Below are 57,671 nucleotides of genomic sequence, written 5' to 3' on the forward strand. Positions count from 1 at the left end.
ATTCCCTTTATGTTGAGATTTTGAGTTACTCAAAATAAAAGGCAGATGCAACCTTGTCAAACAACACATCCCATCACAAAATTTGGGACATTATCGAATTTTTGGGAGAATATAAAAAAGCAACTATTTATTACTACCAGGAAATCTTCAAGCGTCTTACAGACGTTGAAATAACCGATATTTCAATCAATGGTGAAATCCTCAGTATAAAAGTTCGGGTAAATTGGAAAAATGAATGGTCTCACTATGTTGTTGACCAACCGAATATTACATATCAGGGAGTTAATGTTCTGGGAGTTGATATTTGGCCATTACAAGTCTTCTGCAATTATATCTCCGAACTATTCACTACAGTTCAGGATAAATGCAAACAAATACCGTGGTCATCCTGGCTAAATTTCACTAATAAAAATTAATATTAATTTTCAATCTTTACGATTAGTTTCTGTCGAGAGCTTAGAATCAGCCTGTCATTTTCAGGTATTTTCCCCGTCACTTTTTTCGTTTGATGCTCGCATCTGTAAAAAATAGCAGGGAATCTACTCAAAAATTGACTTCACAGTTTATTAAATTTTCGTTCTAAGCGAGCATAAACATTTTTACCAAGTGGACTTAAGCGCAAATCAATCGTTTGAAGTCCATTTGGCGAAAATCGAATGACACATACTCATCACTTCCTTTTCACCACCAGAAACCGTGAGGGAAGATTTTTTCAATATCAACCGGGGCGAATGCTTCCATCTCAGGAAGCTTACCAGCAATTTGCCAGAATCCGGGAACGATTTTATGGTTATATCCCAAAAAATAAACAAAATTGTAATCCCATTCCGGTTTATCCGGCAACATAACCTCCAGGAAATAATACTCCTCCGAACTCTGGTTGCCGAAATCTCCGAAGCCTTCCGGTTTATCGACAAAAAATGAAGTGAATATCATCTTCGTTCCCACCGGTAGTTCCAGATACTCTTCGCCACCTAATAAGTTATGATCGATTTCCCGTTCAAAACCATTCCAAACCATGCAGCCCGCATATTTTTTGCTGATATCATAACGCGAAACCAGCCGACAACGCAACGGATGAGCCAAAACCATCGTTTTATGGAAATCATACCTATAGCAGCCGTTTTCCAACCGTTTAGTCAACTGGACCAAACTTGATCCATACAACTCCGTTTCCATATTGCACGAATGAAATCCGCAAAGGCAGAAGATGACCATTCCTCCGAACAATGTCAGGAAAGCTTTTTTTTGACAGGAATTGCCGGTTTTCATCAATATCATCCTTTTATTCGACTCCGTCCCCCATAAGATACTCCTTCCTGAAGATGAAATCAACCCTGCCGTCGATCGCCCGCGACTTCTTCATGCAAAAAAGAGCCGCTCCGGGGAATTTCTCCGGAACGGCTCTTTTGAGGTTGGCTTGCCTCTTACGCGGGAGTCACCACGTTGATCGTACTCTCTCCGCGCAGCGAAGCGACCGCTTCGCGGAAAGCGGCCATGTGCTTCGTCGCGAGATGGGCGCGCAGATGGTCCACCGACTCCCAGCTCTCCAGAATCGTCACGTAGTCGCCTTTGACTTCGGGACCGATTCCGGCGTTCACGTCGACGCACGGCTCGTACCGGATGCAGCCTTCCTCGGCCAGCACCGTCGGCACGTTCGCTTTCAGGACCTGCATGTATTTCTCCATGCAGCCCGGTTTGATTTCACTGCGGGCAATCACATTGATCATTTTCAAAATTCTCCAAGATACGCCTGTTTCAAAATTCCGCCCAGAATCCGTTCCGAATCGGAGACCGGAACCGGATACGGGGCAAGTTCCAATTTCATCCGGTTTTCACTGCCGCTCGCGGCCGTCGCCGCCAGCAGCTCCGGAGTGATGCCGTCACAATCCTTCAACGCGCCCGGCACGCCCACCGAATCCAGGAAACGGCGGTACGACGCGATCACTCCGCGCGGCTCATCGCCGGGGAAGTAATCCGCCAGCCGCATCGTCCGCTCCGCCACCTTCGGGTTGCCGAGGTAGTAGCTCCATGATGCGGGCAGCAGCATCGCCACCGCGATTCCGTGTTCCAGTCTGCCGAACCATGAGAAGCTGCACAGATGCGGCAGGCCGGTCGACTTGAAACGGATCACCATGCCGCCCAGCGTCGCCGCCATGCTCATGTTGTTCCGCGCGGCGGCATTCCCGCCGTCGGCAATCGCCGCGGGCAGGTTCTCGACGACCAGCCGGATGCCGGTCAGCGCCCACTCGTTCGCCAGCGCCGAATTCGCGTCGGCCCCGACGTTCAGGAAGCCTTCGATCAGGTGCGCCAGCGCGTCACAGCCGGTGGCACGCGTCACGGCGGGCGGCATCGAATGCGTGAACGCCGGAATCGGGAGCGCCAGCGCCGGAACGATGAACCTCTCCGAAATCAGCTTCTTCACTCCGAGCCGATGATCGACGATGTTCGCGTAGGGGGTCGCCTCCGAACCGGTGCCGGAGGTGGTCGGAATGCAGATCACCCGGTCCGGCGCCGCTTCGGGATACACCCGCGAATAGCAGTCCGAACCGAAGTGTTCCTCCAGCTTCCAGCCCGACTGCATCGTCAGGTAGGCCGCCTTGGCCGCATCCATCACGCTGCCGCCGCCGAGGGCGATCACCGCGGCCGGATTGACCTCCTGCAGCAGCGCCGCCATCCGCTCCACGGTTTCGACGCCGGGTTCGGCCTCAATCTCCGAAAAACGGACCGCGTTGCGGTCCGCCGCCCGGAGCACCGCTTCCAGATGCGCCCACGCGCCGTTGGCCTCGACCGAACGGCGGCCGGTAAAGACCGCCACCGGCCCGGACGGACGGCGCTTCAGCTCAGCCGTCAGCGCCGCCCACGGCTCTTTCAGCACAATCCGTTCACCCGGAACGGACTCGATCAGGTCCGCCGTAATCATCGCGCGCCTCCCTTAGTGGATGCCCGTTCCCGAGCAGACGCCGTGATACCAGTTCGGATTGTTGAAAATATCGCACGGTTCCGCCTGCGCCTCCAGCTCGTCGATTTCGGCGACGACGCCGTCGAGGTATTCGCGGATGCGCAGCGCCGTTTCGTCCAGGCGCGCGATCAGCCCCGCATTGCGGATCTGGATCGTTTCAAGGCCGAACGGCTTCGCGCAGTCGAGCCACTGGGTGCGGAACGAGGCATCGAACTCCTGCGCCGCCGCAATCACCGACGGGATCACCGACACCGCGATCTGCCGCAGCGCGATCCGGTCGTCGTTCGCATAGGCGTCGATCAGCGCGCTGCGCATTTCGGTCTTCTGGATCAGCAGATCGAGCGCGTTGATGATATGCTCGAAATCCCCCGCCGCCTTGTCGTCCTGATGCGGCAGCAGCTTGCGGAGCATCTCGTCATAATGATCGGTGATCTTCAGGTCGAACTCCGGGTCGTGCCGCAGGCATTCGTCGAAATAGATGCCCATCAGAGGATCGTCCCAGATCAGCATCGACGGAGACACCGTATACTTTTTGTCCCCAGCGGTCAACGTCGCCTGGATGCCGCCCGCGGTGATGTTCGCCTGGAAGCTGCTGCCGCAGGTCGCCGCGAAACGGGCGGCGGTGGTCTTCGTGTCGTCCGGCTTCACGCCGAACGCCAGATCCGCCGAGTAGACCAGTCCGGCCAGCGCCGAATCGTAGTTGCAGTAGGCGCCGTCGTCGCCCCACATCGTGAAGAACAGCTCCTGCACTTTCATCTTGCGGCAGGCTTCGATGCAGGGAATCACCGTCGAACGGGTCTTTTCGTGGTCGTACCACATCCGCGTCCAGGTCCAGATGCCGGAACCCATCACCGGCTCGAAGCCGATGTCGCGATGGCGGCGGATCATCTTCTCGTAGGACTCCGCATCCTCATGGTAGTAATCCCAGTAGACCAGCTGGACGTTCTTCGGAATCTTTTTCTGCACGCTCTCCGGAATCGGGCTGGTGAAGTCGTAGTAATTCTGCTCCGGATTGCTGAGCCGGAAATACATGTCCGACCAGATCAGCGGTGCCACGCCATGCTTTTTGCAGATTTCGTTGACTTTGCCGAGATGGCGGTTGAACAGCTCGAACGGCGCTTCAAAGCCGTGGTAATCGATGAACTTGCCGCGGCCGAGGTCGTGAGTTTCGTCCATGCCGATGTGAATCCGGCGGCTGTCAAGCGCCTCGCTCCAGAACGCGATCATCTTGTCGATCAGCTCGTAGGTTTTCGGCTCGTCGACCATCAGCACCTTGGCGGTATCACTGATCTTGCCGTAAGCGCCGTGCCAGCGGATGATCTGCTCCAGGTGGCCCAGCGTCTGGATGCAGCCGACCAGCTCGATGCCGAGCTTCTTCGCGTAGGCGTCCAGTTCTTTGATCTCATCGATCGAATAAGCGCCGCGCATATATCCGAAGAAAGGCTCGCCCGGCAGCCGGTAGGTGTCCTCGGTGTAGAGCATCACCAGATTGTAGCCGGAAAGCGACAGGCGACGGAACCACAGCTTCAGGTGGTCCACCTTCATGACCATATTCCGGGAGACGTCCAGCATGATGCCGAGCATCTTGAACGGAGTCGTCTCCTCGCCTTCGAGCTTCGCCAGCGCCGAACCGACGCCGCGCGCCGCCGCCGCGACCGAATTGTATTCGACCAGCACTTCGCCCGTCGAACGGATCACCCGCGAAACCGTTCCTTCCGCCTCGATGCGGCGGAATTTCAGCTTGAGGCCGCGGCCGCCGTCGACCACCGGATATTCCTCGCCCAACGTATCGAGCAAATCGAACAATTCTTCCGGCGTCTCATCGCGCCGCCACACCAGTTTGGAAACCTGACTCATGCTGACTGATCCTTACTGTTTTTCGTGAGTTATAAAAAATAACGGAACCGCCGCGCTTTGTAACACGACTGTTCCGTTGATTTATTCGCAATCCGGAAAAAGCATTACTTCTTCTGGAAGAGGCTGCGGATACGCTTGCCGACGATTTCAGCCGGATGCTCGCCGAGGGCGGCGCGCTTGGCTTTCAGGGTCGGAGCGCCGTTGCGGGCCTCGGCGATCCACTTCTTCGCGAACTCGCCGGATTCGATGCGGCGCAGCGATTCCTTCATGCGGGTCTTGACTTCCGGATTGATGATCCACGGGCCGTTGTCGTACTCGCCCCACTCCGCGGTATTGGAGATCACCGCATTCATCTTCTGGATGCCGCCTTCGTAGATCAGGTCCACGATCAGCTTGGCTTCGTGAATGCACTCGAAATACGCCATCTCCGGCGGATAACCGGCTTCGATCAGGGTCTCGAAACCGTACTTCATCAGGTCGACCATGCCGCCGCAGAGGACGTTCTGTTCACCGAAGAGGTCTTCATAGGTTTCCTGTTCGAAGGTGCATTCGAGCACGCCGGCGCGGGTCAGGCCTTCGGCCTTCGCGATCGCGAGGGCGACTTCTTTGGCCTTGCCGCTCGGATTCTGCTTCACGGCGATCAGGCCGGGCACGCCGAATCCCTCGACGAAGCGCTTGCGCTCCTCGGTGCCGGGGCTTTTCGGGGCGATCATGATCACATCGACATCCTTGGTCGGCTTGATTTCGCCGAAAACGATGCTGAAACCGTGGGAGAAGGAGAGCGTCTTTCCGGGAGTGATGACCGGGGCGATCTCGGCATTGTAGACCGGGCCGTGCAGCTCGTCGGGCAGCAGGATATGGATGATATCCGCGCGCTTGGCCGCATCGGTGACCGACATGGTTTCAAAGCCGTCCTGGTCGGCCGCGTCCTTGGACTTGCCGGGACGGATACCGATGATCACATTCAGACCGGAATCGCGCATGCAGAGCGCCTGGGCGCGGCCCTGCGCGCCGTAACCGATCACGGCAATGGTTTTGCCGTTCAGCACGCCGAAATCGGCATCGCCGTCATGGAGAATCGCCATGTTTTCCATTTTTATGAATACTCCTTACGTATAAATTGGCCGGGAAATTCCGGCCGGTTTCCTTGAATCCATTGATCCCATATCCGAATAATATAACCGCCGTAATCCGCAATTGCAAATCCTCCGCCGAAATCTTACCTTGATTTTCCCCCTTGCGAGCAGGTTGCAGATTCGCCGCCGGGCGGCTATATTACCGGAATGAATACGATCCCGACACAATCCGACCTGCCGGTGCGCTCCGTGCTGCCGGAGCTGGTTTCAGCTCTGGAGCGGCATGGCAGTGCCGTGCTTTCCGCCGCGCCGGGCGCGGGCAAGACCACGCTGGTCCCCCCTGCCCTGCTCGAAGCTTTCGCCCCGGCCTCCGGGAAAATACTGCTGCTCGAACCGCGCCGGGTCGCCGCCCGCGCCGCCGCCCGCCGCATCGCCTCCATCCTCGGCGAACCGGTCGGGGAGCGGGTCGGCTATGTCGTGCGGGGCGACTCGAAGCAGAGCGCCCGGACCCGCATTCTCGTGGTCACCGAGGGCGTGTTGCTGCGGCTGCTTCAGGACGATCCGATGCTCGACGGCGTCGGGCTGGTGATCTTCGACGAATTTCACGAGCGCAGCCTCGACGCCGACCTCGACCTTGCGCTGACGCTCGACCTGCGCGAAAACCTGCGCCCCGAACTCAAGCTGGTCATCATGTCCGCAACGCTCGACCTCGCGCGGGTCGCCGGAATCCTCGGCGGCGCGCCGGTGATCGACGCGCCGGGCCGCCAGTTCCCGGTCGAGCAGCGCTGGAGCGCCGAAGCCGTGGACCGGTTCCGTCCGGCTCCCGCCGTCGCCCGCGCCTGCATCGGCCTTTATAAAGAAAAGGCTGGCGACATGCTCGTTTTCCTGCCCGGCATGCGGGAGATTCAGGAGGTCGCCGCGATGCTCGAATCCGCATTGCCCGCCGATGCGCTGATCCTGCCGCTGCACGGTTCGCTTTCGCCCGCCGAACAGGATGCGGCTCTGGCTCCCACTCCCCCCGGCAGGCGCAAGGTGGTGCTCGCGACCAACGTCGCCGAAAGCAGCCTGACCATCGACGGGGTCACGCTGGTGGTGGATTCCGGGCTGGAGCGGCGGATGCGTTTTTCTCCCGCCGCCGGCATGTCGTTCCTCGAAACCTGCCGCATCTCCAAAGCGTCGGCCGCGCAGCGCGCCGGACGCGCCGGACGTACCGCCCCCGGCACCGCCCTGCGGCTGTGGAGCGAATTCGACCACCGCCAGCTGGCCGAACAGACGCCGCCTGAAATCTTCGACGCCGAGCTGACCTCCTTCGCCCTCGAACTGGCCCGCTGGGGCGCGACGCCGGAGCAGCTGCGCTGGCTCGACGCGCCGCCCGCCGCCGGTTTCGCCGCCGCGCAGCGGCTGCTGCGGGAGCTGGGAGCCTTCGACGGCGCGAACCGCCTGACCGCGCGCGGCCGCAAACTGGCCGGGCTGCCGGTCCATCCCCGGCTCGGCATGATGCTGCTGGCCGCCGCCGAACGCGGCGAAACGCCGCTGGCCGCCGAAATCGCCGCGCTGCTCGAAGAACGGGATTCCTTCCGCAGTTTCGACGGAGTGGACCTCGGAGAACGCATCCGCCGGATGCGCCGCCGTCCGGGCGAATTCCGCAACCAGCTCGTAATCAAGAAACAGTTGCTCGGGCTGATGAAGGCTCCCGACCGGGAACTCGATCCCGACCGGTCGGGAGTGCTGACCGCCTTCGCGTTCCCGGACTGGATCGGACGCGCCCGGAGCCGCCACAGCCGCAGCTATCTGCTGAGCGGCGGCGCCGGGGCCTCGCTGCCTGAAAACGACGTGCTGTGCCGCAGTGAATTTCTGGCCGTCGCCCGGCTCACCGGGAGCGCGGGACGCGACAGCCGCATCGAACTGGCCGCGCCGCTCGACCGCGCCGAGCTCGAAGCCGCCTTCGCCGACCGGCTGGCGGAACACACCGCCGTCGAGTTCGACCCGGAGCGGGAACGGGCCGTCGCCCGCCGCGAAACCCGGCTCGGCGCGCTGGTGCTGAGCGCCGCCCCCGCCGAACCGCCTCCCGGCGCGATTCCGGCGGCGGTGCTGAACGCCGCGCTGGAACGCGGCATCGAACTGCCTCCCTCCGACCAGAAAGGGGCCGCCGCGCTGCTGAAAAAGGTGCGCTTCGCCGCCCGGCAGGAGCCAAACCGCTATCCCGACTGGTCGCCGGAAAGCTGGCAGACGGTTCTCCCCGGCCTTGCGCTGCCGTTTCTCGGAGCGGTCCGCAGTTTTGCGGAGCTGCGCAAAGCCGACTGGCACACGATTCTGCAGAACGCGCTCGGCTACGACCTGCTGCGCGAGCTTAATCAGGAGTACCCGGATTTCTTCACCACGCCGGTCGGAGCGTCGCACCGGATCGACTACGACCGGGAGCAGCCGACGCTGCCGGTCCGGGTGCAGGAGCTGTACGGCGTCAAAACGCACCCGACGGTGGGCCGGTCGAAATTCCCGCTGCGGCTGGAACTGCTCTCCCCCGCCCACCGCCCGGTCCAGGTCACGACCGACCTGCCCGGCTTCTGGGCGGGCAGCTGGAAACTGGTGCAGAAAGAGATGAAGGGACGCTACCCGAAGCATTTCTGGCCCGACGACCCGGCCGACGCCGTCCCCACCACCCGCACCAAAGCCAAGATGTAATCTCTTCCCCGGCAGATCGGTACAAATTCCGTACCATCCGCCAGCGGAGTGTTCCATTCTCAACGCCCGGCACAAAAGCGTCGCCTTGCGTGAATGCTGAAAATTGCAAAGATCATTTGCTTTCCACGGCTGAGCATGGTAAAGTAAAAGAAGAGTTCAACCAACGGAAAGGATTTCTGCACGAACCGAATAAAAATAAAATGATATCCGACAACTGATTTTCGGCGTCACCTCTGAACTGGCACTTCATAACTCGACGCTTGCAAGAACCTCCGAAAAATCGGCGGCTTCGGTATTTTGTATCAAAATACCGGCGCACCTTGATTTCGGTGTTTTCTTGCAGCGCTGTGCCAGGCGTAGAGGTGGACACTCATTTTGAGGTGCGCCTCTTTCTCTGTTTTAAGGCATCTCATCTCAAATCTGTTCAACGAAAATCAGCAGATTTAAAGTTCAACAGGAGAAAAAGAGATGCTGTTTTTCCCACGCGCCCCCCCGGTTCATCCGTATTGTTCTTTGGAATTGAGCCAATTTCAAAAAGATTGGCTCTTTTGAAATTACCTCGAATTACAATGTCAATCGAAAAACAATACGGAGGAAAACTCATGAAAAATCTGATCGGCATATTCCTGATCGCGGCAATCGCGGCGGTCGGCCTTTACGGACTCCACACCTACAACCAGAAAAAAGAACGCGAAGCACAACTCGAAATCGCCCGGCTTGAACAACAGAAACTCGAAGAAGAACGCCGCCGCGAAGAAGCACTGAAAAAAGCGGAAGCGGAAAAACGGCGACTTGCCGAAGAACAGCAACGCCGCGAAGAAGCACTGAAAAAAGCGGAAGCGGAAAAACGGCGACTTGCCGAAGAACAGCAACGCCGCGAAGAAGCACTGAAAAAAGCGGAAGCGGAAAAACGGCGACTTGCCGAAGAACAGCAACGCCGCGAAGAAGCACTGAAAAAAGCGGAAGCGGAAAAACGGCGGCTTGCCGAAGAACAGCAACGCCGCGAAGAAGCACTGAAAAAAGCGGAAGCGGAAAAACGGCGGCTTGCCGAAGAACAGCAACGCCGCGAAGAAGCACTGAAAAAAGCGGAAGCGGAAAAACGGCGGCTTGCCGAAGAACAGCAACGCCGCGAAGAAGCACTGAAAAAAGCGGAAGCGGAAAAACGGCGGCTTGCCGAAGAACAGCAACGCCGCGAAGAAGCACTGAAAAAAGCGGAACAGGCAAAGTGTTTTCAAGCCAATCTGGCCATTGCCAAAAAAGCCCTGCGCCGAATCAATGTGCGGCGTTACAATACACCGGTCAAAGAACTCGTCAAATTTCAACAATATATCGAACTATTGAACCCACCGGAAGATATCCTTTCACTGGCTCAGGACCTGCCGAAGATCGCCGCGGCGATCCGGATGCCGTCCAATCAAACCGCGCTCAGCCAGCTGCCGAAGGACTGCTTCCGAATGCCGCGCTGTACCACCTGCGGCGGTTTCGGCAGAGAAACCAGAATGGATAGTCACAAGATGACCTCCGTTGTCTGCGATAGTTGCGATGGAACCGGAATCCTGCAGAAGAAGGAACCCCGGGTGGCCCACGGCGGAATTTCGCCGAAAGTTTATTATGTCAAAATGAGCGCGGGAACCGTATTCGATCTCCAAAGCGCACAACAGGCTTTCAAAAACCGCACAGAACAACTTTCCGGCTGGCTTGATATGCAATAATTCCTTCCATCCCGGCGGTGGCCGCAGAAAAAACGCATAACAGATTTGACTATCTGCATAAAATGCGTTATATTGCCTCAACAAAGGGGGGACGGCGCCGCCGGAGAAGATATGGTACAGCAATCGAACAATACGCAGGGCGAAACCGTAGCCGGGTTCCATATCATCCGCGAACTCGGGCGCGGCAACAACGGAGTGGTCTATCTCGCCCGCCAGATCGCGCTGGACCGGCAGGTCGCATTGAAAATCCTGCTGCCCGAACTCGCCGCCGAGGACCCGACCTACATCCGCAACTTCCTGCACGAAGCCCGGCTGGCGGCCAGGCTCGACCATCCCAACATCGTGCAGGCGCTCGACGCGGGGGAGACTCCGGCGGGGCTTTACTTCTTCGCGATGGAATTCGTGGACGGCAAGTCGCTCGAAGACATCCGCCAGCAGCAGCCGGAACTGATCTCATTGCGCTTTCTGCTGGAAGTTTCCCTGCAATTGGCCGATGCGATGGATTACGCATGGCGGAGCCACAAAATGACCCACGGCGACATCAAGCCGGGCAACCTGCTGATCCGCTCCTCCGACGGCGCGGTGAAACTGGCCGACCTCGGCCTCGCCCGCGTCAGCGGGGCGGCGGGCAACGATGAAATCATGGCGACCCCGATGTACGCGGCCCCGGAGGTGATCATGGGGCAGAACGATAAGATCGGGCCGTGTACCGACATCTACAGTTTCGGCGTGATGTTCTACGAGCTGGCTGCCGGAACCGCGCCGTTCCACGGCAACACCGAGGAGATGCTCCGCCAGCACCTCGAAGACGAACCGCCCCCGCTGATCCTGAGCAATCCGGACATCGACCCGGATATCTCGAAATTCGTCGCCCGGATGCTGCGGAAAGATCCCGCCGACCGGGTGTCGGACTGGCAGGAGGTCAGGAATTTCCTTGAAAGCGTCCGGAATAAGCAGCTCGAACGCGCCCGGATGACCCAGCGCCGCCTGCCGGCTGTCGCGCCGGCGCGGCAGCCGCGGCCGCCGCGCCCCCGGGAATCCCTTTACGACTATTGCCTGCAGCGTCCCCTGATTCTGGCTCTGCTGGCGATCGTGATCACGGCGGCGCTGACCGCGTTCGGCTTTTTCGTTTACACCATGATCCGGGTCGCGATGCCGGAATCCGAACTCGTGCCGATCCGGACGGAGCAGGAATCCTCCGCCCCGCCGCCGGAGTTCCGGCCGGCTCCTCCCCGGCCGGAGCTGCAGGTGGCCATCTCAAGCCCCGCCGTCAGGCCGCGCCCTTTTTCGCCGCAGCCGGAACCGCCGCGCCCGGTTGCGGCCGAACCGCCGCGGCCCGTGCCGCCGCCGGCGGTCAGGCAGGAAAGCGCGTCCCCCGCTGCGGCTGAACCGCCGGCGGAAAAGGCGGAAGAAACAGCACCGGTTCCTCCGGTTCAACTGCCGCCGTCTCTTCCGTCAAGAGTGCATAAACTGCCTTACGATGCGGAAAACGCGGCCCGGCTGGCCAGGCAGATGACGGTACAGATCAACCGCCTCGGCAGCACTTTCACGCCCGGCTGGAAACAACAGGCGGCCCGGGTCGCCTCCAATGCTTCGGTGGTGCTGGCGCAGCTGGCGGAAGCCGGTTTTCCCGGCAAGGAGATGACCCGCTTCGACGTGTTCACCAGCGGGCGCAGTTCGGACTGGCAATCCTACGGCGGCAACACCGGCGTGATCCGCCTCTCGGCGAAAACGCCTCCCGACCGAATCGCCCGCGAACTGGGCGTCGGTCTGTATGAAAAACTGCGCGAACGCCGGCTGGCCCCGGCCGGAATGAGTGACGAATTCGGCGACGCGATCCAGTTTTTCGTGGAACAGCGCGAAAGTACGCCCGCCCCGCCGCGCGGCAATCCGGTGCTGCTGGAATCCGGCTACACCCTCGGCGGTTTCATCGACATCCTGAAAGCGGGCGGCTTCCGGCGTGAAAACTCCCTGAACCGCCGTTACAACAGATGAAAGCCGCGAAAAGGCAGTTTGTTGGGGTGGCGCAGCAGCCGGCACTTCGGACACATGAAATTCGCCAGCCCGTAGATCCGGGCCTGAAGTTCCGATTCGAAAAGCAGCACTTTTTCCCCCTCGTTCAGCACAATCTGCTCCGGGGAATTGTCGGCGATCAGCACGCCGGGGCCGCGCACCACCTCGATTTCGACCCGTGAAGTCGAATTCAGCACCAGATGGTTCACCTCCTCGGTCGAATTGCTGAACGCCAACCCGAGGCCCACCCGGAAAATGCTGTGCGTGATGCTGCGATAGTAGGCGGTGCTGCCGTGGACGCTCGAAAGGCCGACGCCGTCGCCGACCACCTCGTTCGCGTAAAGCTCGCCGTCGATCCGCACCCGGTAACGCAACGCGCTGGAGAGTTCGAGGTTGTGCAGGAACACGTCGTTCAGGGCGTACAGCGTCCTGCCCCGCGCCGTCCCGGCCACTTTCGGCAGGACGGTCAGCGGCGTTTCGCCGCGCCGGAACGCCTCCAACTGCAATTCGCAGCGGTGTTCCGGGCACAGCTCGGCGGTGCCCGCGTCGCGGATCGGCAGCTTGGGCACGCCGGGATACTCCCGCTCCGCCCCCAGCAGCGCGCCGTCGCCGCCATGCGCGATCACCAGCTCGAATTCCCGTTCCGCCTCCTCAAAACCATACCGGGAAAGCAGAGGGCGGATATCCTCCAGATTCTTGCCGACCAGCTTGATTTTCATACATGCACTCCGTAGCGCGTTGCCGCAATCACCGCATACAGGATCGCCGCGGCCGAATTGCCGACGTTGATCGAAGATTTTTCACCGAACATCGGCAGACTCACCAGGCCGTCGACCAGTTCCAGTGTTTCGGGAGCCACGCCGAGCGCCTCATTGCCGAACACGATCGCCAGCGGGAACTCATATTTCATCTCCCACGCGAACCGGCTGCCGGGCATGCACTCGGCGGCGAGGATCATCCTGTACCCCTCTTCGCGCAGGGTGCGCACCGCGGTCGCCGAATCAGGCATCACCCGGCACGGCACCATCTTATCCGCCCCCATCGCGGTCTTTTCCAGCTTGGGGTGCGGCGGGGCGGGCGTGTAGCCGCACGCGATGATCTCCGCCGCGCCGACCGCTTCCGCGATCCGGAAAATATTGCCGGTGTTGTGCGCGCTGCGCAGCCGGTCGAGAACGATGCAGAGCTGTTTCACGTCGACGAAATCCTCATTGTTTTGGATGTGTTTCTTTAAATTAATATGATTTTGCGAGTTTTGCAAGTTCAAAACTTGCCCGGATTCAAATTTGATGATATATTAGAGGAACTTTAATCGAACCATATTGAGAGGTTTTTCATATGCCGAAGATCCATCCCTCCAGCGTCATCGCAGACGGCGCGATTCTCGACGACGGCGTCGAAGTCGGCCCCTTCTGCTACGTCGGTCCCAACGTCAGGATCGGCGCGGGCACCCGCCTGATCGGCCACTGCAACATCGACGGACACACCACGCTCGGCACCGGCAATGTGATCCATCCTTTTTCCGCACTCGGCCAGCCGGCGCAGGACCACGCGGTCGAGCCGGGCGCCGCGACCTATCTGGAGATCGGCAACGACAACGTTTTCCGCGAGGGCACCACCGCCCACACCGGCACCAAGCCGGGCACCACGACCGTGATCGGCAACCACAACATGTTCATGAACTCCTGTCACGTCGCCCACAACTGCCGGGTCGGCAACAACGTGATCTACGTCGGCTGCGCCTGCACCGCGGGCTACTGCGAAATCATGGACAACGCGCTGATTTCCGGGCTGGTCGGGCTGCACCAGTTCTGCCGGGTCGGGAGGTTCGCGATCATTTCGGGCGGCTCGGTCTTTTCCAAGGACATCCCGCCCTTCATGATGGCCGAGGGGCGCAACGGCGGCGTCAAGATGATCAACAAGATCGGTTTGCAGCGCGCCGGATTTTCCGCCGAGGCGATCACGGTGATCAAGCACATCTTCCGCATCTACTATCGCAGCGGCCTTGCGCCCTCCAATGCGCTCGCGAAGATTAAAGAGGAGCTGCCGCAGACCCCGGAAGTGCTCGAATTCATCAACTTCTGCGAGACCAGCAAGCGGGGCGTGATCTCCGCCCACGTGGAAGGCCATCGCAACTGATTCCGACAACAAACCAACCTATCGTGAGGAGAACATATCATGCTTGAAGCTTTGAAGAAGAACCCGAAATTCACTCCGCGCCGCGGCCCGGTGGTGCTCTGCATCCTCGACGGCGTCGGTTTCGGCAAGTACGCCGACGGCGACGCGGTGCTCGCGGCCCACACGCCCGAACTCGACAAACTGATGAAAGAGTGCCCGATGACCCGCCTCAAGGCGCACGGCACCGCGGTCGGCATGCCCTCCGACGACGACATGGGCAACAGCGAAGTCGGCCACAACGCGATCGGCTGCGGCCGCGTGTTCTCGCAGGGAGCGAAGCTGGTCGAAGAAGCGGTCGAAACCGGCAAGCTCTTCGAGGGCGAAGTCTGGAAGAAACTGGTCGCCAATGTGAAGGAACACAATTCGACGCTGCACTTCCTCGGCCTCTTTTCCGACGGCAACGTCCACAGCAACATCAGCCACCTGAAAGCGATGGTGCTCGAAGCGAAAAAAGAGGGCGTCAAGCGCGTCCGCATTCACGCACTGCTCGACGGCCGCGACGTGCCGGAAACCTCCGCGCTGGACTACGTCGATCCTTTTGAAGCCTTCCTCGCCGACATCAACAAAGAGGGCTTCGACTACCGGATCGCTTCCGGCGGCGGCCGCATGGTCGTCACGATGGACCGCTACAACGCCAATTGGGACATGGTCCGCAAGGGTTGGGAAGTCCACGTGCACGGCAACGGCGACCTCTACAAGACCGCCCATGAGGCGATCGAGGACCTCCGCAAAAAGACCGGTGCGATCGACCAGGACCTGCCGCCCTTCGTGATCTCCGACGACGGCAAGACTCCGGTGGGCGCGATGAAGGATCACGACTCGGTGATCTACTTCAACTTCCGCGGCGACCGTTCGCTCGAAATCACCAAGGCGTTCGAGGCGGATAAGCTCGACGAGTTCGACCGCGGCTTCCGTCCCGACGTGATGTACGCCGGGATGATGGAGTACGACGGCGACCTCCACGCGCCGAAGCTCTACCTCGTGAATCCGCCGGAAATCGACCGCACCATGGATGAATACCTCTGCGCGACCGGCGTGAACCAGTTCGCGGTCAGCGAAACCCAGAAGTACGGCCACGTGACCTACTTCTTCAACGGCAACCGCTCCGACAAGTTCGACGACAAACTCGACAACTATATGGAAATCCGTTCCGACGTGGTCCCCTTCGAGCAGCGTCCGTGGATGAAGTCCGCCGAAATCACCGATGCGGTGATCGAAGCGATCGAAAGCGGCAAATTCCGGATGATCCGCCTGAACTTCCCGAACGGCGACATGGTCGGTCACACCGGCAGCATGGATGCGGTGCTGGTTGCGATGGGCGCGCTGGACCTCTGTGTCGCGCGCATCGCCGAAGCGGTCCGCAAGGCCGGCGGCGTGCTGGTGATCTCCGCCGACCACGGCAATGCCGACGATATGTACGAGCACGACAAGAAGGGCAACCTGAAGCTGGACAAGAACGGCGCTCCCGCCCGCAAGACCAGCCACTCGCTGAACCCGGTGCCGTGCATCGTCTACGATCCGGCAAGCAAGGGTGAATACAGCGACGAGCTGAAAACCGGCCTCGGCATCAGTTCACTGGCCGCGACCTGCATCGAGCTGCTCGGCTACGAAGCCCCCGAAGGATACGATCCGAGCGTGCTGAATTTCAAGTAAGATTCCGACCGCGAAGGGCCGGAAGCGGAACGCTTCTCCGGCCCTTTTTCGTTTCCGGGAACAGAACTGACACCAACGCCTTGTGCAAAGTTCCCAGAAATGGGATTTCGCTCCTTGGGAGCGAAATCCCAAAGGCGATCCGGCCGCTCAGTTCCCGGTAGTGATTTTGCGCATCTCGGCGATCACCATCTCCGGCGTAATCTGCCGGATGCAGCGCGGATTGCGGTGCGGGCACTCCCTCTTGAAACAGGGAGCGCAGTCGATTTTGCGGTACATCAGCCGCCACGCCGGTGAAATCGGCCCCGTCGCGGTATAGTCGGTCGGCCCGAACACCGCGATTCCGGGACGCCCCAGCGCCGCCGACAGGTGCATGATTCCGGAGTCGTTCGCAACCGTGAGCCGCGAATTTTTCAGCAGGTGCATCAGTTCAGCCAGCCAGGTCTTGCCGCACAGGTTGAACGCCTTGGTCGGACGCAGCCCCTCGACCACCTCGTCGCCGATTCCCTTTTCGGAAGCGCTGCCGAGCACCACCACGATGCCGTCCTCATTTTCGATCCAGTGCCGCGCCACCTCGCGGAAACATTCGCTCGGCCACCGCTTGGCCGCTCCGTAAGCGGCTCCCGAAGCCAGCGTCAGCAGCTTCGGATGTTCGCACAGCGAAGTGATATTGCCGAACAGCTCGTCCACCGGAGGAGCCAGCTCGAATTCCGGCAGCGCACCGTCCCACTCCGGCGCCCCCATCGCCCGCGCCATCGCCAGGCACTTGTTGCTCTGGTGGATTCCGGCCAGACGCCGCACCGGACGGGGCGGAAAATGAAAGCTGCGCGTCAGGAAAATCGAACGGCAGCGGGCCGCCGCGCCGTACAGCCGCCCCACCCCGGCCAGCTTCATGGTCATCGCGTCGCGCAGCGAATTGTTGAAAAGCACCCCGACGCCCAGACGCAACCGCCGCAGGTTGCGGATCTCCTCCCGGCTCCAGCCGCTGTGAATCCGCTCCAGCAGGATGGTCCCGTCCACGATCGGCAGCGAGGAATAAAGCGCCTTCTGCCCGACCGGGGCGATCACGAACAGCGCGCAATGTTCCGGCAGAATCCGGCGCAGCTGACCGAGGGCAGGAAGCGCCATCACCGCATCGCCGAGATGATTCGGCATGCGCACCGCCATGCCGTTGCGCCAGCTGTCATGCGGCACCGGGATCACCGGAAACTGCGGCGATGGAAACTGCGTGCGGATATCCAGCGTATGAACGGATTCGCCGTCGTTCTTCTCATCTTCCCATCTGCATCCGGACTCATTCATATCTCTTCGGGCCATTCGACTTTCGAGGTTACAGGTTACGCGCCTTTGCCTTATAAAATAACATGGAAATGTTTCAAATTCAATTGAAACAGCACGTTTCGGGCCTCTTTTCCGGGTTTGTTTGGCAATAAAGCCGGGTTTCGACTTGCATTTTCAGAAAAAAAAAGTCTATTAATACAATGACGGATTGAAGAGAGCTTGTTTTTCACAGAAAAGAAGTAATAATTTTTAAAATATTCAGGTAGGGGTTCAATGAGTACTCAATGCTTGGCAAAAATGTTTTCCACTCACATCGGCATCGACCTCGGAACCGCGAACTGTCTGGTTTATGTGCGTGACAAGGGCATCGTGCTCAACGAACCCTCCGTCGTCGCGATCAAGGAGAGCACCCGCGAGGTGCTCAATGTCGGCAGTGAAGCCAAAAGCATGCTGGGCAAATGTCCCGGCAACATCAAGGCGATCCGGCCGATGAAAGACGGTGTGATCGCCGATTTTGAAATCACCGAGGAAATGCTGCGCTACTTCATTCAGAAGGCGATCCGCACGGTTCCGTGGCGGAAGCGGCTGCTGCATCCCCGGGTGCTGGTGGCGGTGCCTTCCGGCATTACCGAAGTGGAAAACCGCGCGGTCAAGGACAGCGCAAAACGGGCCGGCGCCGGCGAAGTGGTGCTGGTCGAAGAACCGATGGCGGCCGCGGTGGGCGTCGGTCTGCCCGTCGCCGAACCGGCGGGCAGCATGATCGTCGACATCGGCGGCGGCACCACGGAAGTGGCGGTTATTTCGCTCTCCGGCATCGTCGGGGCCCGCAGTGTGCGAGTGGGCGGCGACGAGCTGGACCTTGCGATTATCCAGCACATGAAACGGGTTTACAACCTTTCCATCGGCGAACTCACCGCGGAACAGATCAAAATCCGTCTCGGCAGCGCCTATCCGGTCAAGGATGAGGAAAGTCTGGAAGTCAAAGGTCTCGACCTGGTTTCCCGCGTTCCGAAAACGGTCCGGATCACCGCCGCCGAGATCCGCATGGCGCTGTCGGAGCCGATCACCACGATCATCGAAGCGGTGCGTTCCACGCTGGAACGGTGCCCGCCCGACCTGGCCGCGGACCTGATCGACCGCGGCATCATGCTGGCCGGCGGCGGCGCCATGCTCTCCGGCCTCGACAAACTTTTAACCGAAGAAACCGGGCTGCCCGTGTTCGTTTCGGAGGAACCGCTCAACGCGGTGGCCAAAGGAACCGGCGTGATGCTCCAGGAAGACAGTATTTGGACGACGTAGAATGAAAATCGACTTCAGCACCCTGCGTCCGGTCACTCTTGAGGACCGGAAACTTTTTGATGAAAAACTGGCCGTGCTCGCCAGCCAGAGCTGCGAATGCAGTTTCGCGAATCTTTTCATGTACCAGCAGCCCTACGGCCTCGAATTCGTCGAAGCCGGCGACCGGCTGGTGGTCTATGAGCGCCATGCGCGCACCATCCACTATCCGATCGGCAAATGGACGACGCCCGAGGAGCTCAAGGAGATCATCGACGCATTCAACGCCGAGGGGCTGACCGACGGCGGCATTTACGACGTCCCGGAGGAGTTTCTGGACAAGCACTCCGACTGCGACGCATTCTTTGAACTGGAGTTCGACGAGGGCGCAATCGACTATCTTTACTCGATCGATAAAATCGCGACGTTCGCCGGCCCGAAGCTGCGCAAGAAGCACAATCTGGTCAAGCAGTTTCAGACCAACTGGCCCTATGCTGAAGTCCGCAAGATCACCAGAGAGGAAATTCCGGCGGCGGCCAAGCTTGCGGCCGACCTGAATTCCCGGCTGGAACCGTGTGAATTTCTGGAAGAAGAGGCGCTCGCGCTGGACCGGGCGTGGAAGAACTTCGATGAACTCGGCCTCGGCGGCATCATCCTTTACGCGGAACCGGGCTATCCGGCGGGTCTTTCGGTCTACAGCCATCTGCCCTCCGACACCGTGGACGTGCATTTTGAAAAGGCGGACCACACCGTGAAGGGTGCGCCGCAGACGCTGACCTGGCAGCTCGCGATCGCGCTGCGCGGCAAGGCGAAATTCATGAACCGCGAACAGGATATGAACGAGGAAAGCCTCCGCCACGCGAAACGTTCGCTGGACCCGGAACGTTTCTTCAAGCGCTACTTCCTGCGCAGCCTCTGACAGGGCTGCAATCAAGCATAAGGAGCTGTCGTGATCAGGGTAATGCGTTCCTCTTTTCCGCTGCTCCTTTCGCTTTTGTTCAGCGCGATTGCCGGTCTGACCATCCAGAGGTATCTGTTCGACCTGCGGTCGCTTGACCCGGTCTACGGACAACTTCATTTTTACCCTGATACCGCCCGCCCGCTCCCCGGTTATGCGGGCCTTTTGTGCGGATTCGCGCTTTTCACCGTGCTGCCGCTTCGCCACGGTAATTTTTCCGCGCTGGCAGCTTTCAACCGCAGCTGGCTGCCCTTGCTGCTCACCATACCGTTGCTTGCCTTCAAAACAGCCGCCTTTCTGCCGCTGCTGCTGATCCTGCTCTGCTGGAGCTGGAGTTTCTACCGGCTGGGGCGGAACGCCGCGGCGGAACCATCCCCGCCGCCGGCCCTGTTCCCGCCTCCGAAAACCGGCCTGCTTCCGGTCTGCCTGCTGCTGGCGGCGGGAGTCGCCTGGAGCTGTTATATGCAGTTCCATGCCTACCGGGCCTTATATCTGCTTTACCATGACTGGGGAGAGTACGCAACTGATTATCTGAAACTCATCCGGGAACCCGACCGCTCGCTGATCCACTATTTCGTGACGGGCGGTCATTGGAATCCGCTGATGACCAATGTGATGACGCTTGCGCTCAGAATTTTTCCGGCCCCGGAAACGATTTTCTTCCTGAACAGTTTGCTGATCTACTCTCTGGTTCCCCTGATCTACTGGTTCGCGCGCACATTGAAGCTGCCGGTTGCGACCGCTCTTTTCTTCGCTCTGGCGGTCCTGCTGAATCCGGTCGTCAGCAACCAGAGTCTGTCGCTGTTCTACGGTTACCATCCGATCAACGCCCTGCCTTCGCTGCTGACGCTGTTTTTCATCAGCAAAAAGCGCGGCAACCGGGCGGGAATGCTTCTTTTCTTCCTGCTGACGCTGCTGGTTCAGGAGACGGTGACCGTGCTGTGGTTCGGCTACGCTTTGCTGCTGATCGCTCAAAAACGCTGGAAAAGCGGCCTGATCCTCGCCGTCGGCATGGTGCTTCTCTTTCTTTTGTTTTCCAAATTCGTGATACCGGCGGCGGCGGAAACGACAGCCTATACCCAGATGTTCCACTACCATCAATTGGGTGATTCCATCGGGGAGGTTCTGCTCTCCCCATTCCTGCGCCCGCGGGTATTTTGGAGCACCTTATTCGCTCTGAACAATTTTGACTTCCTTCTCTGTCTGACGCTGCCGTTTTTCTTTCTGCTCCTGACCCGGCCGCTGTTGCTGCTGCCGACGCTCCCGCTGCTGGCCGGAGTCTGCCTCCAGTCGACGCGCGACGTCCAGAATGTCGTCCTCCAATATGGAGTCGACCTCAATATCATCCTGATTCTGGCCGCGATGTGCAATTGCGCCCGGTTATTCAAAATGAATTCCCGGCGACACCTCTGCGGAGCTCTGGCAGCAGCTCTGTTCTGCGTACCGGCTCTCTATTTTTTCACCGGGAAAGTGCCCAAATACGGCAAATACTCCTTTGAGCCGATCGCACAGCTTCCGAAAGCAGACAAAGTGGTCAATTTCCTGAAATCCCACATGCCGCCGGGCAGCCCGGCGCAGGCCTCCGCCCGCATCCGCTCCCAGCTGGTTTTCGACTACCGCAGCCGGAAGCTCGGCTCTCCATTCGTTCCCGGCGAATATCTGCTGGTTGACCTGTTCGACGGCTGCATGTCCCGCCGGGAGCTTGAGGAAATCCGTTTCCACATCGCTTCCGATCCCCGCATCCGCCCGGTCACATTCGCTCACTGGTACAACCATCATTACGCACTGTTCAAAGTGGAAAACGAAATACAGAAACCGGCCGAACTTCCCTTCCTGCGTCAAATGCCGCCGGAAGAATTCGGCACGCGCGGGCTTCCGGTCCCCATTGACTCTCCGGCGTTTTCCGCGCGTCTGGATACGACGCGGCAGGGAAAATTCCTGCGGGTCCGGCTCGATTCACCGATCAGCCATGACGTCGATCTGCATATATATCATGGCAACAGTCATCAGGAAATCACCTTTGCGCACGGACTTCGCCCGGCATACCGCTGCCCGGCCGGAACCGTCTTTCTGATTCCGCTACCGCAGTTGCATGACGCGGATATTCCGACACTCCGGATAGAGGCGTTTCCACGGGAAGGATCGGCGGAAAGCGACCGGCTCAGAGCTTCACTTCCATCACGTAGTCGTCCATGAAATAGCCGCCGCCGATATCGACCTTGACCGCTTCGGCCTGATAAAAGCCGTTTCTCTGATAGGCGCGCAATGCGGCCGCGTTGTTTTTGTTCACATTCAGCCGCAGGAAGCGGCAACCGGCCCGTTTCGCCGCCGCGATCGCATGCTGCAGCGCCATCGAACCGATCCCGCGCCCGTGATAACCGAAGTCGAGGTAGAGCTTGTGCAGTTTCATCGTCGGCGGTTCGGCTTTATACGGTCCGTAAGAGAGGAAACCGACCGGCTTCTCCCCATCGAGGATCAACTCGAAAGCGACTCCTTCGGCCCGCTCTTTTTGCACCACCGGCAGCGCATACATCATCTCAATCATATAATCGATCTGGCCGGGCGTCAGGATTTTGCCGTAGGTATCCGGCCAGATGCGGCGGGCCAGCTCTTCCAGCAGCGGAAGCTCCGCCTCCGTTGCCGGGCGAATCACAATACCGTCTGTATTCAACATGATTTTCTCCTTATTCCTGTTTTATTAAAAAATATGTCCCGGATTCCCGTTTTTTCAAGTGTTTCCGGCACGAATCGCCTGCAAAATTCTCCGGCAGGGCTTGCAATCCATTTTCCGGCGGGATATTTTAGGAAAAACAGCAGGGAGCCAGTCGCCGGACATGAATCATACGCATACATCAGCCACGCCGTTTTCATGGCTGCCCGAATTGCTTCTCGCACTGCTGATCGGCGCTTCCGGCGCTTTCACCGCCGGTTATCTGTTCTGCCTGAACCAGCCGCCGGATCTGGTCCACTACCGGCTGAACGGCCTTTCGCTGCCCGCTTCCGCCCTGCTCCGGTGGTTTCCGGCGGCAGGGGCGCTGCTGCTGCCCGCCATCGCCTGGCAGTGCGGCGATTTCCGGCTCACCCTCGCCCGCCTGAACCGGATGCTTTTCCCGCTGCTGCTTCCTCTGCCGGTCATTCCGGCCGCGCCGGATTCTTATTGGACCGTACTGTTTACGGCGGCTGCCGCCGGAGTTGCGTTCTACCGGGCCGGCGCCGTCTTTTCCGCGGAGTTCCTGCTGAAACGCCATTCCGGCGCTTTCCGCCGCGCCGCTCCATACCTGACGGCGGCGCTGTTCCTGATCGCGGTGCTGTGGGGGTACTATCTGCAGCGCCGCGCCTATGACAGCATGTTTCTGTATTTCAGCGACTGGGGAGAATATGCGGAAAACTATTTGCGGCTCGCCTTCGCCGAAAACCGCAGTTTCGCCGATTTCCTCGCCGTCGCAGGGCACTGGAATCCCGCCGTCAATCTGCTGATGAGCGCCGCATTGCACATTTATCCGCAGGCAGATACGATCTTCCTGATCAATGCGGCCGCGATCGGTTCCGCCGCGCCGCTCAGCTACGCGCTGGCCCGTTCCCTGAAGCTGCCCGCGGCACTTTCGCTGTCGTGGGCGGCAATCGCCCTGCTGAATCCGGTGATCGCCAATCAGCCGCTGGCGCTTTTCTACGGCTTTCACCCGATCAATTTCATGATCCCGGCCGTGCTCGGCTTTTTCATCTGCCGCGCCCGGAAGCAGCGCGGCGGCATGGCCGCGCTTTTTCTGCTCTCGCTGCTGATTCAGGAGACCGTTGCGGTGTTCTGGGCCGGTTACGCGGTCTATCTGCTGCTGAAACGCCGCTATGCGGCGGGCATCGGCCTGTTCTTGTTCTGCGTCATGTTTTTCTGGCTGCTGTCCACGGTAGTCATGCCGCACTTATTCGCACACGGCAGCTATACGCAGATGTTCCATTACGGCAATCTCGGAGCGACTCCGTCGGAGGTGCTGCTGTCGCCGTTCCTGCGTCCCGCCGCATTCTGGCGGACCGTATTCCAATGGCAGAATTTCGCCTTCGCGGCGGGTCTGCTGGCGCCGGTCTGGCTGCCGGTCCTGATCCGCCCCCGGCTGGCGGCGGCGGCGCTGCCGCTGCTGGCCGGAGTCTGCCTGCAAGGCTCCCCGGAACTGAAAAATCTGGTCATGCAATACGGCGTCGAAATCACCACGCTGCTGTTGGCGGCCGCCATTCTCAACACCGCCGCCGTCTATCATGGAACTCCCGCCCCGCTGCTGAACCTGCCGGGGCGCGGAATTGCGGCCGCCCGGCACCGGACCGCACGTGCCGGAGGGCTGACCCTCGCCGCGCTGCTGGCCGGAACGATCCTCTACTTCCTGTTCGGCCAATATCCGTGGCAGCGGATCCGCAACCTGCCGGACGGGACCAATGTGCTCCGCCACCTGTTCAGCCGCCTGCCGGAGGAAAGCGGCCGGATCATCGCCACCCAGCGGCTGCGCGCCCATGCGCTGTTTGAACGCCCCACCGCCTCTTTGAACGCCGCGCCGCAGTCCGGCGATATCGTGATGCTCGATCTGCACGATCCGTCCAGCTCCGCCGGTGCTTTGGAAAAGATGCGCGCGGAGCTGGCCCGGCGCCATACCCGCCCGGTCGCGTGGGCCAACTGGTTCGGCAGCCAGCTGGTCTGCTTTGAAGTCGATCCGGCGACGCCTCCGCCCGGAGCGCCGCCTTTCCTGCGGCAGATGGAAGACGGGGAGTTTGGCTCGTTCGGGCAGCCCCTTTCCTGCGGCAATCCCGATTTTGAACTCCGCCTGCAGGGAGAGCCGGGCGGCAAAGCGGTGCTTCTGGTCCGCCTCCGCAACCGGGTCGCCTATGACATCGACCTCGACATCAGAACCCGGCGCGGAAACAAGGCGAGCCGTCATACCATACCATTCGCCCACGGCCTCTTCCCGGCCTATACTCAGCCAGAACATCAGGTATTTCTTCTGGAGCTGCCGGGAGGCTTCCCGGAACAGATCGCCGTGGAACTCATCCGGCGTCCGGAATCCGGCCCGGCGTCAACGCCGCGGTGACGGCTGGTACACCTTGCCGAACATCTTCATCACCATCTGCAGATCCGCCCACGCCAGCTTTTTGCCGGAAGGATCGCGCAGCAGGTAGGAGGGGTGGAAAGTCGGCATCACCGGAATCCCGTTGTATCCCAGCCACTTGCCGCGCAGCCGCATAATGCCGCCGGGACGCTCCAGCAGGAACCTCACCGCGACCGCGCCCAGCAGCACGATCGCCTCCGGCTGCACCAGCTCGATCTGGCGCTTCAGGTAGCCGATGCACGCGAACGCCTCGTCCGGCTCCGGGTTGCGGTTGTTCGGGGGACGGCACTTCACGATATTCGCGATGTAGACCTCCTCACGGGTGAATTGCATCGCCTGGATCATTTTGGTCAGCAGCTGCCCGGCGGGGCCGACGAAGGGCCGTCCCTGCATATCCTCCTGATAGCCGGGGCCTTCGCCGATGAACATCAGCCGCGCCTCCGGATTGCCTTCGCCGAAAACCACCGTATGCCGCCCCTGAGCCAGCGGGCAATTGCGGCAGGCCAGCGCCAGCTGCCGCAGTTCATCCAGCGAACCCGCCGAAGCCGCGGACGACGGCGCGGCTCCGGGCAGCGTCGGTGCGGGAGGCGCCGCCTGCGGTCCGGGCGGCATCTGCTGCTGCGGGCGCGGCGGCGGGAAGCCCCCCTGCCCCTGCGGCCGAAACACCGGGCGCGGCGGCAGCTCTGGACGCGGCGGCGGAGCCTCGGCCGGGACGGCAGGCATTGCGGGCCGCTCCGCGTCGCGCATCAGCTCCTGATAAACCTCGGCAGTCACCGTATGGCCGGGCGCGCGCCGCCCTTCTTTCGCGATACAATTGATCAATTGCTGAAAAAATTCTTCCGCCATACCGTCACTTCCGTCAGTCAGAAACCGCCGAAGCGAAATTGCATTGCATTTTTTCGCGCCGGACAGTTGTTAAAAATCAAAATTGAGCTATTTTAATATAAATGTATTTTTCAGTTTTGAAAGCGGCGGAACCGCAAAAAATTTTCTTTCTTGCGGCGCCCCGTTTCAGCATACAGCGGAAGTTTTTGAAGATGAACAGTTTCTTTCCATCTGCCGCTGCCGTTGGCTTCATAACGGCAGGTTCCGGTTCGCCGTACCCTGCCGATACCAGTTATCTCATCAACCCAAGGAGTTTAAGATGAAAGTAATCGTCGCCTATTCCGGCGGACTTGACACCTCCGTGATCGTCAAGTGGGTCAAAGAAAAGTACAATGCCGAAGTGATCGGCTTCTGCGCCGACGTCGGCCAGGAGGAGGAGCTCAACGGCGTTGAAGCCAAGGCGATCCGCACCGGAGCGACCAAATGCTACGTCGAGGACCTGAATGAAGAGTTCGCCCGCGACTTCATCTTCCCGATGATGCAGGCCAACGCGATCTACGAAGGCAACTACCTGCTCGGCACCTCCATCGCCCGTCCCCTGATCGGCAAGCGCCTGATCGAAATCGCCCGCGCCGAAGGCGCCGACGCGATCTGCCACGGCGCGACCGGCAAGGGCAACGACCAGATCCGCTTCGAGCTGACCGCCTATGCGATGGAGCCGAACATCAAGATCATCGCCCCGTGGCGCGAGTGGGATTTCACGGGCCGCATGGACCTCGTCGAATACGCGAAGAAGAACGGCATCCCGGTCACCACCACCGCCGCCAAGCCGTACAGCATGGACCGCAATCTGCTGCACATCAGCTTCGAGGGCGGCATCCTCGAAGACCCGTGGAACGAGTTCCCGGAAGAGATCGCCGTGATGACCAAGCCGCTTTCCCAGGCCTCCGACACCCCGGAAGACGTGATCATCTACTTTGAAAAGGGTATTCCCAAGAAGGTCAACGGCGAGGAACTCTCCCCGGCGAACATCATGCGCAAGCTCAATGCGCTCGGCAAGAACCACGCCGTCGGCCGCGTCGACATCGTCGAAAACCGCTTCGTGGGCATGAAGTCCCGCGGCGTGTATGAAACTCCCGGCGGCACCATCCTGAACCTCGCCCACCGCGGCCTCGAGGAGATCACGATGGACCGCGAAGTGATGCACCTGCGCGACAGCTTCATCCCGCGCTACGCCGACATGGTCTACAACGGTTTCTGGTACGCGCCGGAGCGCGAAATGCTCCAGGCCGCGATCACCGAAAGCCAGAAGTTCGTGACCGGCGAAGTCCGCGTGAAGCTCTTCAAGGGCGCCTGCCACGTGACCGGCCGCCGTTCGGAGTACAGCCTCTACGACGACCACATCGCCAGCTTTGAGGACAACCGCGCCTACAACCACAAGGACGCCGAAGGCTTCATCCGGCTGAACGCGCTGCGCCTGCGCGTGCTGGCCAACAGCAAGCAGCGCCGCTACTGATTTCGTCACAACCCAGAAGATTGGAGAAACAACAAGATGTCCAAGAATTATAAAATCGCCGTGCTGCCGGGCGACGGCACCGGCCCGGAAGTGATCGCCGAAGCCGTGAAGGTCCTCGACGCCGCCGGCAGGAAGTTCGGCTTCACCACCGAGAAGGAATACTACAACTGGGGCGGCGCACACTACCTCGCCACCGGCGAAACCCTCCCCGCCGACGCCAAGGAACAGCTTGCCCGTCATGACGCGGTGCTGCTCGGCGCGATCGGCCACCCGGACGTGAAGCCGGGCGTGCTGGAAAAAGGCATCCTGCTGAAGCTGCGCTTCGACCTCGACCAGTATATCAACCTGCGCCCCGTGAAGCTCTTCCCGGGCGTCGAAACCCCGCTGGCCAACAAGAAGCCCGAGGACATCGACTATGTGGTCGTGCGTGAAAACTCCGGCGGCGTCTACACCGGCATGGGCGGCAACGTGCAGATCGACACCCCCGAGGAAGTCGCGTGCCAGAACTGGATCTACACGCGTTCGCAGGTCGACCGCTGTTTGAAGTTCGCGTTCGAGCTGGCCGAAAAGCGCCACACGAAGGAAAATCCGTGGCGCGGCCTCTCCGAGGAGGACAAAAAGGCCGGTTACACCTCCCAGCTCACGCTGGTCGGCAAGACCAACGTGCTGACCTATGTCTGCGGGCTGTGGGAACGCGCCTTCAACGCGATGGCGAAGAATTACCCGACCGTCAAGACCGCCTACTGCCATGTGGACGCGGCCACGATGTGGATGGTGAAGAATCCGGAGTGGTTCGACGTGGTCGTGACCGAGAACCTGATGGGCGACATCATCACCGACCTCGCCGCGATGACCTCCGGCGGCATGGGCGTCGCCTCCGGCGGCAACCTGAATCCGAAGGGCGTCAGCATGTTCGAGCCGATCGGCGGCTCCGCCCCCAAGTACACCGGCAAGAACGTGATCAACCCGCTCGCGGCGATCGGCGCGGCGGCGATGATGCTCGACTTCCTTGGCGAAAAGGATGCGGCCAAAGCGATCGAAAAGAGCATCGAGTACGTGACCGGCAACAAGCTCAAGTCGATGGCTGCCGGCAAGATGGGGTATTCCACCACCGAGGTCGGCGACCTCGTGGTCGAAAACCTCTGATCCGACCGGGAGGCTCCGCATCATGGAACTGGATATTCCGGGAATCCTGGAGCGCTGCAGCGAACCCGGCGGCGCTTATCTGCCGCTCCGCCGCCGGGGGCTCGACGCCCTCGTGCAGCGGGAGTGGCAGTCGCGGGGCCACGACCCGATGGAAACGGCAAAGCGGCTCGACGACTCCTCGGCGCATATCTTCAAGAACCGTAAGAAGATCCGCGCCGGGCTGGTCGATGATGTCTTTGTCAAGCGTTACAACTACCGGGGGCTCTGGACGGCGTTCCGCCGCTCCTTCAAGCTCCCGCGTCCGATGCGGGTGCTGGCGGGCGCAATCCGGCTGAAAGAGTACGAAATTCCGACGCCGGAGGTGTTCGCCGCGATCCGCACGGTCCGCTGGGGCCTGCCCCATCACGATTACCTGATCACCGCCCGAACCTCGCCGATGCAGTTCTACTGCGACAAACTGGCGAAGGAATTCGCGCTCGGCGATCCCTACCGGCAATTCGTCTCCGGCGTAGTGTCGCTGATGGTCAAAATGCACGGTGCGGGCGTCGAACACGGCGACCTGAGTCTGCGCAACATTTTCTGCCGGAAAAGCCCGGCCGGCGTCTATTCCGACTGGGGTGTGATCGACCTCGACGGCTGCAAAGTGTACACGGAGGACCTGCCGGAGTCCCGGCGGCGGCGCGAGCTGGCGCGCGTGATCAGCTCCTTTCTGCGCTGCGTCCGTGAGGAAGCGCCGGACATCAAGCCGGATGTGACGGCGATTATTTTTGATTTTGCCTGCAAGTATCAGGAGCTTTCCGGCTGCAACCTCGCCGGAAGCAACCTCGATGCGCGCGTGGAGTATCTGGCGGGACGGGTCCGCAAGGACCAGACTCCGTCCCCGAAAAAGAAAAAGAGTCAGGAAAGCTGAACCATGGCCCGGAATATCGAAGAACTGAAAAAGCGGCTGGGATTCGCCGGTCCCTGGTCCAACCGCCTGGCCGAAGCGGTGACCCATCGCTCCTACGCGGTGGAGAACAACCTCGGCTATGACAACCAGCGGCTGGAGTTTCTCGGCGACGCGGTGCTGGAGATTATCCTGACCGAATACTTGTTCCACCTTTACCCGGATGCGGCGGAGGGGGAAATGACCAAGATCCGTTCCGCGCTGGTCCGCGAACCCGCCCTCGCGCGGCTCGCCCGCCGCTTCGAGCTGGGCGAATATCTGCTGACCGGCCGCGGCGAACATGACTCCGGCGGCGCCGACCGCGACTCCACGCTCGCCGACCTGTTCGAAGCGGTGCTGGGGGCGTTCTACCTCGACGCGGGATTCGACGCGACCCGGCAGTTCGTGACCGGGCTGATCCGCGACGAGTATCCCGACCCGCGTTCGCTGCTGACCTCGATCAATCCGAAAGGGCAGCTTCAGGAGTACTCCCAGCGCCACTGGGGGCTGACTCCGAAATATTCGATCCTGCATACTTCCGGGCCGGAGCATCTGCCGGTCTACGAGGTTGAAGTCCGCCTGTCCCGTTACAACGCGGTCGGCCGCGCCGCCAACCGCAAAGCGGCCGAAGGGGATGCGGCCCGGCAGCTTTACCGTTATCTGTCAAACAAGGAGCCGGAAGCATGAGTTACTCCCTCTCTTTTCCCGGAACAATCATCTTCGGAGCCGATGAGCGCCGCAAACTCGCCGAACTCCTGCCGGCGGGACCGGTGCTGTTCGTTGCGGGGCGGCATTCGGCTTCCCGGATCCAGTCCGAAATCGTCCCGGCGCTGGGCGGGCGGAGTTTTGAACTGATCGCCGACATCAGCCCGGAACCGCCGCTGGCCGATGTGGAACGCGCCCTCGCCGCCGCCCGGCGGATCGGCGCGGCATCGGTCGTCGGCTGGGGCGGGGGTTCGGCGATGGACACCGCCAAGAGCGTGGCGGCGCTGCTGCCCCTGCCCGGCCCGGTCGCGGATTACTTCTACAACCGCCGCGAAATTCCCGGACACGGCGTCTTTCTGGCCGAAGTGCCGACCACTGCCGGAACCGGAGCGGAAATCACTCCCAACGCGGTACTGCTCGACCCCGAAACCGGCATCAAGCAGTCGCTGCGCGGCACCGGGCTGTACGCCGACCTCGCGCTCGTGGACCCGGAGCTGACCTACGACTGCCCGCCCGCCGTCACCGCCGCCAGCGGTTTCGACGCACTGACGCAGGCGATCGAGAGTTTCATCTCCCGCAAGGCCAACCCGGTCAGCAAAACGCTTGCGATGCAGGCGGCAAAGAATATCCTTTCCAGTCTGCACCCGGCATGGTCGGGTGAAATTCAGGCGCGCAATTTCGTCGCAGAGGGCAGCATGATGGCCGCGATGGCCTTCTCCAGCTCCGGGCTGGGCGCGGTGCACGGCATCGGCCATCCGCTCGGCTCGATCCTCCATGTGCCCCATGGCGTCTGCTGTGCGGTGCTGCTGCCGACGATCCTGAAATGGAACCTCGAAGCGGCCCACGACGATCTCGAAGACCTCGCGCTCGCGCTGACGCAGGACCCGGACCCGGCCAACCTGATCGAGCTTATCACCGAACTGAGGAGCTGGCTGGAGCTGCCCGCCGATTTCAAGACTTACGGCCTCGCGCCGGAGCACTACGATTTCATCGTCAGGAACTGCCGTTCGGGCAGCATGAAATGCAATCCGCGCGACCTCTCCGACGACGACGTGCGCCGGATTCTGGAGGAGCTGTCATGAGGCACATCGCGGTTCTGGGGCCGAATCCGGCCTGGCAGAAAACGCTGTTCTTCGACCGCTTCCAGTACGACGGCATCAACCGCGCCCGCGAAATGCAGTGTTTCCCGGCCGGCAAAGGGATCAACTTCTGCCGCGCCGCGAAATGCCACGGCAAGGTGCCGTGCAAGCTGATCCAGTTCGGCGGCGGCGACACCGGCGGCTACATCTGCCGCGAACTCGGCAAAGAGGAGATGGACGTGTGGACCGTGCGCACCGTCGCGCCGACCCGGACCTGCTCGACCTGCCTCTGCCTCGCGACCCAGACCATGACCGAAATCATCGAACCCTCCTATGCGGCGACCACCGCCGAGGTCGCCTCGATGCTCGAATATTTTCACGAAGCCCTGGAGGGGGCCGAAGGCGCGGCTTTCTGCGGCACGCTGCCGACCGGCACCGATCCTTATTTGTACGGACGCGCCGCGCGTCTCGCGGCGGAGTTCCGCAAGCCGTTGCTGCTGGATTCCTATCAGAACCTCCAGCCGGTCTTCGACTCCGGCGCGGAATTGTGGCTCAAAATCAACGCCGATGAACTGCGCGCGATGACCGGCGAAGCCGACATCCGCGCCGCGTTGCGAAAGGTGTTCACTTTCAATGGCATCCGTTTCGTCGCGATCACCGACGGCCCGTCGGACGCCTGGTGCGGCGACGGAACCCGGACTGCGGTCTACCATCTCCCGGAACTGGAGAAAGTCGTCAATCCGATCGGCTGCGGCGACACCGCCAGCGCGGTCTGGATGAGCGAAATCCTGTCGGGAACCGATCCCTTTGAAGCGTTCCGCATCGCGCTCGGCGCTGCCAGCGCCAACTGTCTTTCCGCCTTCCCCGGCAGCTACGATCCCGCCGAAGCCGCCCGCATCGCCGCCGTCATCACCCTCGCCTGACCCTCTCCCGCGCCGCCGGAATCAAAATGTTCTTTCCCGTGCAAGTAAAACATTTCAGTTAAAATTGTCGAAAAGTACATAGTTTGTTTTCAAACATCCATTTGATTTTCCCCCCGGACGGGGTATTATATGCAGTGTACGGCAAGAACCTTTTAACTCAACAGCAATGGAGAATTTCTGTCATGGAAGTCATCATCCGTCCCACCACCGCCCAGGCGGTCGAACTTACCGCCCGCCTGCTCGCCGACACCGTCAAGGCCAAGCCCGCCTGCAAGCTCGGCCTCGCCACCGGCGCCACCATGGAAGCGGTCTACGACGTGCTGGTCAAAATGAACAAGGCCGGAGAGGTCGATTTCTCGCAGGTCACCAGCTTCAACCTCGACGAATACATCGGCCTCGGGCCCGACGATGTGAACTCCTACCGCTACTATATGAATCACCACTTGTTCGATCACATCAACATCGACAAGCGCAACACCCATCTGCCGAACGGCCTCGCCGAGGACGAGCTTGCCGAGGGCATCAACTATGAAGCCGACATCGAAGACGCCGGCGGCATCGACGTGCAGCTGCTCGGCATCGGCAACGACGGCCACGTCGGCTTCAACGAGCCGGGTTCCTCGCTTTCCAGCCGCACCCGCGCCAAATCCCTGACGCCGGTCACCTACCGGCAGAACTGCGTGTATTTCAATCCGCCGGAATCCATGCCCAAGCGCGCTTTCACGATGGGCGTCGGTACCATCCTCGACGCGAATCGCGTGATCCTGCTGATCACCGGCGCCAGGAAAGCCGAAATCGCCGCCAGGGCGATCGAGGGGCCGGTCACCTCGATGGTGACCGCGAGCGCGCTTCAGATGCACCCGAATACGGTCGTGATCCTCGACGCCGACGCCGCCGCGCAGCTCACCCAGAAGGAGTATTACGACTGGGTCTTCGCCAACGAACCGAAGTGGGAAAACTACCGCTGAAGCGAAAGGAGCACTCCGCCATGTCGATCAACGTCACCATGAAACTCGCGCCCGAACTCGATCCGGGCTTCCTCCCGGCCGCCCTCTGGAACCGGGAATACCGCAAACTGGTCGCCGCCGCCGGAGACCGGGCGGTCCGGCTCGCCGTCTGCCTCGAACGGGCCAACGGCACCGTGTCGCGCTTCGACACCGCGATCCTGCCCGAAGAAGAGTCCAACGATACGCTCAACCTGCGCTACGTCGAGCGGATCGTGAAGTTCCTGCTCTGGGCGCGCGGCGGCTGGAAAGTCACCATCGGCGGCAGCGCGAAGATCGCCGCCGGGCTGGCCCGCCTCTACTCGGCCGACGGCGAACGCGCTTTCGACCACAAGGTGATGGGGCGCACCATCTACGACCGCGACTTCACCGTCGAAAGCTGCGCCTATGACGCGGCTCCGGCGGGCAAGGAGATCAGCGTGAAGCTCGGCGGACACTTCGACGGCTGCCGGATCGGCTTCGACCTCGGCGGCTCCGACCGCAAATGCGCGGCGGTCAAAGACGGGGAAACCGTCCACAGCGAGGAGGTCGTCTGGGACCCTTATTTCCAGAAGGACATCAATTACCACCGCGCCGGGATCATCGATTCGCTGAAGCGGGCCGCCGCCAAGCTCCCCCGCATCGACGCGATCGGCGGCAGCGCCGCGGGCGTCTATGTGGACAACCAGCCGCGCATCGCGTCGCTGTTCCGCGGCATTCCGGAAGCGGAATTCGCAACCAGAGTCCGGCCGATCTTCCTTGAAATCGCCAAAGAGTTCCCCGGCGTGCCGTTCATCGTATTGAATGACGGCGAAGTCACCGCGCTGGCCGGGGCGGTCAGCCTCGGAGAGAACGGACTGCTCGGCCTCGCGATGGGAACCAGCGAGGCGGTCGGCTATGTCCGTCCCGACGGCAGCCTGACCGACCATCTGAATGAACTCGCATTCGCGCCGGTGGACTACCGCACCGGAGCCGACGCTCCGCGCGACGAATGGTCCGGCGACCTCGGCGTCGGGGCAAGCTATCTGTCGCAGCAGGCGGTGGGCCGCATCGCGGGCAAGGCCGGTTTCGACTTCCCCGCCGGGACCCCGCTGCCGGAGCAGCTCAAGCTCGTACAGAAAGCGATGGCCGAACACGATCCGCGCGCCGCCACCGTCTACCGCACCATCGGCAGCTACCTCGGCTACGCGCTCGCCCACTATGCGGACTTCTACGAGCTCAAGCATCTGCTGCTGCTCGGCCGCGTCTCCTCCGGCGAAGGCGGTTCGATCATCCTCGACACCGCCCGGGAAGTGCTCAAACAGGAGTTCCCCGAACTCGCGATCGGCTTCCACATTCCCGACGAGCAGTTCAAGCGTCACGGCCAGGCCGTGATCGCCGCGACCCTCCCGGAACTGGCGAAGTAGATTTTTCCATCCTGAAACGGAAAGGGCATCGGGGATTTCGTTCCTTCAGAGCGAAATCCCCGATCAGACTTTATTCCAACTGCGGATGCGCATTTTCATTTCGTCGATCCCCAGAATGCCGTAGGCGAATCCCTTTTTGACCAGCTCCGCCGGCAGGAATTCGTCGTATTTTTCAAACAGCGGAACCTCGCCCGGATAGACCAGCTCCATCGGGTCGAGCGGCTGCTTTTCCATCTCCGCCAGCACCCGGAAAAATTCCTCTTTCGGCGCCTTCATCTTGAACTGGATGAAGTACGGGCGCGACGAATCCAGCCCGGAAAGTCCGAGCTGCGGCGCGCATTTGAGCTTGATGAACCGTTCCAGAGCCAGAAAGGCGTAGGTGCCGAGCCACGGGAACAGACACCACATGTCGCCCCCCAGACAGATCAGCGGTTCCTCCGTCATCCCGGAGCAGGCCGCCGAATGCCGCGCTTCCGCCAGCCTTGCAACCGCGTTTTTCATCAGATAGGGATAGGCGGCGCCTTCGCGCAGCACCTCGCGCATCCGCTCCAGAACTTTGGTATTGATATCGCCGGGGCATTCGCCGAAGTAGGCGGGGACCTTTCCCCTGACCTGTTCGCAGTAGACCAGATGGCGCTTGTGATCGACTTCCTCGACGATCCACACGTGTCCGGCGAGCGCGATTTTTTCCCCGACCGGCGGCGGCATCACGATCGTGCCCAGCTCCTGCGACTGACAGCGGCAGGTATACTCCTCGTTCTCCTTGAACACCGCGTAGAATTTGAAGGAGCTGGTCTGCCGCTCCCCGGCCAGCCCGACGATCAGGCCGCCCTGCTCCGTCTTTTCGATATGCTCCGTCGCAATCAGATGGCGCAGCAGAATTTTGTAATCCTCCGGCGTGATCCGGTGGAAATAGCTCAGCGGCAGCACCCGCGACGCGAGCGCCGCCGGGGAGAGTTCGCCGCAGGAGGCCAGCGTGCACATGGTCTGGTGGTAGAGCAGACTGAACGGCAGCCGGTCCAGTTTCGGCGGCTCCACCCAGCGCTCCTGCAAATAGAGCTGAACCAGCGCAATCCCCTGAATCAGCTTCCACGGCACCGTAACCGGCAGCATCGCCCGCGACTCCGGCATCTCCTCGCGGATCACGAACCACATCTCCGGCGGCAGGTCGCGCCGACCGGTACGCCCCATCCGCTGCAGGAACGACGAAACCGTGAACGGCGCGTCGATCTGGAACGCGCGCTCCAGCCGGCCGATGTCGATCCCGAGTTCGAGCGTGGCGGTGGTCACGGTGGTCTGGAACTGCTCCTCATCCTTCATCACCGCCTCCGCCGTCTCCCGGTAGGAGGCCGACAGATTGCCGTGGTGGATCAGGAAACGGTCCGGCTCGTGTTTCGCCTCGCAATATTGGCGCAGCGTGGTGGTGACCGTCTCGCACTCCTCACGGGAGTTCACGAACACCAGGCACTTCTTCCCCCGGGTGTGCTCGAAGATATACCCGATGCCGGGATCGGCACTGGCCGGCGCGTCGTCGGTTTTCATATCCAGCACCGGCAGCGCCTCCGGTATCTCCTGATCCCGGGCCGATTGCGGCCCCTGCACGTAGAAGTGCTCCATCGAGAGCCGCCATCGGACGCCCCTGGCTTCGATCCGGGGAATCACGGTCCTGCGCCCCGTCCCCGACGACAGGAATTTTCCGGTCGTCTCAAGGTCGCCGATCGTGGCGGAAAGCCCGATCCGGCGGGGGTTCACCCCGGCCAGCTTCGCCAGCCGTTCGATCAGGCAGAGGGTCTGGCCGCCGCGGTCGCCGCGCATCAGCGAATGCACCTCGTCGATCACCACGAAGCGCAGGTCGCCGAACAGCCGCCCGATGTACGAGTGCTTGTGCAGCAGCAGCGCCTCCAGCGACTCCGGCGTGATCTGCAGAATGCCGGATGGATTCTTCAGCAGCCGGTTCTTGTGGGACTGCGCGACGTCGCCGTGCCAGTGCCAGACCGGAATGTCCGCCTCGCGGCACAGGTCGTTCAGCCGCAGGAACTGGTCGTTGATCAGCGCCTTCAGCGGGCCGATGTAGATCGCGCCGACCGACTTCGGCATATCTTCGCTGAACAGCGTCAGGATCGGGAAAAACGCCGCCTCCGTCTTGCCGGAAGCGGTGGAGGCCGACAGCAGCACATTGTCGTCGGTGTTGAACACCGCGTCGCCCGCCGCCACCTGAATGGCGCGCAGCGCCTCCCAGTTGTTCCGGTAGATGAAGTCCTGCACGAACGGCGCGTAACGGTCGAAGATGTTCATTTACAGTTCAAACTCCTCAAACTCCTTGTCGGGAACTTCGCCTGCGGGAGCGGCGGCTTTCGCATACTCGAATTTTTCCGAATTGAGCAGCTCCGCCACATTGACCTCCGGATTCTGGTACACGATGTTCAGGAGTTCGATGAAATCGCGGATCACCTCGCGCGGCGTCAGCTTCGCATCCGCCCCGATCCGGCCGAATTCGATCCGGATGAAGTCGATCAGCTCCTGCTGGCTGAGCCGCCGCCCGTATTCAAACAGCCCGGCGTGGATCTCCGCGACCTTTTCGATCAGCACAAGCATCTCCTCACAGGTCAGCGGCGACAGCCGGATCACCGGCGACAGCACATTCCTCATGCCGTCGAGCACAAACCGCCCCTCCTCCAGCCGGGAGCGCAGCGCCTCGTAGCTGAACACCCCGCGCCGGGTGTCCTCGATGCACTGCGGCGTGCCGCCCATGATGATCCCGAGGTGCCGCGCCCTGCCCTGCAGCGTGTCGTTGTACATGGTCAGGAGCTTCTCGTAGTTGTACTGCCGGGTGATGCTGTTGGGAATCTTGTAAATGTTGACCAGCTCGTCGATCAGGACCAACAGGCCGTTGTAGCCGGCCTTTTTCAGGAACATCGCGAAAAGTTTGATGTATTCGTACCAGTCGTCGTCGGTGATCACGATGTTGACGCCCAGCTCGGCCCGCGCCTCGGTCCGGTTCGCGTATTCGCCGCGGAACCATTTCACCACCTTCGCCTTGCTTTCGTCATCCCCGGCGAGATTCGCCCGGTAGTAGACCGTCAGCAGCTTCGCGAAGTCGAAGCCGTGCACCATTTCGTTCAGGGAGTTCACCACCTCGCCGATCTTCTTTTCCACCAGCCCGGCAAAACCGGCGTCGCCGGGGCCGAGCCCGCTTTCCGCCGCCGCCTCGCTCTGCACATTGCTGAGCCATCGGTCCAGAATCAACGTCAGGGCGCCGCCCTCCGGCCGCGTTTTCGTGGAGAGATTCTGAATCAGCTCCTTGTAGGTGGCCAGTCCCTGTCCCCGGGCGCCCTGCAGCCGCCGTTCCGGCGAGAGGTCGGCGTCCGCCACCACGAAGTTCCTGTCCATTACATAGTTCCGGATCGTCTGAAGCAGAAAGCTCTTGCCGCTGCCGTACCTGCCGACGATGAAGCGGAACGAGGCGCCGCCCTCCGCGATGATTTCGACGTCGCGCAGCAGCGCGTCGATCTCCGCCTCGCGCCCGACCGTGATATACGGCAGGCCGATCCGGGGCACCACGCCGCCTTTCAGGGAGTTGATCACAACTGTGGCTATTCTTCTGGGTATTTTCATTTCCCGACGATTCCTTTCAATTCATCCACATAATCCTCAAGCGGTTCGGGGGTCTCTCCGTCATAGGCGACCGCCGTGTCGCCGAAGTGGTCGAACAGTTTTTCATTGATCGAATCGACCAGCACCGACGCCATCGCCCCGGCGGACTTCAAGAGTTCGCCGCAGGATTCCCCATTCAGCAGACAGCGCAGGAACCGGCACTCCAGCTCATTCAACCCGAAGGAATTCTCCGGCGGAGCTTCCGGCGGCGGCACGGCCTCCTCCGGTTCCTCCACGATCAGCTTTTCCTGCGTTTCAAGCGCCGCCTCCCGGATCGCTTCAAGCCGGGAAACGTCGATCACGACCTCCCGCCGCGCGTTTTCCCGCTCCTCCTCCCGGAGTTTATCGATTTCCCGGTCGATGATCTCCCGGTACAGCCTGGTGATCTTTTCGACCTTCAGCGCGGAGTTGAAGCCGTATTTCCGGCGCATCAGGAAGTCGACGGTTTTCAGCAGCAGCCCGGTCTGCTGAAGCTTCCCCTTGTAACACAAAAAGCGTTCACAGCTCCACTTGCCGTTCCGGCAGCGGTACTTGTAAATGTCGTTGACCTCGTACACATAATCCCGGCGCTTCAGCCGGTCGTAGAACACGGCGGAGCTGAACATGGTATAGGAACCGGTCTGGCTCTCCCCGAAAAACTTCCTGCAAAGGCTGTTCTTGCGGTTCCGGTCGTAATAGGCCGAAAGTTCGGCGAAAACCCGGCAGACCACCCGTTTGACCTCCTCCGGATGCCGCCGGAAAAACCCGGAGTTTTCCAGATTGTACGACGACAGCGAATTCAACGCCGCAAACACCTCTCCAGCATCATGTTCCCGGCTGTTCAGCAAAACCAGCACCGCCCGGTCGGCCTCCGCATCCCCCAGCTCATCCAGCAATGACCGGTCGAGGTTGTAGTACACCACATAATCCCGCAGCCACAGCCGGACATAGCGGTCGATCTTCGGCTCGATCTCCCGATAGGAGAGCCAGAACGCCTTCAGGGTACGGAATCCCTCCTCCGGCGATTTCACGCCGATGCCGTTCAGCAGCTCGTAGAGGTAGACGAAAACAAAGGAGAGCGACGTCCGGTTGATTTCGCCGCGCCTGATCCGTGTCCGCCATGAGAAATAGCCGCGAAGCTGCGCGTCGTTCATCGCCTGATAGGTCGGGAAATACCGGACGAACTCCCCTCTGTAGTCGAAGTCGTCCTCAAAATCCTCCATGAACTTTCCCTGCTTGCAGAAGATCAGCGCCTCCGCCTGCTGGTAGATGCCGTAACTCAGCGCCAGCTTCCGCATCCGGCCATACTGCGGCGGCAGGCAGCTCGCCAATCGCTCCGGGCTTCTGCGGATCGGTTCGTCACGATAGACTCCGGCCAGAACCGCCTCGCCGGGCACTCCGTCTTGCTCCATTCCGTTCACCCCAGATACTCCGTCCTCCGCTCATGCGCTTCAACCCGCATCACAATGTTTCATATCTTACAGTCTGAACGCGAATTTTCAAGGTTCCGACAGGAAAACATCAGAAAAATCCCCATGCCGCATCGCGTGAATAAGGCTAGCCCATTTTTTCAAATAAACTAGTTTATTTATTAAAAATTAGTTTTATTCGCTTTTTTTATAGAACCTCCCTTGACAAATATGATTTTATTTGTCATAATATATAGAAAGAAAACGATCCAAAGAACAAGGCATCGCATAAAAAAACTGGTTTTATTGACTGCGATGCCGCCGGCGTCGATTCCGGGTGCGGCAATCGGCGGATCACGGCAATCAGGGGAATCCGGCCATGATAAAAGAGAATTTCGTACCGAAATACCAGAAGATCATCGACGACCTGCGCGAGAATGTCCGCTCCGGCGTACTCGCTCCCGGTGAACGGCTTCCGGTCCGCGAGGAGCTGATGCAGCAGTACGGCGTGACCCGCGCCACCGTGAACCGCGCGATGGCCGAGCTGCTGCGCGAGGGACTGCTGGTCGCGACGCCGCGCGCCGGAACTTACGTCGCCGAACGGAACACCGGCGACGAAGTGGCGGTGGTGGTGCACAGCACACTGGTGATGCTGCACAAAATGGACTGGACGATCGCGTGCAACTACTATGCGATGTTCGGCCGCCTTTTCCAGCTGCTGCCGGAAAACGAACGCAAAATCCTGAATATGGAGGAGGTCAGCCGCAACCCGGAGATTCTCCGCCACTACCGCCGCATCCTGTGGAACAACCTGTCGCAGGAGGATTTTGAAAACGCGGTCAAGGCAGTCGGCGACCGGAGCCGTTTCCTGCTGCTGAACCGGTACTATCCGGACTGCGACTTCGTGTCGGTCAACCACCGGCAGGCCGCATTCGACCTCGCGGAGACCTTTCTGTGCAACCTGCCGGAGAATGCCGCGGTCGGCCTGCTGGACATGCCTTACGGCCGCTATCTCTCCAACCGCTTCGTGTGGCTGGAACGGCGCGCCGGCTTCATGGACGCCTGCGAGAAACACAACCGCTTCTGCCGGGTGCTCGAACTCCGGCAGGATGATTACGAATACAACCAGCTCCAGCTTGGCGAATTCGACCGCCGCCGACCGGCGGGGGCTCCCGGCGTGCTGCTGTCGCCCTCGAACGAAACCACCGGTTTCATGCTCGGTTTCCTGCGCAGCCACAACTACCGGTTCAACGAGGATTATTTCTACGGCGACTTCGACAACGAAAGTTCGCTGAACCAGCACGGCATTGCGATTCCGAGCGTGCTGGAGGATTATGCGCAACTGGCGGAGCTGGCGTACCGGAACCTCGACAACCGGGGCTGCCGGCTCTGGTGCCGCCATACGATCGTAAACTCACCATTCACCAACTGACAGAAGGATATGGAACATGAAAACATGCAGACGATTCACGTTGATTGAGTTGCTCGTAGTAATAGCGATCATCGCCATTCTCGCTTCGATGCTGCTGCCGGCGCTGAATCAGGCGCGCGGCAAGGCGAAGACGATGCAGTGCGTGAACAACTTCAAGGATGCGGCTCTGGCGATGTCGCTGTACTTGAACGACAACCGTGAAATGTTCCCGCGCTACAATGTCACGGCGGCGAATGACAACATGGTCTGGGCGGCACGGCTGGCGCGGGGCGGTTATTTCAAGACGGGGCGGGCGATGGTCTGCCCCGGCGAACCGCAGGTCCTCACCAACGGCACGGGAATGGCCGCGGCAATGCAGCAGGACATCGACAAGCAGAACTTCTTCAACGGTTCCGCCGGAACCAGTTTCTACTACGTGGCGTTCGGCTACAATTACAGCTATCTCGGGGAAGCCGCCCGCGACAAATCGGGAGCGATCATCTCCAAGCCGATCTCGGTCAATTTGTCCAGGGTCAGGAAGCCGGGCCGGGTGATCCTGTATACGGACAACCGCGATCACAGCATCAACCGTTCGATATACTTCGTGGTGCCGAAACAGGGAACCACCAGCAATCAGGGTTTCGTATGGTCATGGCACGGCGGACCGGTCACGACGGCATGGGTGGACGGGCATGTGACCACGCCACGGGTGAACAACGCCAATCCCTACGTTTCCGACCCGTTCAGGAACGGTTGCGCCGACGAGCCGGACAACTATTTCTCAATCTGGCAGTAAGGAGGAAAACACATGCTGAAGCAATGGATGGCCGGAGGCGTACTTGCCTTGGCGGCGCTGCTCCCGGCGGTACAGCCGCCGACCGATTTCTCGATTTCCTCCGCCCGGAAGATTTTTGAAAAGACCCGGCAGGACGCCCTGAATTTCTGGACCCGCCCCGAAGTGGCCGATCCGGCGGGCGGCTACCGGCTGTGGTTCGACGCGGACGGCAACACCTGCACGCCGACCCCGGCTTCGCCGGACGCCCCCGACGCGGGCAAGCCGCTCCTGTCCGAATTGCGGGTGCTCTGGGCGCACGCGGTCGCGATTCCATGTACCGCCGATCCGGCGGAACGGGCGCGGCTGCGCCGCCAGTACGAGCACGGTTTCGCCTTCCTCGACCGATACCGCGATCCGGCGACCGGGCTTTTCATCAAGGCCGTCGACGAGAACGGCAACCCCTCCAACCGCGACATCACCGCGATCACACAGGCGTATGTGGTCTACATCATGAGTGAGATCGCCGGAGAGATTTCCGACCGGCGCGCGTTCGACCTCGCGCAATCCACCTTTGAAAAACTCGACCAGCTCGCGCACGACCCGGAACACGGCGGTTACTTCGAGGCGATCCGGCCGGCGGCGAACCGCGACAAGAGCGTCGGAACCAACCTCCACATGGCGCTGGCGCTGGCCCGGCTGATGAAGGTCAATCCGACCGGCCCGGCGCACGACCGGCTGGCCGAACTCTTCGGCATCCTGACCTCCGAAAAGCTGCTGCATCCGGCTTCCGGCAACGGCTACATGCTCATGACCGCCGACTGGAAGCCGAAACGGACGCAGGCCGCCGCCGACATGCAGGTGCTCTACGGACACAACGCCGAACTGGTCTGGTATGTGCTGGAGGCGGCGGAGATGCTGCGGATTCATCCGGACGAGCTCAGGCCGTGGCTGAAGCGGGTTTCCGCGCCAATCATCCGCCACGGCATTTTCCCGGACGGCAAGGCGGCGATCTTCGGCCCCTTCGAGGGCGAACCGCAGCCGGTGGAGGTGCCGCGCTGGTGGACGCAGCTGGAGTTGATGAATATGCTGCTGCGCATGTACGAAGTCACCGGAGAGGCCGAATATTACGCGCTGTTTGAAAAAGCGGCGCGCTTCAGTTACGCCCATCTGGTCAATCCGGCCAACGGCGTCTGGTACGGCGGGGTGAACCTGAAAACCGGCGAACGTTTCCATCAGGGCGGCTGGGCGTGGAAGAGCGGGCTGCACGTGATCCGGGCGATGCGGCTGATGAGCGCTTCGCTCGACCGGCTCCGGGAGGGCTGGAAGCCGGTCCGGCGCTACAAAACCGCCGCCGACCTGCCCAGACGGGCGATTCAGGTGTCGCTGGGCTACCCCTACAATCACAACCGCTCCGCCGCCAGTCTGGTTTCAGAAGTGAAAGCGAGCGGCTACGATGCGATCTTCCTGATCATCAAGGAAAAAGAGCTGCTTCCGAAAGGTCTGGTCAGGACCGCCCGCGCCGCCGGGCTGCAGGTATGGGGCAGCTTCTTCGGCCCGGCGACTTTCATGCCGGATTCGCTGTTCCCGCCGGAGTCGGAAAACTGGCGAATGGAGTTCACCGTCAAACGCCCCAACCGCTACTTCTCCTATGTGCACAAGCCGTATCAGGAGTGGTGGAAACGTTATCTGGCAACTTTTTACGACCGCAACCAATTCGACGGCTTCGTATTCTACGAGAGCCACTACGGCACTCGGTTCGGCAAAGGGGAGTTCTTCGGCGACATCAGCCCCGGCTTCATCGAACACTTCCAGCGCAACACCGGCCACTCGAAGTTCCCGAACTTCACCGATCCGGCCCACCCGGACTACTATAAGACCAACATCGCCCTCTACCGCGACTATGTCGAATACCGCCTGAAATCGATCAACGACTTCTACCGCGAAATCTGGGACGGCGAAGGCGGACTGCGCCGCCGTCACCCGGAGGTGATCTTCGGCAGCTGGACCATCGCGCTGGCCGGGGACGAAACGCAGATGGCCGAAATGCGCGAAGCCGAAGCGCAGGACGGCGCACGGATGGTCGCCGGCACGCTGCCGGACTTCCACTTCCTGCAGTCGCACTGGCCGGACTGGATCCCGGAAAAGCAGACGCCGGAGTACCTGACCGGCTACCGGCCCTATATGAAAGCGGTCCGGGACGCGTTTCCGGGGCTGCCGCTGGCGGTGCAGGGGGATTTCGCGTCGACGGTGCCGTACCGCCGCACTCCCGGCTGGGAGAGAAAGTTCGAGAGGACCGCAAAGCGCGTCGGCTTCGACTTCACCGCGTTCTACGAATTCCACGTGCGGCATCAGGTTCACTTCGATCCGCCCCGCCCGGTGTCCGGCGAGGTGGACGCCGCCGGAAACGGCTGCGTGGTGTTCGATCAGGTGATCTCCCCGGAGTCGGCGAACACGCTGGAGGGGCGCGCCCTGACCGGCAACCGGAAACTCACCGGAGTCAGGACGGACGGCAATCTGCTGCTGTTCAACGTGGGAGGTCCGGTTTCCGCCGCGGAGGCGGTCACGGTGCCGCTGGCCGGAATCACCGACGATCCGTCGCTGCGCGTGCCGATGCCCGGCATCGGCACCGGCCGGGTCAATCCGGTTCCGCCGGAAACGCGAATCCGACTTCAATTCAAAGGAAACTGAGAGATGAAATACCTGACGATATTGCCGACGCTCCTCGCCGCGCTGGCGCTGACGGCGGCGGAAATCACGATCACGCCGGAACGGCCGGAAGCACTCTACCGCTGCGGCGAGACAGCCGGATACACCCTGACCGTGACGGCCAAAGACGGCCGGCCGCTGCGCGCCGGCAAGCTCCATGCGATTTTCACCCGCGACTCCTGCACGCCGGTCGCGCGCCGGTCGTTCGATCTCGCGAAAAAGGAACCGCCCTACGTCGCGCAGGCCGCGCTGAACGAACCCGGCTTCCTGCGCATGGCCGTGATGCTCGAAGAACCGGGCGAAAAGCCTCAGTATAAAATCGCCGCCGCCGGTTACGAACCGGAAAAGCTCCGGCCCGGAATGCCGGAACCGGAGGATTTCATGCAGTTCTGGCGCGACGGCCAGAGGAAGCTGCGGGAAACCCCGGCCGACATCCGGCTCACTCCGATACCGGAATTCACCAAACCGGACCGGGAGGTGTACCGCCTGAGCGTCGGGACCCTCGACGGCCAACGCGTATACGGCTTCCTGACCATTCCGAAAAAAGGCAAGGCGAAGTATCCGGCGCTGGTCAACGTGCCGGGCGCGGGGCCGGGGATTTTCGCGGACGTGATGCTGGCCGATCAGGGCTTCGTGATGTTGAATATGAATGTGCTCCCCTACCCCGTGCCGCGCCTCGCCGGAGAGAGCCGCGCGAAATATGACGAATACCTGAAAGCGGGCGGCCACTACAAATTCCGGGGAGTGCCGGACCGCGACCGGTACCACTTCCGCAACGTCTACCTCGGCATCGACCGCGCGATCGACTATCTGGCGGAACGGCCGGAGGTGGACGCCCGGAACATCGGCATCTTCGGCTCCAGCCAGGGAGGAGGTTCGGCGATCATCCTCGCCGCGCTCAACGCGCACATCAAGGCGGCGGTCGCGAACGTCCCGGCGCTGTGCGACCACGGCGCTCCGGCAAAGGGGCGCGCCCCCGGCTGGCCGCTGTTCGCGGATGAGTTCAAAAACGATCCCGCCGCGCTGGAGATGGCACGCTACTTCGACGCGGCCAACTTCGCGGCGCACCTGAAGTGCCCGGTGCGGGTGATCGTCGGATTCATCGATCCGGTGTGCAGCCCGAGTTCGGTCTACGCGATGTACAACCGCATTCCGACCGACAAGAAAATCGTGAACGAGCCGCTGATGGGCCACGCGACCCGGATGAGTTACACGCGGGCGAAAGCGTGGCTGTTCGACCAGCTGACGCCGTCGCAGGTTCCCGGCTGGCCGGAATCGGTCGAGCTTGCGGTCGGCGACCTCGGCCTGCGGCTGGAAAGCCGTTCCTTCTGGACCCTCTACCGGATCGATTACAAGGGCGACCGCCTCGGCGTGGACCAGTGGGGCAGCCACTACGGCAATGTGTTCTCTTTCCGGGAGTACGGCTTCGTCGGCAGCGGACACCGCGAAAACGAAAACGAGCGCATTCTCTGCCTCGCGCTGGAGGTCGACGGCAAGCCGGTCGAACGCCCGGCGCCGAGCATCCGCGCCTCCGCCGTGAAGCTCGTGAAACGCTCGATGGTGCGCGGGCTGGAGGTCACCGACACGCTGGAAATCGCGGACAACCGGATCACCGAAACGGTCCATGTCACCTGCCGTTCCCCCGAACGGCTGGGCTACGCCTTTTTCTGCATGTATCCGTGGGCGACTTCGTTCACGCTCTACCGGGCGCTGGACGAAGGGACCGGCGGCAGCTTCACCGACAGCGGCGAATTCCTGCTGAACTCCCCGGCGCGGGCGGTCGCCTTGTTCAATCCGAAATTCAACAAGGGGGTGCTTTCGATCGTGGAAAAGGAGTGGCGCACCGGCCCCCGCCGCGAACAGTACCGCGACACCCCGGGCCGCTACCGCAAACACTACTCGCAGCTCCTGGCCGGAAAACGGTTCGAGCAGGGGCAGCAGTGCGAATTCAAAATGACCGTGATTCCCTACGAGTGCACCCCGGAGAACTGGGTCGCCGCCGCGGAAAAACTGGCCGGAAAGCGTGAAAAGAAATGAATGACCTCCTGAAACAACGGGCGCTGGATGCGGCGCTGGCCGGACTCGACTATTTTGTACGCAACCAGCTCACGGACCTCCACAGCGCCGACTGCGGCCGCTATCCTTTCATCGCAGACTGCCGCACCGGCCGGGCGGAGAGCTGGACCACCAGCTGGCTGACCGGCATCATCGCAAGCATGATGCTGAACGGACATGCGGCCTCCCCCCGCCGCGGCTACCTCGAAAGCGCCGCCCGCGCGATCGAATACGTAAAGAGCCTGCAGAACTTCGTGCCGGGCAATCCGCGCACGTTCGGGGCCTTGCACGAGGAGACGCCGCAGGACCGCTGGGCGCATCCGCGCGACGGCCTGAGCGGCGCGCTCGGGCTGCTCGACTACGCCGAGGCGACCGGCGACGCCGAAGCGCGATTCCGGGCGAAGGCGTTCGCGGACTGGTTCGTGTCGGTCGGGATGGAGAAGGGGTATCCGTACTGGACGCTGCGCTTCGACGATGCGGAATGGGAGCCGAAATGGTACGGTTCGTTCCACGCCGGCAGCGCCTACTTCCTCGGCCGGATCTACTCCGCCATCGGCGACGGGCGCTACCTCGACGCGGCGCTGACGCTGCTCGACTTCTACAACGAACGCCTGCTCGGCCCGCAGGGGGACATCACCGTGATCCGCGAGCACGGCACCCTGGAGAAGCTCGACGGGTGCGCCGATCCGGCGTGGGCTCCCGCCGGCTGGATCATGATGCACCGCTTCAACGACGACTTCGGCGCGCTGGCCAATCTGCACGCCGCCGAGCTGACCGGCGATGACAGCTACCGGCTGGCCGCGAGGCGTTTCCTCGCCCGGATGCGCGACACCCAGCGTCCCGACGGCGGCTTCGGCCCCGCCGAGTGGAGCCAGAGCATACCGAACGCGGCGGGCTGCATTTTGCAGGAGATGGTCGAAGGGCGCCGTCTCGGCGTATTGGACGAATCATTCGACCCCGCGATTGAAAAGGCGGCCGAATACCTGCTGGGGCAGCAGTTCCGCCGGGAGGGCGCGAAGATGGACGGCGCTTTCCACGGCATGTCGGGCGACTACACGGTCGACGCCGGTTCCTGCAACGCCCGCGCCGCCGCCTACGCGATCATGTCGCTGCTGAACTACGCCTCGGAGCGGACCGCAACCTACCGGGCCGGACGATGACGCGCGCCGAACAGACCGCCGCCTTCCGGCGGATCATCACCGAAACGCTCGACACGATTCTGGAGCGGACCGGCGACCGCCCGTTCCTCGACACCAAATTCGACGTGATCGACGGGCGGGACTACGCCGGTGCGGCGGAACCGGCGTTCCGTTCCGGCCGGACGGTCTATGCGTGGATTCAGGGGCGCGGCCTCGAAGCACTGGCCGGGCATCTGCACGCCGGTTTCGGCGACGCCGGACGCATCCGCGCCGTGCTGCGCCGGGTCAGCTCCCGGCTGGAACGCATCCGCGCGGCCAATGGCGGCCGAATGTTCTTCATGATGTCGCCGGACGGAGTGTTCCTGAACGGCGACGGCACGCCGCGCCGCGAGCCGCTCCCCGGCGACGCGAACTACAGCGACCTCTTCTGCGCCAAAGGGCTGCTGCACGCCGCCCGCGCCCTGCAGGATGCGGCGCTCGAACGCGAGGCGCTGGCCTATCTGGAGCGGACCGTCGCCGCAATCGGTGAACTGCGGTTCGTGACCGACCAGCAGCCGTTCGACCCGGCCAACCCGGTCGCGGCGCGGCCGGGCAAGGTGCAGCAGGGACCGTTCATGATCGCCCTGTCCGGCATCGCCGCCGCGGCGGAACTGACCGGCGATGTGAAGTGGCTGGACCGGGGCTGCCGGTTCCTGCGGCGCGTGCTGACGCTGCATGTGGACCACAGCCGGGGAGAGCCGGAGCTTTTCGAAGCGGTCCGCCCGGACGGAACGCCGTACCGCGAGGACGGCAGGCTGATCAGCGATCCCGGCCACGCGCTGGAATTTGCCGGGCTGGCGCTGAAGTTCCTGGCCGTATTGGAGAAGGCCGGACGCCCCGGCAGCGCCGCGGCTCTCCATGCGGACCGGCTGCTGCTCGCGCGGCTGTTGCGGCGCCACTTCACGCTCGGCTTCCGCCCCGGCCCCGGCGGCATCGTGAAATCCTTCGACCTGATCGGGCGCTGCACGGTCAACGCCGATATGCCGTGGTGGAGCCTGCCCGAAACGATCCGGGCGGCGGCGGAAGCCGAAGCGGCCGGATGCGGCGATTTCAGCGACATAACCGGCGCGTGCGCCGGTGCGCTGTGGAACCGCTTCACCAACGTGGAGCAACACTGCTTCGCGTACCAGACCCGGGACGCTTCCGGCAGGCCCGTCCGGGTAATCCCGGCGGTACCGGATCTCGACCCCGGCTACCACACCAACCTGAGCCTGATCGACGTATTGAAACTATGGGGGGAACTCTGAAATGGAAATGCATTGGATCGACTGGAGCATCCTCGGCGCCCTGTTCGCCGGGCTGCTCTGGCTGCTGCTCTACTGCCGGAAATTCGTGCGCAACACCGCCGATTTTCTGGCCGCCAACCGCTGCGCGGAGCGTTACATCCTCGCGATCGCGTCCGGCATCGGCGCGGTCGGGGCGATCTCGATCATCGCCTTTTTTGAACTCTACTACAACGCCGGCTTCACGCCGGTGTGGTGGACGATGCTGTCGGGGCCGGTCGCACTGATCATCGCGATCTCCGGCTGGGTCTACTACCGGCGGCGCGAAACCCGCACGCTGACGCTGGCGCAGTTCTTCGAAATGCGCTACAGCCGGAACTTCCGGGTGTTCGCGGGCATCCTGATGTGGATTTCCGGGCTGCTGAACTACGGGATTTTCCCGGCGGTCAGCGCGCGGTTTTTCCTGTTCTACTGCGGCTTCCCGGAGTACGTGCGCTTCTGCGGCGTTCCGGTCGAAAGCTATGCACTGCTGCTGACGCTCTTCATCGGGCTCGGCGCGGCGTTCGCGTGCTTCGGCGGGCAGATCGCGATCATGGTCACCGACTTCGCGCAGGGGATGTTCTGCAACGTGGCCTTCCTGATCCTGATGGTGTTCTTCCTGTACCAGTTCGACTGGAACGACATCTTCACGACCATGGCCGCGACCGCCCCGGCGGGCAAATCGCTGCTGAATCCCTTTGACACCATCGCCAACAAGGATTTTTCCGCCTTCTACTTCCTGATCGGCATCGTCGCGATCTTCTACACCTCCGGCGCGTGGCAGGGCAACATGGGCTATACCGGAGCCGCCAAAACGCCGCACGAAGCGAAGATGGCGGCGCTGCTCGGCCAGTGGCGGGGGCTGATCCAGGGGCTGCTCTTCATGGTCATCCCGATCTGCGCCTACCTGATCATGAACAACGCCGCGTTCGGCGACATCGCCGCACCGGTGAGAGCATCGCTCGAACACGTGGAGGGCGCGCAATTGCAGAAACAACTGCTCGTGCCGATGGTGCTCAAGCAACTGCTGCCGGTGGGCCTGAGCGGCATATTCATCGCGGTGATGTTCGCGGCGATGCTGAGCACGGACAACACTTATATGCACAGCTGGGGCAGCATCTTCATTCAGGACGTGGTAATGCCGTTCCGCAAGCGTCCTTTCAAGCCGGAAACGCATATCCGGCTGCTGCGGCTGTCGATCCTCGGAGTCGGCGCGTTCGCATGGCTCTTCAGCTACTTCTTCCGCCAGACCGAATACATCATGATGTGGTTCGCGATCACCGGCGCGGTGTGGCTGGGCGGCGCGGGCGTCGTGATCATCGGCGGGCTCTACTGGAAACGCGGCACCACCGCCGCCGCATGGACCGCCCTGATCATCGGTTCAACCATCGCGGTCGCCGGAATCCTGATCGAAAAATACGAGTGGCTGCGCCCCTTCGACTGGATGACCCGCGAGGAAGGCAAATTCATCTGGAACGGGCAGATCATCTACTTCGGCGCGCTGGTGATTTCGACGCTGAGCTACATCGGCATCTCGCTGGCAGGGCGGACCCGCTTCAACCTCGACCGGATGCTGCACCGCGGCAGGTACGACACCGCGAACGAGCACATCGAAACCGGCTTCAAAGCCAACCGCTGGCTGAAAATGCTCGGCCTGACCGGAGAATTCACCTTCACCGACCGGCTGCTGTTCTATGCGAACATCGCCTGGAGCGCGGTATGGCTGGCGGTGTTCGCGGCGATGACGCTCTACCATGTGTGCGTCGGGATTTCCACGGCGGGCTGGGTGCTCTTCTGGAAGATCTGGGTCGGCATCTCGTTCGTGCTGGGCGTCGGCACCACGGCCTGGTTCCTGGTCGGCGGTTCGCTGAACATCCGGGGATTGTTCCGCAGCCTGCGCGAAGTGCGCTCCTGCGACGACGACGACGGCCGGGTGGTCGACGGCCGGAACGCCGGTGAAGGCGAAGAAGCCTGATTCACCTGAAACGAGCCTGAACAGTTACAAAATTCGCCTCCGGTTGCAATTTTCTAAAATAAGATTATATTCTTATTTAGAGAGGACAATTGCCAACAGGAGGAGAATTATGAAGAAAGTCGTAGTCATCGGCAGCACCAACACCGATATGGTCGTGAAATCGGAACGGATTCCCGTGCCGGGTGAAACCATTCTCGGCGGACGTTTTCTGATGAATCCCGGCGGGAAAGGCGCCAACCAGGCCGTCGCCGCCGCCCGGCTGGAGGGAGATGTCACATTCATCGCCAAAGTCGGCGACGACCTGTTCGGGCGGGAAGCGCGGGCATTGTTCCAAAAGGAGCGGATCGACACTTCCCATCTCCTGACCGATCCGGACAATCCCTCCGGAGTCGCACTGATCATGGTCGACGCGAAAGGGGAGAACTGCATTTCCGTCGCCTCCGGCGCCAACGCTTCGCTTTCCCCGCGCGACCTCGAAGCCGCCCGCAACGTGATCGAAGCCGCCGACGTGCTTTTAATGCAGCTGGAAACTCCGGTGGAAACGGTGCTGTGCGCGGCGCGCTGGGCCGCCGCCAAAGGGCGCACCGTAATCCTGAACCCGGCCCCGGCGGCAGCATTGCCGCCCGAACTCTTCCCATGCCTTGCGCTGATCACCCCCAATGAAACCGAAGCAGAACTGCTGACCGGCATCCGGGTCGACGACGGAACATCGGCACGCAAGGCGGCCGAAAAATTGTGCGGCATGGGGGTGGAAGCCGTGATCATCACGATGGGTTCGCGCGGCTCGTACCTGTACCGGGACGGCCGGGGCGAGCAGATTCCGGTGCAGCCGGTCAGGCGGGTCGACACCACGGCGGCCGGAGATATTTTCAACGGCGCGCTGGCGGTCGGCCTCGCGGAAGGAATGGAGCTGCGGGACGCAATCGGCCTCGCCTCCCGCGCCGCGACGATCTCCGTGACCCGGATGGGGGCGCAGTCCTCCGCTCCGTACCGCCACGAATGCAAGTAAAGCGCGGAGGTGAACCATGTTTTTCGTCAAAGACTACGGCCTCGCCGTTTTTTTCTGCGTAATCACGATGCTCTGCTGGGGTTCCTGGGGAAACACCCAGAAACTGGCCGGGCGGAACTGGCGCTATGAGCTTTTCTACTGGGACTACGTGCTCGGCGTTCTGCTGCTGAGCATTCTGGCCGGACTCACGCTCGGCAGCTTCGGCGCGGAGGGCAGGAGTTTCCTGCCGGACCTGCGGCAGGCGGACTGGCGGTACATCGGCAGCGCGTTCGCCGGAGGCGTGGTGTTCAACGCCGCCAATCTGCTGCTGTCGGCGGCGATCTCGATCGCGGGGATGTCGGTGGCGTTTCCGGTCGGGATCGGCCTCGCGCTGATTCTCGGCGTGGTGGTGAACCATCTCGGCGATCCCCACGGGGACCCGGTGCTGCTTTTCTCCGGCGTCGCCCTGATCGCAATCGCCATTCTGATGAACGCATTCGCGTACAAACTCAAGGAGAGCGGCGGCCGGAAGGTGCCGATGAAGGGAATCGTGCTCGCGGTGGTCTGCGGCGTGCTGATGGCGTTCTTCTACCGTTTCGTCGCGGCCTCGATGGATATGAATTTCACCGCACCGGCGGCGGGAAAGCTGACGCCTTACTCGGCATTTTTCATCTTCGCGCTCGGCATCTTCCTGAGCACCTTCGTATTCAACACGATCGCGATGAAAAGGCCGGTCTCCGGCAAGCCGCTGCCGCTTTCGGCCTACTTCCGCGGCGGAGTGCCGATTCACTTCGTCGGGCTGCTCGGCGGCTGCATCTGGGGGATCGGCAACGTGCTGAACCTGGTCGCCGCCGGCAAAGCCGGCCCGGCGATCTCCTACGGGCTGGGCCAGGGGGCGACGCTGGTGGCCGCGCTGTGGGGAATCCTGATCTGGAAGGAATTCAAAGGCGCTCCCCGCATCTCGCACGCGCTGAATATCGGCATGTTCGTGGTTTTCCTCGCCGGCCTCGCGCTGCTGATCAAAGCGGGAGCCTGAACCGCGTCCGCCCGGCCCTACCGTCCCGCCGGCAGGTATCTCACCGAATCCCCGCCGGGCCGGATTTCGATCAGCCGCCGGGCGGCCAGTCCCTCCAGCAGCCGCCGGCACATCGTATCGCCCATGAACGGATGCTCTTCACAGGCTCCCGCCGCCCGGAATATTTCGGGGCCGGAGTGTTTGCCGGAGCGGATGATTTCCAGCAGTTGCCGTTCGCTTCTGCCGAGGCCGTCCGCTCCGGGAAACTCCTCCCGGTATCGCGCCAGCGCCTTCGCCAGAAATGGAAAGCGGCCGGCGCCTTCCCCCGCCGGAAAGCGCCGGAGTGTTTCTTCGCCTTCCGCCACCGCCTCCCATGCGGAGGCGAAAAGCCTGAGATCCGCCCCGGAGAGCAGACGCGCCTCGGGCTTCTTTTCCACAAACAGTTCCGGATGCTCCCCCCAGACCACATCCTCGCAGACCAGAAAAACGCGGGCCGGGGTATTTTCCAGCAGAAAGAGGATCCGCGACAGCATGATCTGGTCGTACATACAGGCATCAAACCATAAAAATACGGAATCCCGGCCGGACAACCCGGCGACGGCCTGATCCATTTTGCGCAGTTCGGCAAGAATTTTCTCCCGGTCCAGCTCCGGCATCAGCCGGTGGAGTTCCTCCGCGCGGATCCGCTCGAACTCCTCCGGCGGCACAGCTTTGCCGGGAATCCTTCCCTCCAGATAGTTCTCGCGCCAGACCAGCGCCGCGGCAGTTCCGCCGGAACTCCGCCAAGCCTCGAAAGCACAATCCCCGTTGAAGATATGCAGCTCCATAATCCCCCCGCCTCCCGTTACACTCCCACTCCGAAACACCGGACCGGAAACATGATCGTGTGAAAAAGCAGCTCGAAAGGAGCCGCCCCTCCTTCGCAGATGTTCGCCACACCGGAGGAAAGCCCCCCCAGCGGCAGTCCGAGCGTACACTGCACCACTCCCCACGGGATGTACAGAATCTTGAAAGCCGCCATTCCCATCTGCGCAAGCCCCTGCGCCCCGCCGGCAATTCCCTGAATCACATAGGGCTGCGCCGTCTCGGCCATGCGCATCGCGGCGGGAGCGAGGATCGCGATGGTCACCGGGTCGATCGCCTGCGCCTCCGGAGCGGGGGCGAACCAGCCGGTGACGGTCGCCAGCGTCAGCAATGTGATCCATATCGTCTTGCGCATTCCGTTCTCCGCTATTCCGCGCGCAGAACCGTGATCGGATTCTGCTGGGCTGCCTTATAAGCCGGATAGGTTCCGAAAATCACACCGACCAGACACGAGATGACCAGCGACAGCGCGATGCTCCAGATCGAATAGACGGTCGGCATGCCGCTGTAGTAGGTGATTGTCCGTGCGATTCCGACGCCGGTCAGGATGCCGAGCACTCCGCCCGACGTGGTCAGGAACACGGTTTCGATCAGGAACTGGAGCAGAATGTCCGACTTCTGCGCGCCGAGCGCGCGCCGGGTTCCGATCTCCTTGCGGCGTTCGAACACGCTCGCGAGCATGATGTTCATGATGCCGATGCCGCCGACCACCAGCGAAATGCTGGCGATCGATCCCATTACGATCGTGAAGATGTTCTGCGTCTGCTCGCGCTGCTTCAGCAGTTCGAACGGAACCACCATGCCCCAGTCCTTGGTGTCGGAATGGAGCTTTTCCAGATAGCTGGAGACACGCTTGGCGGTATTGTCGATATACTGGGTGTCGGCCACACGGATCAGGAACAGGTCGTATTCAACCCGCGTGATCTTGTACTGCCGGCCTTCCCGGTAGAAGGTGTAATCCTTGAATTTCGCCTTGGCCGTGCTCATCGGAATCAGGATCATGTCGTTCTGGCCGCCGATTTCCGGGTACTGGGTGCCGTATTCGTTGTTGAGGATGCCGACGATTTTGTAAACCTCGTCCTCGATGCGGATCGTGCTGCCGACGACGTTGGTGTTGCCGAGAGCGAAGAGCTTGCGCTTCACATTTTTGCCGATCACGCAGACATTCGCGTTGTTCTTGAAGTCCGCCGGGGAAAACCAGCGGCCCTTTTCAAGTTTCGCGGAAGAGTCCTCCAGGAACCGGTAGTCGCAGCCGATCAGCTTGAGGTCGGTGCGCTGCAATCCCTTGAGCACCTTCTTGCGGGCGTCGAACAACGCGGTGATCTCCTCGACGTTGTCCATCCGCGAAATATGCGTGGCGTCACGGTCGGTCAGGCCGAAACGCTCCATCACGCTCGCATTGTCCGAACTTTCGCTGCGGCTGTTGATCGGGGGGCGCTGCGAAAACACGATGATCTTGTCAATCCCCATCGCTTCGATCTGCGCCAGCGCCGACTGCTTCGCTCCTTCGGAAATCGCAAGCATCGCAATCACGCTGCCGACGCCGAAAATCACGCCGAGCGAGGTCAGGATCGACCGCACCTTATGCAGCAGCAGATTGTGGATCGACATCGAAAAAAGGTCGCGGACGAGCATCATCTGGCGGCCTCGCTTTCTTTCTTCTGCGCAGCGATTTCCCACTCGAACAAAGTATTGTCGATGCGGCCGTCGCGCAGGCGGATGATCTTGTCGTAGTGCGGTCCCAGCGACGGGTTGTGGGTCACCATCACAATGGTCACTCCCTGCTCGCGGTTCAATTCGTGAAAGAGCTTCATGATCTCGTTGCTGGTCTTTTCGTCAAGGTTGCCGGTCGGTTCGTCAGCGAGGATGAAGGCCGGGTTGTTGCTCAGGGCGCGCGCGATGGCGATGCGCTGGCATTCGCCGCCGGAGAGCTGGGTCGGGCGGTGGCCGAGACGGTGGCCGAGCCCGACCCGCTTCGCCAGGTCCAGCGCCCGCTTCGAGCGGATCCGCCCCGGCACCCGCGCATAGAGCATCGGCACTTCGATATTCTGCTCGACCGTCAGGTGCGGAAACAGATTGAAGCTCTGGAAGATAAAGCCGATTTTCAGGTTGCGGATCGTCGCCTGTTCCACATCGGAGAACTGGCTCACTTCGATATCCTCCAGATAGTACTGGCCGCCGGTGGGCACGTCGAGCATGCCGAGGATGTTCAGCAGCGTCGACTTGCCGGAACCGGAGGTACCGATGAAGCCGACGAACTCTCCCCGGCAGACCGTCGCGTTGATCCCCTTCAGCACCGGGACCTGCAATTCGCCGGTGATGTAGGTCTTCCGGATATCGACCAGGCGGACGATATCACTGCTTTTCCCGGATTCGGCCATTACTTGGAATCCTGCTTTTTCTGGTAGGGCCGGTACAAATAGACCACGTCGCCCTCTTCCAGGCCGCTTTTGATCTGGACGAAGTTGTCGTTGGATTCGCCGATCTCCACATCGACCTCCTTGGAACCGGTCAAGCCGGCAACGTAGACAAAGAAGCGGTCGCTGTCTTCAAACACAGCTTCCACCGGCACGAAGAGCGTCTGCGGAATCGTCTTGGTGACCACGCTGATCTGCACGCTCATGCCGTTGACGAGACGCGGCGACTGCTTGTCGAACCGGATCTTCGACTTGTAGATTTTCGGCGAGGAGCTGTCCCAGTTGACCAGGTTGACCGGAAGCGTGTCGATGTGACTGATCTGGCCTTCGAACTTTTCTCCCGGCAGGGAATCCGGGGAAATCACCGCGCGGTCGCCGATTTTCAGCTTGGAACGGTACTGCTCCGGCAGGTCGAAGTCCACGATCAGGTTGGACATTTCCGGGATGGTGATCAGAATCTGGCCCTTGCCGACGTCGATGCCGGGCTTCACATCCAGCCGGCTCCAGCGGTTGTCCGGGTCGCCGTAGATCACGACGCCGTCCACCGGGGCGATCAGCACCATCTGGGTCATATACTCCTTGTAGCGGTTGAGCTGTTCATTGGTGCGCCGCAGCCGCCGCCGCAGGTTTTCGATCGATTTGACCTGCTGGATCATCTTGGATTCGGTCGAAATCTTCGTCTTGCGCAAATTCAATTTCGCCTGTTCCAGCGCGTTCAGCAACCGGGTCATCTTGCTCGGATGGTCGTAGCGGCGGAACACCTTGCGGTTGTCCTCCGCGGTTGCGAGCTTGTTTTCCGCCTCGTCGATTTTGGCCTGCGCATCTTTCAGCGACTGGCGTTTCTTTTCATCGGCGTCCTCGCCGGATTTCGCATCGACCTCCGCATCACGGGCAGTTTCGTAATCGGTGCGCGCCTTGTCCAGATTGCTTTGCGCGGTGTCGATCGCCAGGTCCAGTTCATCGCGCTTGCTGGTCCGCTCAAACCGGCGGTATTTGCGCAGCGCGTCGTCCGCCTGCGAAAGGGCTTCCTCCGCCGACTGGAGATCCACCGCGTTGGTGCTCTCCTGAATCTTCGCGTTTTCGCGCGCCAGGTCGAGCTCCTTCTGAAGATTGAGGGCCTCGATTTCAAGATCCTCAATCTTCTCCTTCAGGCTGTCGGTTTCAAATTTAGCCATCACGTCGCCGGCTTTGACCTTGCTGTTTTCGTCGATGACCCACAGCAGCTGGGTGCGGTAGTTGGCCTGCAGCGCCAGCTTGTGCTTTTTATTGGCGTTGATGTAACCGCCCTGCATCAGGCCGATCACCAGGTCGTCGCGGCGCACTTTGTAGGTGCGGTCCTTGTCTCCGCCGTCCGTCGCCAGTTTCTTTTTGGCGGCGGCGTCGGCGGCCCTCTGCCGGGGAACATACCAGCCCCAGTAAGCTCCGGCGGCGGCGCCCAGAATGACCAGCGCCGTCACCCAGGTGGTGATTTTTTTGCGCTTGAACTTCATTATTTCGCCTGTCCGTTGGTTGCGGCTGCCGCCGGAGCGGTCTGCGTGTTCTTTTCTTCAGCCGGAGCCGGCTTCGCGTCCTGAGCCGGTTTGGCCGGTTCTTCCCCGACCGGAACCGCCGCCGGAGCGGCCTCGGCGGGCTTGGCCGGTTCGGTCTTTTCCGGCAGCGGCTGCGGCCGGATCACCCCCGGAGTATTGGGATCGACGGGTTCTTCCGGCACTTCGGCGGCATCGTCGGACATGCGATCCATGATCGG

46 protein-coding genes (1 of these 46 running past the window's edge) are annotated in these 57,671 nt (G+C 61.4%); 26 read left to right on the plus strand and 20 right to left on the minus strand.

The window, feature by feature from the left end:
* Positions 1-681 precede the first annotated feature (681 nt).
* From C8D82_RS16095 to ilvC, 5 genes are all read right to left on the minus strand, one after another.
* Positions 682-1,272, minus strand: a complete 591-nt coding sequence (locus tag C8D82_RS16095; protein ID WP_133245238.1) for a hypothetical protein — start codon at positions 1,270-1,272, stop codon at positions 682-684.
* 155 nt (positions 1,273-1,427) lie between these two features.
* Positions 1,428-1,730 carry a putative quinol monooxygenase gene (locus C8D82_RS16100; protein WP_116885316.1) on the minus strand — a complete coding sequence of 101 codons (303 nt, stop codon included), beginning with the start codon at positions 1,728-1,730 and terminating at the stop codon, positions 1,428-1,430.
* 2 nt (positions 1,731-1,732) lie between these two features.
* Positions 1,733-2,923, minus strand: coding sequence for an iron-containing alcohol dehydrogenase (locus C8D82_RS16105; RefSeq protein WP_116885317.1), 1,191 nt, complete (start codon positions 2,921-2,923; stop codon positions 1,733-1,735).
* Positions 2,924-2,935: 12 nt separating this feature from the next.
* Complete coding sequence (locus C8D82_RS16110) at positions 2,936-4,819, minus strand: beta-N-acetylhexosaminidase (RefSeq protein WP_116885318.1); 1,884 nt, start codon at positions 4,817-4,819, stop codon at positions 2,936-2,938.
* A gap of 104 nt (positions 4,820-4,923) precedes the next feature.
* Positions 4,924-5,904, minus strand: a complete 981-nt coding sequence (gene ilvC / locus C8D82_RS16115) for a ketol-acid reductoisomerase (protein WP_116885359.1) — start codon at positions 5,902-5,904, stop codon at positions 4,924-4,926.
* Positions 5,905-6,102: 198 nt separating this feature from the next.
* On the opposite strand from ilvC, the gene hrpB reads away from it, so the two are divergent.
* The 3 genes from hrpB (at position 6,103) to C8D82_RS16130 (ending at position 12,284) form a co-directional block, all read left to right on the plus strand.
* A complete protein-coding gene (gene hrpB, locus C8D82_RS16120) occupies positions 6,103-8,577 on the plus strand; it encodes an ATP-dependent helicase HrpB (protein WP_116885319.1) in 2,475 nt (824 codons plus the stop codon).
* Between the two features lie 362 nt (positions 8,578-8,939).
* A complete protein-coding gene (locus C8D82_RS16125; RefSeq protein ID WP_133245239.1) occupies positions 8,940-10,289 on the plus strand; it encodes a hypothetical protein in 1,350 nt (449 codons plus the stop codon).
* Positions 10,290-10,400: 111 nt separating this feature from the next.
* Positions 10,401-12,284 (plus strand): serine/threonine-protein kinase, encoded by a 1,884-nt coding sequence (locus tag C8D82_RS16130; RefSeq protein WP_116885321.1) that lies wholly within the window; start codon positions 10,401-10,403, stop codon positions 12,282-12,284.
* Here C8D82_RS16130 and C8D82_RS16135 read toward each other — a convergent pair.
* Both C8D82_RS16135 and C8D82_RS16140 read right to left on the minus strand, forming a co-directional pair.
* Positions 12,272-13,021 (minus strand): NAD(+)/NADH kinase, encoded by a 750-nt coding sequence (locus C8D82_RS16135; RefSeq protein ID WP_116885322.1) that lies wholly within the window; start codon positions 13,019-13,021, stop codon positions 12,272-12,274. The genes C8D82_RS16130 and C8D82_RS16135 overlap by 13 nt on opposite strands.
* Positions 13,018-13,494 (minus strand): RNA methyltransferase, encoded by a 477-nt coding sequence (locus C8D82_RS16140; protein WP_165833131.1) that lies wholly within the window; start codon positions 13,492-13,494, stop codon positions 13,018-13,020. Before C8D82_RS16140 ends, C8D82_RS16135 begins: the two co-directional genes overlap by 4 nt.
* A gap of 143 nt (positions 13,495-13,637) precedes the next feature.
* On the opposite strand from C8D82_RS16140, the gene lpxA reads away from it, so the two are divergent.
* Positions 13,638-14,438 (plus strand): acyl-ACP--UDP-N-acetylglucosamine O-acyltransferase, encoded by an 801-nt coding sequence (gene lpxA, locus C8D82_RS16145; protein WP_116885324.1) that lies wholly within the window; start codon positions 13,638-13,640, stop codon positions 14,436-14,438.
* A gap of 39 nt (positions 14,439-14,477) precedes the next feature.
* A complete protein-coding gene (gene gpmI / locus C8D82_RS16150) occupies positions 14,478-16,130 on the plus strand; it encodes a 2,3-bisphosphoglycerate-independent phosphoglycerate mutase (protein ID WP_116885325.1) in 1,653 nt (550 codons plus the stop codon).
* Between the two features lie 147 nt (positions 16,131-16,277).
* Here the strand turns inward: gpmI and waaF are convergent, their stop codons facing one another.
* A complete protein-coding gene (waaF, locus tag C8D82_RS16155; protein WP_165833132.1) occupies positions 16,278-17,429 on the minus strand; it encodes a lipopolysaccharide heptosyltransferase II in 1,152 nt (383 codons plus the stop codon).
* 276 nt (positions 17,430-17,705) lie between these two features.
* Here waaF and C8D82_RS16160 point away from each other — a divergent pair, with 276 nt between their 5' ends.
* The 3 genes from C8D82_RS16160 to C8D82_RS16170 are packed head-to-tail and all read left to right on the plus strand — an operon-like array spanning position 17,706 to position 21,837.
* On the plus strand, positions 17,706-18,707 hold the full coding sequence (locus C8D82_RS16160) for a rod shape-determining protein (protein WP_133245242.1): 1,002 nt from the start codon (positions 17,706-17,708) through the stop codon (positions 18,705-18,707).
* Between the two features lies 1 nt (position 18,708).
* Positions 18,709-19,602: a DUF2156 domain-containing protein gene (locus C8D82_RS16165; protein ID WP_116885328.1), complete on the plus strand. Its 894-nt coding sequence runs from the start codon at positions 18,709-18,711 to the stop codon at positions 19,600-19,602.
* Positions 19,603-19,632: 30 nt separating this feature from the next.
* Positions 19,633-21,837 (plus strand): DUF2079 domain-containing protein, encoded by a 2,205-nt coding sequence (locus C8D82_RS16170; RefSeq protein WP_133245240.1) that lies wholly within the window; start codon positions 19,633-19,635, stop codon positions 21,835-21,837.
* Here C8D82_RS16170 and C8D82_RS16175 read toward each other — a convergent pair.
* Positions 21,803-22,315, minus strand: a complete 513-nt coding sequence (locus tag C8D82_RS16175; RefSeq protein ID WP_116885330.1) for a GNAT family N-acetyltransferase — start codon at positions 22,313-22,315, stop codon at positions 21,803-21,805. The genes C8D82_RS16170 and C8D82_RS16175 overlap by 35 nt on opposite strands.
* Before the next feature lie 160 nt (positions 22,316-22,475).
* On the opposite strand from C8D82_RS16175, the gene C8D82_RS16180 reads away from it, so the two are divergent.
* Positions 22,476-24,710 (plus strand): DUF2079 domain-containing protein, encoded by a 2,235-nt coding sequence (locus tag C8D82_RS16180; RefSeq protein ID WP_116885331.1) that lies wholly within the window; start codon positions 22,476-22,478, stop codon positions 24,708-24,710.
* Here the strand turns inward: C8D82_RS16180 and C8D82_RS16185 are convergent.
* The gene (locus tag C8D82_RS16185) at positions 24,696-25,574 is read right to left on the minus strand and encodes a uracil-DNA glycosylase (RefSeq protein ID WP_207776163.1); all 879 of its coding nucleotides are present in this window, start codon (positions 25,572-25,574) and stop codon (positions 24,696-24,698) included. The two genes, C8D82_RS16180 and C8D82_RS16185, sit on opposite strands and share 15 nt — an antisense overlap.
* Before the next feature lie 76 nt (positions 25,575-25,650).
* The gene (locus C8D82_RS21345; RefSeq protein ID WP_165833133.1) at positions 25,651-25,806 is read right to left on the minus strand and encodes a hypothetical protein; all 156 of its coding nucleotides are present in this window, start codon (positions 25,804-25,806) and stop codon (positions 25,651-25,653) included.
* Positions 25,807-25,872: 66 nt separating this feature from the next.
* Between C8D82_RS21345 and C8D82_RS16190 the strand changes: the two genes are divergently transcribed.
* From C8D82_RS16190 to C8D82_RS16225, 8 genes are all read left to right on the plus strand, one after another.
* Entirely contained in the window at positions 25,873-27,069 is a 1,197-nt protein-coding gene (locus tag C8D82_RS16190) for an argininosuccinate synthase (RefSeq protein WP_116885332.1), read from the plus strand.
* Between the two features lie 36 nt (positions 27,070-27,105).
* Complete coding sequence (locus C8D82_RS16195) at positions 27,106-28,215, plus strand: 3-isopropylmalate dehydrogenase (protein WP_116885333.1); 1,110 nt, start codon at positions 27,106-27,108, stop codon at positions 28,213-28,215.
* Positions 28,216-28,237: 22 nt separating this feature from the next.
* Complete coding sequence (locus tag C8D82_RS16200) at positions 28,238-29,125, plus strand: lipopolysaccharide kinase InaA family protein (RefSeq protein ID WP_116885334.1); 888 nt, start codon at positions 28,238-28,240, stop codon at positions 29,123-29,125.
* A gap of 3 nt (positions 29,126-29,128) precedes the next feature.
* Positions 29,129-29,827, plus strand: a complete 699-nt coding sequence (gene rnc, locus C8D82_RS16205) for a ribonuclease III (protein WP_116885335.1) — start codon at positions 29,129-29,131, stop codon at positions 29,825-29,827.
* Complete coding sequence (locus C8D82_RS16210; protein WP_116885336.1) at positions 29,824-30,927, plus strand: iron-containing alcohol dehydrogenase; 1,104 nt, start codon at positions 29,824-29,826, stop codon at positions 30,925-30,927. The genes rnc and C8D82_RS16210 overlap by 4 nt, the downstream gene beginning before the upstream one ends.
* Positions 30,924-31,847: a 1-phosphofructokinase family hexose kinase gene (locus tag C8D82_RS16215; RefSeq protein ID WP_165833134.1), complete on the plus strand. Its 924-nt coding sequence runs from the start codon at positions 30,924-30,926 to the stop codon at positions 31,845-31,847. The genes C8D82_RS16210 and C8D82_RS16215 overlap by 4 nt, the downstream gene beginning before the upstream one ends.
* Before the next feature lie 182 nt (positions 31,848-32,029).
* Positions 32,030-32,815 carry a glucosamine-6-phosphate deaminase gene (gene nagB / locus C8D82_RS16220; protein WP_116885338.1) on the plus strand — a complete coding sequence of 262 codons (786 nt, stop codon included), beginning with the start codon at positions 32,030-32,032 and terminating at the stop codon, positions 32,813-32,815.
* Between the two features lie 20 nt (positions 32,816-32,835).
* A complete protein-coding gene (locus tag C8D82_RS16225) occupies positions 32,836-34,236 on the plus strand; it encodes an ROK family protein (protein ID WP_116885339.1) in 1,401 nt (466 codons plus the stop codon).
* A 63-nt stretch (positions 34,237-34,299) separates the two neighbouring features.
* Here C8D82_RS16225 and C8D82_RS16230 read toward each other — a convergent pair whose 3' ends face one another.
* From C8D82_RS16230 to C8D82_RS16240, 3 genes are read right to left on the minus strand one after another with little or no spacing between them, the layout of a single operon-like run.
* Positions 34,300-36,531, minus strand: coding sequence for a DEAD/DEAH box helicase (locus tag C8D82_RS16230; protein ID WP_116885340.1), 2,232 nt, complete (start codon positions 36,529-36,531; stop codon positions 34,300-34,302).
* The gene (locus tag C8D82_RS16235; RefSeq protein ID WP_116885341.1) at positions 36,532-37,851 is read right to left on the minus strand and encodes an ATP-binding protein; all 1,320 of its coding nucleotides are present in this window, start codon (positions 37,849-37,851) and stop codon (positions 36,532-36,534) included.
* Positions 37,848-39,281 carry a TerB N-terminal domain-containing protein gene (locus tag C8D82_RS16240; protein WP_133245241.1) on the minus strand — a complete coding sequence of 478 codons (1,434 nt, stop codon included), beginning with the start codon at positions 39,279-39,281 and terminating at the stop codon, positions 37,848-37,850. The genes C8D82_RS16235 and C8D82_RS16240 overlap by 4 nt, the downstream gene beginning before the upstream one ends.
* Positions 39,282-39,657: 376 nt before the next feature.
* Here C8D82_RS16240 and C8D82_RS16245 point away from each other — a divergent pair, with 376 nt between their 5' ends.
* The 9 genes from C8D82_RS16245 to C8D82_RS16285 all read left to right on the plus strand — a co-directional run bounded on the left by C8D82_RS16245 (position 39,658) and on the right by C8D82_RS16285 (position 52,664).
* On the plus strand, positions 39,658-40,710 hold the full coding sequence (locus tag C8D82_RS16245; RefSeq protein ID WP_116885343.1) for a GntR family transcriptional regulator: 1,053 nt from the start codon (positions 39,658-39,660) through the stop codon (positions 40,708-40,710).
* Positions 40,711-40,726: 16 nt separating this feature from the next.
* Positions 40,727-41,485 carry a type II secretion system protein gene (locus C8D82_RS16250; protein ID WP_116885344.1) on the plus strand — a complete coding sequence of 253 codons (759 nt, stop codon included), beginning with the start codon at positions 40,727-40,729 and terminating at the stop codon, positions 41,483-41,485.
* 12 nt (positions 41,486-41,497) lie between these two features.
* A complete protein-coding gene (locus tag C8D82_RS16255) occupies positions 41,498-44,152 on the plus strand; it encodes an AGE family epimerase/isomerase (protein WP_116885345.1) in 2,655 nt (884 codons plus the stop codon).
* A 3-nt stretch (positions 44,153-44,155) separates the two neighbouring features.
* Positions 44,156-46,207 carry an acetylxylan esterase gene (locus C8D82_RS16260; RefSeq protein WP_116885346.1) on the plus strand — a complete coding sequence of 684 codons (2,052 nt, stop codon included), beginning with the start codon at positions 44,156-44,158 and terminating at the stop codon, positions 46,205-46,207.
* Positions 46,204-47,385, plus strand: a complete 1,182-nt coding sequence (locus C8D82_RS16265) for a glycoside hydrolase family protein (protein ID WP_116885347.1) — start codon at positions 46,204-46,206, stop codon at positions 47,383-47,385. Before C8D82_RS16260 ends, C8D82_RS16265 begins: the two co-directional genes overlap by 4 nt.
* Entirely contained in the window at positions 47,382-48,650 is a 1,269-nt protein-coding gene (locus C8D82_RS16270; protein WP_116885348.1) for an AGE family epimerase/isomerase, read from the plus strand. The genes C8D82_RS16265 and C8D82_RS16270 overlap by 4 nt, the downstream gene beginning before the upstream one ends.
* Before the next feature lies 1 nt (position 48,651).
* Positions 48,652-50,640 (plus strand): sodium:solute symporter family protein, encoded by a 1,989-nt coding sequence (locus C8D82_RS16275; RefSeq protein WP_116885349.1) that lies wholly within the window; start codon positions 48,652-48,654, stop codon positions 50,638-50,640.
* A gap of 109 nt (positions 50,641-50,749) precedes the next feature.
* A complete protein-coding gene (rbsK, locus tag C8D82_RS16280; RefSeq protein WP_116885350.1) occupies positions 50,750-51,649 on the plus strand; it encodes a ribokinase in 900 nt (299 codons plus the stop codon).
* A gap of 16 nt (positions 51,650-51,665) precedes the next feature.
* Positions 51,666-52,664, plus strand: coding sequence for a GRP family sugar transporter (locus C8D82_RS16285; RefSeq protein ID WP_116885351.1), 999 nt, complete (start codon positions 51,666-51,668; stop codon positions 52,662-52,664).
* A gap of 17 nt (positions 52,665-52,681) precedes the next feature.
* Here the strand turns inward: C8D82_RS16285 and C8D82_RS16290 are convergent, their stop codons facing one another.
* The 6 genes in view from C8D82_RS16290 to C8D82_RS16310 are tightly spaced (at most 17 nt apart) and all read right to left on the minus strand, a layout consistent with a single transcriptional unit that may run on beyond the window.
* The gene (locus tag C8D82_RS16290) at positions 52,682-53,470 is read right to left on the minus strand and encodes a DUF1835 domain-containing protein (protein WP_165833135.1); all 789 of its coding nucleotides are present in this window, start codon (positions 53,468-53,470) and stop codon (positions 52,682-52,684) included.
* A gap of 17 nt (positions 53,471-53,487) precedes the next feature.
* Positions 53,488-53,862 carry a hypothetical protein gene (locus C8D82_RS21350; RefSeq protein ID WP_165833136.1) on the minus strand — a complete coding sequence of 125 codons (375 nt, stop codon included), beginning with the start codon at positions 53,860-53,862 and terminating at the stop codon, positions 53,488-53,490.
* 11 nt (positions 53,863-53,873) lie between these two features.
* Positions 53,874-55,145: an ABC transporter permease gene (locus tag C8D82_RS16295; protein ID WP_116885353.1), complete on the minus strand. Its 1,272-nt coding sequence runs from the start codon at positions 55,143-55,145 to the stop codon at positions 53,874-53,876.
* Positions 55,142-55,888: an ABC transporter ATP-binding protein gene (locus C8D82_RS16300; RefSeq protein WP_206212583.1), complete on the minus strand. Its 747-nt coding sequence runs from the start codon at positions 55,886-55,888 to the stop codon at positions 55,142-55,144. The genes C8D82_RS16295 and C8D82_RS16300 overlap by 4 nt, the downstream gene beginning before the upstream one ends.
* Entirely contained in the window at positions 55,888-57,414 is a 1,527-nt protein-coding gene (locus C8D82_RS16305) for an efflux RND transporter periplasmic adaptor subunit (RefSeq protein WP_116885354.1), read from the minus strand. The genes C8D82_RS16300 and C8D82_RS16305 overlap by 1 nt, the downstream gene beginning before the upstream one ends.
* Positions 57,414-57,671 carry the final stretch of a type II secretion system protein GspD gene (locus C8D82_RS16310; protein WP_165833137.1) on the minus strand. The gene runs 1,353 nt beyond the window's last position, so only the last 258 of its 1,611 coding nucleotides appear in the window; its start codon lies off the right edge, out of view; the stop codon is at positions 57,414-57,416. Before C8D82_RS16310 ends, C8D82_RS16305 begins: the two co-directional genes overlap by 1 nt.

It is taken from the genome of Victivallis vadensis (assembly GCF_003096415.1).
Taxonomy (GTDB): domain Bacteria; phylum Verrucomicrobiota; class Lentisphaeria; order Victivallales; family Victivallaceae; genus Victivallis; species Victivallis vadensis.

Coding starts and splice junctions, on each gene's coding strand:
- C8D82_RS16215 (WP_165833134.1), top strand. CDS start 30,924: ATGAGGCACATCGCGGTTCTGGGGCCGAATCCGGCCTGGCAGAAAACG.
- C8D82_RS16130 (WP_116885321.1), top strand. CDS start 10,401: ATGGTACAGCAATCGAACAATACGCAGGGCGAAACCGTAGCCGGGTTC.
- C8D82_RS21345 (WP_165833133.1), bottom strand. CDS start 25,806: ATGAAGCCAACGGCAGCGGCAGATGGAAAGAAACTGTTCATCTTCAAA.
- hrpB (WP_116885319.1), top strand. CDS start 6,103: ATGAATACGATCCCGACACAATCCGACCTGCCGGTGCGCTCCGTGCTG.
- C8D82_RS16185 (WP_207776163.1), bottom strand. CDS start 25,574: ATGGCGGAAGAATTTTTTCAGCAATTGATCAATTGTATCGCGAAAGAA.
- rbsK (WP_116885350.1), top strand. CDS start 50,750: ATGAAGAAAGTCGTAGTCATCGGCAGCACCAACACCGATATGGTCGTG.
- C8D82_RS16235 (WP_116885341.1), bottom strand. CDS start 37,851: ATGAAAATACCCAGAAGAATAGCCACAGTTGTGATCAACTCCCTGAAA.
- C8D82_RS16295 (WP_116885353.1), bottom strand. CDS start 55,145: ATGATGCTCGTCCGCGACCTTTTTTCGATGTCGATCCACAATCTGCTG.
- C8D82_RS16095 (WP_133245238.1), bottom strand. CDS start 1,272: ATGAAAACCGGCAATTCCTGTCAAAAAAAAGCTTTCCTGACATTGTTC.
- C8D82_RS16260 (WP_116885346.1), top strand. CDS start 44,156: ATGAAATACCTGACGATATTGCCGACGCTCCTCGCCGCGCTGGCGCTG.
- C8D82_RS16245 (WP_116885343.1), top strand. CDS start 39,658: ATGATAAAAGAGAATTTCGTACCGAAATACCAGAAGATCATCGACGAC.
- C8D82_RS16165 (WP_116885328.1), top strand. CDS start 18,709: ATGAAAATCGACTTCAGCACCCTGCGTCCGGTCACTCTTGAGGACCGG.
- C8D82_RS16300 (WP_206212583.1), bottom strand. CDS start 55,888: ATGGCCGAATCCGGGAAAAGCAGTGATATCGTCCGCCTGGTCGATATC.
- C8D82_RS16285 (WP_116885351.1), top strand. CDS start 51,666: ATGTTTTTCGTCAAAGACTACGGCCTCGCCGTTTTTTTCTGCGTAATC.
- C8D82_RS21350 (WP_165833136.1), bottom strand. CDS start 53,862: ATGCGCAAGACGATATGGATCACATTGCTGACGCTGGCGACCGTCACC.
- C8D82_RS16105 (WP_116885317.1), bottom strand. CDS start 2,923: ATGATTACGGCGGACCTGATCGAGTCCGTTCCGGGTGAACGGATTGTG.
- C8D82_RS16305 (WP_116885354.1), bottom strand. CDS start 57,414: ATGAAGTTCAAGCGCAAAAAAATCACCACCTGGGTGACGGCGCTGGTC.
- C8D82_RS16135 (WP_116885322.1), bottom strand. CDS start 13,021: ATGAAAATCAAGCTGGTCGGCAAGAATCTGGAGGATATCCGCCCTCTG.
- rnc (WP_116885335.1), top strand. CDS start 29,129: ATGGCCCGGAATATCGAAGAACTGAAAAAGCGGCTGGGATTCGCCGGT.
- nagB (WP_116885338.1), top strand. CDS start 32,030: ATGGAAGTCATCATCCGTCCCACCACCGCCCAGGCGGTCGAACTTACC.
- C8D82_RS16265 (WP_116885347.1), top strand. CDS start 46,204: ATGAATGACCTCCTGAAACAACGGGCGCTGGATGCGGCGCTGGCCGGA.
- C8D82_RS16100 (WP_116885316.1), bottom strand. CDS start 1,730: ATGATCAATGTGATTGCCCGCAGTGAAATCAAACCGGGCTGCATGGAG.
- C8D82_RS16200 (WP_116885334.1), top strand. CDS start 28,238: ATGGAACTGGATATTCCGGGAATCCTGGAGCGCTGCAGCGAACCCGGC.
- waaF (WP_165833132.1), bottom strand. CDS start 17,429: ATGAATGAGTCCGGATGCAGATGGGAAGATGAGAAGAACGACGGCGAA.
- C8D82_RS16210 (WP_116885336.1), top strand. CDS start 29,824: ATGAGTTACTCCCTCTCTTTTCCCGGAACAATCATCTTCGGAGCCGAT.
- C8D82_RS16160 (WP_133245242.1), top strand. CDS start 17,706: ATGTTTTCCACTCACATCGGCATCGACCTCGGAACCGCGAACTGTCTG.
- C8D82_RS16270 (WP_116885348.1), top strand. CDS start 47,382: ATGACGCGCGCCGAACAGACCGCCGCCTTCCGGCGGATCATCACCGAA.
- gpmI (WP_116885325.1), top strand. CDS start 14,478: ATGCTTGAAGCTTTGAAGAAGAACCCGAAATTCACTCCGCGCCGCGGC.
- C8D82_RS16255 (WP_116885345.1), top strand. CDS start 41,498: ATGCTGAAGCAATGGATGGCCGGAGGCGTACTTGCCTTGGCGGCGCTG.
- C8D82_RS16275 (WP_116885349.1), top strand. CDS start 48,652: ATGGAAATGCATTGGATCGACTGGAGCATCCTCGGCGCCCTGTTCGCC.
- lpxA (WP_116885324.1), top strand. CDS start 13,638: ATGCCGAAGATCCATCCCTCCAGCGTCATCGCAGACGGCGCGATTCTC.
- C8D82_RS16225 (WP_116885339.1), top strand. CDS start 32,836: ATGTCGATCAACGTCACCATGAAACTCGCGCCCGAACTCGATCCGGGC.
- C8D82_RS16240 (WP_133245241.1), bottom strand. CDS start 39,281: ATGGAGCAAGACGGAGTGCCCGGCGAGGCGGTTCTGGCCGGAGTCTAT.
- C8D82_RS16290 (WP_165833135.1), bottom strand. CDS start 53,470: ATGGAGCTGCATATCTTCAACGGGGATTGTGCTTTCGAGGCTTGGCGG.
- C8D82_RS16110 (WP_116885318.1), bottom strand. CDS start 4,819: ATGAGTCAGGTTTCCAAACTGGTGTGGCGGCGCGATGAGACGCCGGAA.
- C8D82_RS16175 (WP_116885330.1), bottom strand. CDS start 22,315: ATGTTGAATACAGACGGTATTGTGATTCGCCCGGCAACGGAGGCGGAG.
- C8D82_RS16180 (WP_116885331.1), top strand. CDS start 22,476: ATGAATCATACGCATACATCAGCCACGCCGTTTTCATGGCTGCCCGAA.
- C8D82_RS16230 (WP_116885340.1), bottom strand. CDS start 36,531: ATGAACATCTTCGACCGTTACGCGCCGTTCGTGCAGGACTTCATCTAC.
- C8D82_RS16195 (WP_116885333.1), top strand. CDS start 27,106: ATGTCCAAGAATTATAAAATCGCCGTGCTGCCGGGCGACGGCACCGGC.
- ilvC (WP_116885359.1), bottom strand. CDS start 5,904: ATGGCGATTCTCCATGACGGCGATGCCGATTTCGGCGTGCTGAACGGC.
- C8D82_RS16190 (WP_116885332.1), top strand. CDS start 25,873: ATGAAAGTAATCGTCGCCTATTCCGGCGGACTTGACACCTCCGTGATC.
- C8D82_RS16250 (WP_116885344.1), top strand. CDS start 40,727: ATGAAAACATGCAGACGATTCACGTTGATTGAGTTGCTCGTAGTAATA.